57 protein-coding genes and 5 tRNA genes (2 of these 62 cut by a window edge) are annotated in these 57435 nt (G+C 40.7%); 43 read left to right on the plus strand and 19 right to left on the minus strand.

The features are described 5' to 3' along the window. The 3 genes in view from ftsY to ftsX are tightly spaced (at most 32 nt apart) and all read left to right on the plus strand, a layout consistent with a single transcriptional unit that may run on beyond the window. On the plus strand, positions 1 to 895 hold the 3' portion of the coding sequence (gene ftsY, locus B0184_RS01725) for a signal recognition particle-docking protein FtsY (RefSeq protein ID WP_005710323.1). 575 nt of this gene lie to the left of the window's left edge; only the last 895 of its 1470 coding nucleotides appear in the window; its start codon lies off the left edge, out of view; its stop codon occupies positions 893 to 895. A 32-nt stretch (positions 896 to 927) separates the two neighbouring features. Beyond that, positions 928 to 1584 carry a cell division ATP-binding protein FtsE gene (gene ftsE, locus B0184_RS01730; protein WP_005710157.1) on the plus strand — a complete coding sequence of 219 codons (657 nt, stop codon included), beginning with the start codon at positions 928 to 930 and terminating at the stop codon, positions 1582 to 1584. Positions 1585 to 1599: 15 nt separating this feature from the next. Beyond that, on the plus strand, positions 1600 to 2535 hold the full coding sequence (ftsX, locus tag B0184_RS01735) for a permease-like cell division protein FtsX (protein ID WP_005710324.1): 936 nt from the start codon (positions 1600 to 1602) through the stop codon (positions 2533 to 2535). Positions 2536 to 2621: 86 nt separating this feature from the next. On the opposite strand, the gene B0184_RS10780 is transcribed toward ftsX, so the two are convergent. Further along, a complete protein-coding gene (locus B0184_RS10780; RefSeq protein WP_005710254.1) occupies positions 2622 to 2756 on the minus strand; it encodes a hypothetical protein in 135 nt (44 codons plus the stop codon). A 69-nt stretch (positions 2757 to 2825) separates the two neighbouring features. Then, a complete protein-coding gene (locus tag B0184_RS01740; protein WP_005710322.1) occupies positions 2826 to 3371 on the minus strand; it encodes a carboxymuconolactone decarboxylase family protein in 546 nt (181 codons plus the stop codon). 218 nt (positions 3372 to 3589) lie between these two features. On the opposite strand from B0184_RS01740, the gene B0184_RS01745 reads away from it, so the two are divergent. The 5 genes from B0184_RS01745 (at position 3590) to B0184_RS01765 (ending at position 6570) form a co-directional block, all read left to right on the plus strand. Beyond that, entirely contained in the window at positions 3590 to 4006 is a 417-nt protein-coding gene (locus B0184_RS01745; RefSeq protein WP_005710275.1) for a DUF805 domain-containing protein, read from the plus strand. A 24-nt stretch (positions 4007 to 4030) separates the two neighbouring features. Continuing rightward, entirely contained in the window at positions 4031 to 4663 is a 633-nt protein-coding gene (yihA, locus tag B0184_RS01750) for a ribosome biogenesis GTP-binding protein YihA/YsxC (RefSeq protein ID WP_005710227.1), read from the plus strand. 10 nt (positions 4664 to 4673) lie between these two features. Continuing rightward, positions 4674 to 5111, plus strand: a complete 438-nt coding sequence (rraB, locus tag B0184_RS01755; protein ID WP_005710214.1) for a ribonuclease E inhibitor RraB — start codon at positions 4674 to 4676, stop codon at positions 5109 to 5111. Between the two features lie 197 nt (positions 5112 to 5308). Then, positions 5309 to 6178, plus strand: a complete 870-nt coding sequence (locus B0184_RS01760; RefSeq protein WP_005710240.1) for a DMT family transporter — start codon at positions 5309 to 5311, stop codon at positions 6176 to 6178. Between the two features lie 11 nt (positions 6179 to 6189). Further along, on the plus strand, positions 6190 to 6570 hold the full coding sequence (locus tag B0184_RS01765; RefSeq protein WP_005710250.1) for a pyrimidine dimer DNA glycosylase/endonuclease V: 381 nt from the start codon (positions 6190 to 6192) through the stop codon (positions 6568 to 6570). 96 nt (positions 6571 to 6666) lie between these two features. Here B0184_RS01765 and B0184_RS01770 read toward each other — a convergent pair whose 3' ends face one another. The 4 genes from B0184_RS01770 to B0184_RS01785 form a co-directional block, all read right to left on the minus strand. Next, on the minus strand, positions 6667 to 8256 hold the full coding sequence (locus B0184_RS01770; protein ID WP_005710216.1) for a class I SAM-dependent methyltransferase: 1590 nt from the start codon (positions 8254 to 8256) through the stop codon (positions 6667 to 6669). Between the two features lie 76 nt (positions 8257 to 8332). Then, complete coding sequence (locus B0184_RS01775) at positions 8333 to 9412, minus strand: ABC transporter ATP-binding protein (RefSeq protein WP_039851697.1); 1080 nt, start codon at positions 9410 to 9412, stop codon at positions 8333 to 8335. Next, a complete protein-coding gene (locus tag B0184_RS01780) occupies positions 9399 to 10919 on the minus strand; it encodes an ABC transporter permease (protein WP_005710282.1) in 1521 nt (506 codons plus the stop codon). Before B0184_RS01780 ends, B0184_RS01775 begins: the two co-directional genes overlap by 14 nt. Before the next feature lie 116 nt (positions 10920 to 11035). Continuing rightward, positions 11036 to 12031: an iron ABC transporter substrate-binding protein gene (locus B0184_RS01785; protein WP_005710237.1), complete on the minus strand. Its 996-nt coding sequence runs from the start codon at positions 12029 to 12031 to the stop codon at positions 11036 to 11038. Positions 12032 to 12232: 201 nt separating this feature from the next. Between B0184_RS01785 and uvrD the strand changes: the two genes are divergently transcribed. From uvrD to B0184_RS01805, 4 genes are all read left to right on the plus strand, one after another. Next, the gene (uvrD, locus tag B0184_RS01790) at positions 12233 to 14422 is read left to right on the plus strand and encodes a DNA helicase II (RefSeq protein ID WP_005710299.1); all 2190 of its coding nucleotides are present in this window, start codon (positions 12233 to 12235) and stop codon (positions 14420 to 14422) included. Positions 14423 to 14497: 75 nt separating this feature from the next. After that, entirely contained in the window at positions 14498 to 15298 is an 801-nt protein-coding gene (locus tag B0184_RS01795) for a TatD family hydrolase (RefSeq protein ID WP_005710314.1), read from the plus strand. Positions 15299 to 15403: 105 nt separating this feature from the next. Then, on the plus strand, positions 15404 to 15859 hold the full coding sequence (locus B0184_RS01800) for a DUF3290 domain-containing protein (protein WP_005710179.1): 456 nt from the start codon (positions 15404 to 15406) through the stop codon (positions 15857 to 15859). Further along, positions 15859 to 16494, plus strand: coding sequence for a DUF421 domain-containing protein (locus tag B0184_RS01805; protein ID WP_005710176.1), 636 nt, complete (start codon positions 15859 to 15861; stop codon positions 16492 to 16494). Before B0184_RS01800 ends, B0184_RS01805 begins: the two co-directional genes overlap by 1 nt. A 9-nt stretch (positions 16495 to 16503) precedes the next feature. On the opposite strand, the gene tsaC is transcribed toward B0184_RS01805, so the two are convergent. Genes tsaC through lpxH form a run of 5 tightly spaced genes read right to left on the minus strand, consistent with a single transcriptional unit; the run spans position 16504 to position 21145 of the window. Then, entirely contained in the window at positions 16504 to 17058 is a 555-nt protein-coding gene (gene tsaC / locus B0184_RS01810) for an L-threonylcarbamoyladenylate synthase type 1 TsaC (protein ID WP_005710333.1), read from the minus strand. Next, entirely contained in the window at positions 17051 to 17605 is a 555-nt protein-coding gene (locus tag B0184_RS01815) for a DNA topoisomerase family protein (RefSeq protein WP_005710181.1), read from the minus strand. The genes tsaC and B0184_RS01815 overlap by 8 nt, the downstream gene beginning before the upstream one ends. Before the next feature lies 1 nt (position 17606). Then, on the minus strand, positions 17607 to 19625 hold the full coding sequence (gene rep, locus B0184_RS01820) for a DNA helicase Rep (RefSeq protein ID WP_005710199.1): 2019 nt from the start codon (positions 19623 to 19625) through the stop codon (positions 17607 to 17609). 30 nt (positions 19626 to 19655) lie between these two features. Continuing rightward, positions 19656 to 20450 carry a glycosyltransferase family 2 protein gene (locus B0184_RS01825; RefSeq protein ID WP_005710168.1) on the minus strand — a complete coding sequence of 265 codons (795 nt, stop codon included), beginning with the start codon at positions 20448 to 20450 and terminating at the stop codon, positions 19656 to 19658. Then, entirely contained in the window at positions 20447 to 21145 is a 699-nt protein-coding gene (gene lpxH, locus B0184_RS01830) for a UDP-2,3-diacylglucosamine diphosphatase (RefSeq protein WP_005710228.1), read from the minus strand. The genes B0184_RS01825 and lpxH overlap by 4 nt, the downstream gene beginning before the upstream one ends. Before the next feature lie 279 nt (positions 21146 to 21424). On the opposite strand from lpxH, the gene potA reads away from it, so the two are divergent. From potA to B0184_RS01865, 6 genes are all read left to right on the plus strand, one after another. After that, positions 21425 to 22537: a spermidine/putrescine ABC transporter ATP-binding protein PotA gene (potA, locus tag B0184_RS01840; RefSeq protein WP_005710145.1), complete on the plus strand. Its 1113-nt coding sequence runs from the start codon at positions 21425 to 21427 to the stop codon at positions 22535 to 22537. Then, positions 22527 to 23387, plus strand: coding sequence for a spermidine/putrescine ABC transporter permease PotB (potB, locus tag B0184_RS01845; RefSeq protein WP_005710296.1), 861 nt, complete (start codon positions 22527 to 22529; stop codon positions 23385 to 23387). Before potA ends, potB begins: the two co-directional genes overlap by 11 nt. Next, positions 23387 to 24154 (plus strand): spermidine/putrescine ABC transporter permease PotC, encoded by a 768-nt coding sequence (gene potC, locus B0184_RS01850; protein WP_005710286.1) that lies wholly within the window; start codon positions 23387 to 23389, stop codon positions 24152 to 24154. Before potB ends, potC begins: the two co-directional genes overlap by 1 nt. 54 nt (positions 24155 to 24208) lie before the next feature. After that, positions 24209 to 24520 (plus strand): BolA family protein, encoded by a 312-nt coding sequence (locus B0184_RS01855; protein ID WP_005710172.1) that lies wholly within the window; start codon positions 24209 to 24211, stop codon positions 24518 to 24520. Positions 24521 to 24623: 103 nt separating this feature from the next. Further along, positions 24624 to 24713: transfer RNA gene (locus tag B0184_RS01860), tRNA-Ser, on the plus strand. A gap of 193 nt (positions 24714 to 24906) precedes the next feature. Continuing rightward, on the plus strand, positions 24907 to 25215 hold the full coding sequence (locus tag B0184_RS01865) for a DUF3824 domain-containing protein (protein WP_005710189.1): 309 nt from the start codon (positions 24907 to 24909) through the stop codon (positions 25213 to 25215). A 62-nt stretch (positions 25216 to 25277) separates the two neighbouring features. Here B0184_RS01865 and B0184_RS01870 read toward each other — a convergent pair whose 3' ends face one another. Both B0184_RS01870 and B0184_RS01885 read right to left on the minus strand, forming a co-directional pair. Further along, positions 25278 to 25868 carry a DUF4230 domain-containing protein gene (locus tag B0184_RS01870; RefSeq protein WP_005710327.1) on the minus strand — a complete coding sequence of 197 codons (591 nt, stop codon included), beginning with the start codon at positions 25866 to 25868 and terminating at the stop codon, positions 25278 to 25280. 609 nt (positions 25869 to 26477) lie between these two features. After that, a complete protein-coding gene (locus B0184_RS01885; protein ID WP_039851682.1) occupies positions 26478 to 26759 on the minus strand; it encodes a hypothetical protein in 282 nt (93 codons plus the stop codon). 100 nt (positions 26760 to 26859) lie between these two features. Between B0184_RS01885 and B0184_RS01890 the strand changes: the two genes are divergently transcribed. The 18 genes from B0184_RS01890 to B0184_RS01975 all read left to right on the plus strand — a co-directional run bounded on the left by B0184_RS01890 (position 26860) and on the right by B0184_RS01975 (position 43563). Beyond that, the gene (locus B0184_RS01890) at positions 26860 to 27216 is read left to right on the plus strand and encodes a helix-turn-helix domain-containing protein (protein WP_005710217.1); all 357 of its coding nucleotides are present in this window, start codon (positions 26860 to 26862) and stop codon (positions 27214 to 27216) included. A 117-nt stretch (positions 27217 to 27333) separates the two neighbouring features. Next, the gene (ettA, locus tag B0184_RS01895) at positions 27334 to 29004 is read left to right on the plus strand and encodes an energy-dependent translational throttle protein EttA (RefSeq protein ID WP_005710213.1); all 1671 of its coding nucleotides are present in this window, start codon (positions 27334 to 27336) and stop codon (positions 29002 to 29004) included. Positions 29005 to 29230: 226 nt separating this feature from the next. After that, positions 29231 to 30547, plus strand: coding sequence for a dicarboxylate/amino acid:cation symporter (locus B0184_RS01900; RefSeq protein ID WP_005710229.1), 1317 nt, complete (start codon positions 29231 to 29233; stop codon positions 30545 to 30547). A gap of 69 nt (positions 30548 to 30616) precedes the next feature. Continuing rightward, positions 30617 to 31432: a shikimate dehydrogenase gene (aroE, locus tag B0184_RS01905; protein ID WP_005710159.1), complete on the plus strand. Its 816-nt coding sequence runs from the start codon at positions 30617 to 30619 to the stop codon at positions 31430 to 31432. Positions 31433 to 31606: 174 nt separating this feature from the next. After that, positions 31607 to 31683 (plus strand) — tRNA-Met (locus B0184_RS01910). Between the two features lie 3 nt (positions 31684 to 31686). Continuing rightward, positions 31687 to 31771: transfer RNA gene (locus B0184_RS01915), tRNA-Leu, on the plus strand. A gap of 23 nt (positions 31772 to 31794) precedes the next feature. Next, positions 31795 to 31869: transfer RNA gene (locus tag B0184_RS01920), tRNA-Gln, on the plus strand. Positions 31870 to 31927: 58 nt separating this feature from the next. Then, positions 31928 to 32002 (plus strand) — tRNA-Gln (locus B0184_RS01925). A gap of 142 nt (positions 32003 to 32144) precedes the next feature. Next, positions 32145 to 33785, plus strand: a complete 1641-nt coding sequence (gene pgi, locus B0184_RS01930; RefSeq protein ID WP_005710195.1) for a glucose-6-phosphate isomerase — start codon at positions 32145 to 32147, stop codon at positions 33783 to 33785. Positions 33786 to 33859: 74 nt separating this feature from the next. Then, positions 33860 to 34438 (plus strand): crossover junction endodeoxyribonuclease RuvC, encoded by a 579-nt coding sequence (gene ruvC, locus B0184_RS01935; RefSeq protein WP_039851695.1) that lies wholly within the window; start codon positions 33860 to 33862, stop codon positions 34436 to 34438. A 12-nt stretch (positions 34439 to 34450) separates the two neighbouring features. Further along, positions 34451 to 34627 carry an acylphosphatase gene (locus B0184_RS10805; RefSeq protein WP_005710329.1) on the plus strand — a complete coding sequence of 59 codons (177 nt, stop codon included), beginning with the start codon at positions 34451 to 34453 and terminating at the stop codon, positions 34625 to 34627. Positions 34628 to 34867: 240 nt separating this feature from the next. Further along, entirely contained in the window at positions 34868 to 36988 is a 2121-nt protein-coding gene (locus tag B0184_RS01945) for a TonB-dependent receptor domain-containing protein (protein WP_005710185.1), read from the plus strand. 129 nt (positions 36989 to 37117) lie between these two features. Next, positions 37118 to 39016: a heme lyase NrfEFG subunit NrfE gene (nrfE, locus tag B0184_RS01950; protein ID WP_005710347.1), complete on the plus strand. Its 1899-nt coding sequence runs from the start codon at positions 37118 to 37120 to the stop codon at positions 39014 to 39016. Between the two features lie 154 nt (positions 39017 to 39170). Beyond that, complete coding sequence (locus B0184_RS01955; protein ID WP_005710271.1) at positions 39171 to 39704, plus strand: redoxin family protein; 534 nt, start codon at positions 39171 to 39173, stop codon at positions 39702 to 39704. A 23-nt stretch (positions 39705 to 39727) separates the two neighbouring features. Next, positions 39728 to 40141, plus strand: coding sequence for a heme lyase NrfEFG subunit NrfF (nrfF, locus tag B0184_RS01960; RefSeq protein WP_005710318.1), 414 nt, complete (start codon positions 39728 to 39730; stop codon positions 40139 to 40141). Further along, a complete protein-coding gene (locus tag B0184_RS01965; RefSeq protein WP_005710264.1) occupies positions 40142 to 40885 on the plus strand; it encodes a TPR domain-containing protein in 744 nt (247 codons plus the stop codon). A gap of 147 nt (positions 40886 to 41032) precedes the next feature. Then, the gene (gene ilvD, locus B0184_RS01970; RefSeq protein WP_005710262.1) at positions 41033 to 42868 is read left to right on the plus strand and encodes a dihydroxy-acid dehydratase; all 1836 of its coding nucleotides are present in this window, start codon (positions 41033 to 41035) and stop codon (positions 42866 to 42868) included. A gap of 131 nt (positions 42869 to 42999) precedes the next feature. After that, positions 43000 to 43563, plus strand: coding sequence for an NAD(P)H nitroreductase (locus tag B0184_RS01975; protein ID WP_005710147.1), 564 nt, complete (start codon positions 43000 to 43002; stop codon positions 43561 to 43563). Positions 43564 to 43577: 14 nt separating this feature from the next. Here the strand turns inward: B0184_RS01975 and folB are convergent, their stop codons facing one another. Next, positions 43578 to 43934, minus strand: a complete 357-nt coding sequence (folB, locus tag B0184_RS01980) for a dihydroneopterin aldolase (protein ID WP_005710263.1) — start codon at positions 43932 to 43934, stop codon at positions 43578 to 43580. A gap of 86 nt (positions 43935 to 44020) precedes the next feature. Between folB and plsY the strand changes: the two genes are divergently transcribed. Further along, complete coding sequence (gene plsY, locus B0184_RS01985; protein ID WP_005710211.1) at positions 44021 to 44608, plus strand: glycerol-3-phosphate 1-O-acyltransferase PlsY; 588 nt, start codon at positions 44021 to 44023, stop codon at positions 44606 to 44608. Between the two features lie 43 nt (positions 44609 to 44651). Here plsY and leuD read toward each other — a convergent pair whose 3' ends face one another. The 5 genes from leuD to ilvG all read right to left on the minus strand — a co-directional run bounded on the left by leuD (position 44652) and on the right by ilvG (position 49890). Further along, positions 44652 to 45254, minus strand: a complete 603-nt coding sequence (leuD, locus tag B0184_RS01990; protein WP_005710273.1) for a 3-isopropylmalate dehydratase small subunit — start codon at positions 45252 to 45254, stop codon at positions 44652 to 44654. 13 nt (positions 45255 to 45267) lie between these two features. Continuing rightward, positions 45268 to 46677 carry a 3-isopropylmalate dehydratase large subunit gene (gene leuC / locus B0184_RS01995; RefSeq protein WP_005710150.1) on the minus strand — a complete coding sequence of 470 codons (1410 nt, stop codon included), beginning with the start codon at positions 46675 to 46677 and terminating at the stop codon, positions 45268 to 45270. A 305-nt stretch (positions 46678 to 46982) separates the two neighbouring features. Then, entirely contained in the window at positions 46983 to 47960 is a 978-nt protein-coding gene (gene lpxK / locus B0184_RS02000) for a tetraacyldisaccharide 4'-kinase (RefSeq protein WP_005710235.1), read from the minus strand. Between the two features lie 57 nt (positions 47961 to 48017). Beyond that, positions 48018 to 48239, minus strand: a complete 222-nt coding sequence (ilvM, locus tag B0184_RS02005) for an acetolactate synthase 2 small subunit (protein ID WP_005707879.1) — start codon at positions 48237 to 48239, stop codon at positions 48018 to 48020. Between the two features lies 1 nt (position 48240). After that, complete coding sequence (gene ilvG, locus B0184_RS02010; protein WP_005707883.1) at positions 48241 to 49890, minus strand: acetolactate synthase 2 catalytic subunit; 1650 nt, start codon at positions 49888 to 49890, stop codon at positions 48241 to 48243. 363 nt (positions 49891 to 50253) lie between these two features. On the opposite strand from ilvG, the gene nrfA reads away from it, so the two are divergent. The 6 genes from nrfA to B0184_RS02040 form a co-directional block, all read left to right on the plus strand. Further along, positions 50254 to 51756, plus strand: coding sequence for an ammonia-forming nitrite reductase cytochrome c552 subunit (gene nrfA, locus B0184_RS02015; protein WP_005707864.1), 1503 nt, complete (start codon positions 50254 to 50256; stop codon positions 51754 to 51756). 19 nt (positions 51757 to 51775) lie between these two features. After that, the gene (nrfB, locus tag B0184_RS02020) at positions 51776 to 52429 is read left to right on the plus strand and encodes a cytochrome c nitrite reductase pentaheme subunit (protein WP_005707875.1); all 654 of its coding nucleotides are present in this window, start codon (positions 51776 to 51778) and stop codon (positions 52427 to 52429) included. Continuing rightward, the gene (gene nrfC / locus B0184_RS02025) at positions 52429 to 53106 is read left to right on the plus strand and encodes a cytochrome c nitrite reductase Fe-S protein (RefSeq protein WP_005707847.1); all 678 of its coding nucleotides are present in this window, start codon (positions 52429 to 52431) and stop codon (positions 53104 to 53106) included. The genes nrfB and nrfC overlap by 1 nt, the downstream gene beginning before the upstream one ends. Continuing rightward, complete coding sequence (gene nrfD / locus B0184_RS02030) at positions 53106 to 54071, plus strand: cytochrome c nitrite reductase subunit NrfD (protein WP_005707852.1); 966 nt, start codon at positions 53106 to 53108, stop codon at positions 54069 to 54071. Before nrfC ends, nrfD begins: the two co-directional genes overlap by 1 nt. Before the next feature lie 192 nt (positions 54072 to 54263). After that, positions 54264 to 55901: a glutamine hydrolyzing CTP synthase gene (gene pyrG / locus B0184_RS02035; protein ID WP_005707862.1), complete on the plus strand. Its 1638-nt coding sequence runs from the start codon at positions 54264 to 54266 to the stop codon at positions 55899 to 55901. Between the two features lie 201 nt (positions 55902 to 56102). After that, positions 56103 to 57435: the 5' portion of a site-specific recombinase gene (locus B0184_RS02040; RefSeq protein WP_005707848.1), read on the plus strand. The gene runs 620 nt beyond the window's last position; only the first 1333 of its 1953 coding nucleotides appear in the window; it begins with the start codon at positions 56103 to 56105; its stop codon lies off the right edge, out of view.

A 57435-nucleotide genomic window follows, 5' to 3' on the forward strand; every position in this document is an offset into this window, starting at 1 on the left:
AATTAAAACCAAGCAAAATATTGGTTCGGGCTTCTTAAGCTTTTTCCGCGGTAAAAAAATTGATGATGAGCTGTTTGAAGAGTTGGAAGAGCAGCTTTTGATTTCGGATCTTGGTATGCCAACTACCACAAAAATCATCAATAACTTAACCCAACACGCTACCAAACAACAACTTAAAGATGCGGAGTTGCTCTATCAGCAATTAAAACTTGAGCTTGCCGATGTGCTAAAACCAGTAGCTCAACCACTTGAAATTGATACTACTAAAAAACCGTATGTGATTTTGATGGTGGGTGTGAATGGTGTGGGTAAAACCACCACTATTGGTAAATTAGCGAAAAAATTCCAAGATGAAGGCAAATCTGTGATGCTTGCGGCTGGTGATACTTTCCGTGCGGCAGCGGTTGAACAGCTTCAAGTTTGGGGTGAACGTAACCATATTCCAGTGATTGCACAATCTAGCGGTTCAGACTCAGCTTCTGTGATTTTTGATGCAATGCAATCTGCTTCTGCAAGAAATATTGATGTGTTGATTGCCGATACCGCAGGACGTTTACAAAATAAAAATCACTTGATGGATGAGTTGAAAAAAATCGTGCGTGTGATGAAAAAATATGATGAAACCGCACCGCACGAAATTATGCTCACCTTAGATGCTGGCACGGGACAAAATGCGATTAGTCAAGCGAAACTCTTTAACGAAGCCGTTGGTTTAACGGGCATTACGCTCACTAAATTAGATGGTACCGCAAAAGGTGGGGTTATTTTCGCCATCGCTGATCAATTTAATATTCCGATTCGTTTTATTGGGGTAGGCGAGAAAATTGAAGATTTGCGTCCGTTTAATTCGGAAGAGTTTATCGAAGCCCTATTTAGTCACGAAGATGTAAAATAGTTGCATCATATCCATATAATAAAGGCAAAACAATGATCAAATTTAGCAATGTCAATAAGGTCTATAAAGGGAACAAGGCTGCGCTGCAAGGCATTAGCTTTCACATTCCAAAAGGCGGAATGGCGTATCTTACAGGGCATTCTGGTGCAGGGAAAAGTACGTTATTGAAACTAATTATGGGCATTGAACGTGCTAATGGCGGGAATATTGAGTTTAATGGCTATGATATTACTCGCCTTGCCTCACACGAGTTACCGTTTTTACGTCGCCAAATTGGAATGGTGCACCAAGATTATCGCTTGCTAACAGATAGAAGTATTTTAGATAATGTGGCATTACCATTGATTATTCAGGGAATGAGCCAACAAATTGTCGAACGTGAAGCAAGATTAGCCCTTGCTCGCGTGGGGCTAGCGGGCAAAGAAAACTACTTCCCACATCATCTTTCTGGTGGAGAACAGCAACGCGTAGATATTGCTCGTGCAATTGTGCACCGTCCAATTTTACTGCTTGCCGATGAACCAACGGGCAACTTAGATGAAAAACTCTCCTTTGAGATTTTCCGCCTGTTTGAAGAGTTTAATCAGCAAGGCACGACAGTGATTGTGGCAACTCACGACACCAATATCATTGCAAAACGCCCCAAACCTTGCCTTGTGTTAGAACAAGGGCATCTACAAACGAATTAAGCAAAAGGACTGAAAATGGCTTCTTTATTGAATACGCGATTAGGTGCACAAACTCGATATATCTTGCGAGCAGTTTGGCAAGATTTAATGCAACGCAAGCTAGGCACGTTTTTAACAATATTGGTAATTGCAGCATCGCTGACGATTCCAACCGTCAGCTATCTATTATGGAAAAATATCAACCACGCCGAGACAGAATTTTATCCTGAGCCTGAATTAACCATTTATCTCAACAAAAATCTGTCAGATAACGAAGCCAATATTGTCGTAGAAAAAATTCGTCAATTCGAAACCGATAAAATTGAACATCTGGATTTTATCTCACGTCAACAGAGCTTAGAAGATTTCCAAGCGTGGTCTGGTTTTGCCGAAGCCTTAGATATTATCGAGGATAACCCGCTTCCAGCTGTAGTGGTACTTAAACCGAAAAAAGCCTTTGCCAACAATGATGAAATGCTGACACTTCGTAACGGTTTGCAAAATATCAAAGGTGTGCAAGAAGTGCGATTAGATAACGGTTGGTTAGAAAAATTAACCGCTTTAACTTGGCTTTTCGCACGTATTGGCACACTTTTTACGTTATTGATGATGATCGCCGTCTTTTTAGTCATTGGCAATGTAGTACGTACCGATGTGGCAAATAGCCGTGCTTCCATTGAAGTGCAACAACTTTTAGGTGCAACCGATCACTTTATCGCCCGCCCATTTTTGTACAAAGGTATGATTTACGGTTTCCTAGGAAGTTTACTGGCACTCTTATTTAGCACTGTCATCATTAGCTATTTAGTTGGCGTTGTAAAATATGTGACGGATATGTTCACCGTGAAATTTGAACTAACAGGCTTAGATTTCAGTGAAATCTTTTTAATTATCGTGATGTGTATTTTTATTGGTTGGGTTGCGGCGAATATTGCTACGAATAAGCATATTATTGCTCTTGGTAGAAGATAATTACCCACATCATTAAATATAAAGAGTTACTAATATCAATAAATATTAGCAACTCTTTTTTTCTACTTAATTTTGGAAAGAAACAATTAAATCACATAATCTTCTTTCAGCATATGGCGATAAGCATAGAGATAAGAAACGCCTACGAATGCAGCCTCAAACAGATTGGCAAGCCCTGCCCAATCGGCAGGAATTCCACTGACAACTTTTAAATATGTCATATAACCGAAAAAAATAATAAAACGGCAGAAAATAATCTGCCGTTATACTCACTCAAAAGATCTTATATATTATGCAAAGGCTTGTAATTCTGGATTAATTGGTGTTTCAGCCAAATTATTCACATAGTTACAAAGCGTTGCGAGGCTTACACCTAACACCACATCAATCGCTTGTTCTTGCGTATAACCTGCGGCAAAAAATGCGTTTAATTGTGCTTCAGTTAATTTCGCTTTTTGTAAAATCACACCAAGCGTGAAGCGTGCTAAAGTATCTAATTTGCTATCGCTTTCAATGCGTGCTGTTGCACGGATTTGATTCACCAATTCTTCTTCTAATTTCAACACTTTTAATGCGATTTTGGTGTGTCCTGCCACACAGAAACCACAACCATTGACTACTGCAGCGGTAATCTGTACCACTTCACGCTCAGTTGCGGTTAAGCTATTGCGACCGTTAATTCCGCCCACGGTACGATAGGTTTCTAATGCGGTTGGTGCATTCGCGAGCACGCCAATTAAATTAGGAATAAAACCGTTTGCATTTTTAACGGCTGTTAATGCTTCTTTTGCAGCTTCTGGTGCGGTATCGATAGTGTGAATTTGGAATTGTGACATAATTTTTCCTCAAATGATGTTGTTTTTGTTGAAGCCGATAATACGAAGATTTTTCCTAAAAGAAAAAGAAGTAAAAAGCACGTGATAGATGAAAAAGTTATAAATAAAGTCTGATTACGATATAATAAGCACATTGCAAGAAAGTTTAAAAATTTGACCGCTTAATGCTTAACTTCGTTGTGCTAGGTTAGATAAGTGGCAAAATCAATAGGAATAAAATGGGCTTACTTCAACTTTTATTTAGCTTTAAAGGGCGTTTAAATCGACAAGGTTTTTGGGCCGGAATTAGCATTAACTTTGCGTTTTTATTTATTGTGGTAAACTTTTTTACCTATTCGACCGCTTTTAACCCGATAATGCTTTTCCCACTAGGGGGAAGTCTGTATAGTGTTCTCACTATTGCAGTGAAACGCTTACACGATAGAAATCGCTCAGGTAAACACGCATTTATTTTAGTTGTGCCAATGATTTGCTATTTCATTGCTCCGCTTGCAGGCGAAACGAACGCGTGGTTGCTTGGCTTATTGATGCCGATGCTCATTTGCACGATTGTCTTTTTAGAATGGGGCTTTTTCTCCAGCTTTCCACAAGTAAACCAATATGGTGAGCAGGGATTATCGTTGAAATTAAAATAGCTTTTGAAATTAAAAACAAAAATTATGACCGAACAAATTAAATTAAATTATCACAAAACCAAATTCTTAACCTCCGCCCCTGATATACGCCATTTGCCTGAAGACAGTGGCATTGAAATCGCTTTTGCTGGGCGTTCAAATGCAGGGAAATCAACCTCACTTAACGCCTTAACCAACCAAAAGAACTTGGCTCGTACCTCAAAAACACCAGGGCGAACGCAGTTAATTAACCTTTTTGAAGTGGAACCAAACTGCAAATTAGTCGATTTACCAGGTTATGGCTACGCAGCCGTGCCTGAGCAGATGAAAATTCAGTGGCAAAAAGCGTTGGGTGAATACTTACAAAAGCGTGAATGCTTGCGTGGCGTTGTCATTTTAATGGATATTCGCCATCCGCTTAAAGATTTAGACCAACAGATGATCGAATGGGCGGTTTCAGCAAAATTACCCGTGTTATTACTGCTGACCAAAGCCGATAAACTCAGCCAATCTGAACGTAGCAAAACGGTCAAGATGGTGCGTGAAGCGATTTTACCTTTCCAAGGCGATGTGCAAGTAGAAGCTTACTCCGCATTAAAACGCCTCGGTATTGACAAATTATCAAGCAAATTAGACCGCTGGTTTGCACCAGCATTTGAGATTTCAGCAGCAGAATAGGAGGACTGAAATGTACAACTTAACCGAATTACGTCAAGAAACCGATGAAATTATCGAGAACTTATTAGCGGATGGCTCAGATCCTGAAGCACTTTATATCATCGAACACCACGTGGCTCACGACGATTTTGATAAGCTTGAAAAATTGGTAGTAGATGCTTACAAACTGGGCTATGAAATTTCAGAAGCAGAAGAAGTGGAAGAGGATGGCAAAGTATTCTTTGTGTGTGATATTGTGAGTGAAATCAACTTAAATGCGGATTTAATCACGGCTCAACAAAAAGAATTACTCCCTCTAATCGAAAAAGCAGGAGCTGAATATGAAGGTTGGGGCACGTATTTTGAAGATCCAAATGGCGAAGACGATGAATACGGAGATGACGGCGAATTTTTCGAAGATCAGGATGAAGATTTTGACTTTGACGAAGAAGAGATTGTGCGTCATTAGTCTATAAGCTTCACTCTTTATGGCTTAAACCCTGATAATAAAAGGGTTTAAGCCAATCTAATAGACCAAATCAAACTACCTTTCTTATGCTAAAATAACTTTCGAATCTTACTAAAAATCTGACCGCTTGTAGAAAGCGATTGATTTCTTTAGATGATTTACCAATAATTTGGAAAAGTCTAGCAGAAGAGAAGTATATGCAAACCGAATCCACCAGTTCGCTTTACCACAAAGCGATTATCTTTATGATTTCCGCCTATTTTAGCATTACGTTAATGAACGTATTTGTGAAAACAGCCTCTGACACGATGCCTGCGAGCGAAACTCTTTTCGCTCGCTTTTTAATCGGCTTACTGTTTTTGTTGCCTTTCATGATTAAGGATCGAGATTTCAAAGTCGAAATGAGCCAGTGGAAATTTTTGGTGCTGCGTAACTTGGCTGGCGTAGGCAGTATGCTGATTAACTTCTATGTGGTGAAATTTTTACCACTTTCGATTTCAGTGTTATTGATGAACACCTCGGCACTATTCGTACCGATTTTATTGCTCTTTTTCCGTGAAAAAACACCGCTTAACGTGTTGGAACTAAGCTTGATGGGCTTTGCCGGTGTGTCGATAATTCTGCTTTCTAACCAAAATGGTTCATTTGAACCGATTTATGTGTTAATTGGCCTAGGTGGAGCGGTGTTGGCTGCGATGGCGTTTATTAGCTTACAAGAGTTGAACAAACATAATTCACCGAAAAATATTGTGTTCTACTTCCATTTAATCGGCACATTGCTGTTGCCGATGTTCTTTATTCATCAATGGAAAATGCCTGATTTGTATGAATTGGGTTTATTGCTGTTGGTGGGCGGATTTGGCTTGGTTTTCCAACTTCTTCTTACCCGAGCTTTCAAACACGCACCAGCAAATGTGATTGCACCTTTTGCGTTTATGGGCGTGATTTTTTCAAGTGTTTTTGACTGGCTGATTTGGGATCACGCACCGAATGCATTCTTCTGGATTGGGGCAGTAGTGATTGTGGTTTCCGTAAGTTGGTTGGCAAAAGTGCGAAAAGCAAAATAAAGAGAGATTTTATGACCAGAATTAACCTTGTTCCCCCTGCCGAACTTTGCGATCAACATCTATTGGCGGAACATCGAGAATTAACACGAATTCCAAATGCGGTTGCGAAAGGAAAATTTAGCTTAAAAGGACAACCAGACGATTATAAATTAGGCGAAGGACACGTACGATTTTTCTTTAATAAACTGGCATTTTTAAAACAACGCTACGATTTATTGCACGGAGAGTGCCTTGCTCGTGGTTTTAATGTGCAATATTTTTGGGATAATGAACTGCCTGATGATCCTAGTCTTTGGCAAAATTATTCGCCCACGGAAAATGCTTTGGCATTAAACCGTGAGCGAATTGCATTACGTATGCCTGCAAAGGCAAGGTTTACCACAAGAAAGTGAATCAAACCAGGAATAATGGCATAGTAGACCAAATTTTATCTACTATGCTTTCTTTTAGACTTTGCTTTCGTAGCAGATTTAATATTAGTTTCAACTTTAGATGCTTGTATTTTTTTCCGCTAAAATTGGGTGAATATACCCAAGAATTTCTAAACTTTGACAAACAGATTCGCATAATCCAGCAACATCATAATCATCATCAATAAGTTTCTCATTATTGTTCAGATCCTTGTATTCATTTTCAATTAAATATTGTTTTAATGAATTTTCCAATTCAGCTTTGGTTTTAGGTTTTACCATTTCTAGCATCATATAAAATTGGATTTGATTAAGATTACTAATAGTTCTATTATACATATCTCCAAACCCAATATAATGACTACCTTCTTTTTCTAACATTGTTGAAACATAGCGAATGAAACGCTCAGGCACATAGCTTTGATTATCTTTAAATACGTATGTTTTATATGGTGTTAAAAAAGCATTTACGTACTTTAAGATAGTAGCCAGCAATATTGAAGAATAGATTTCATTTTCTGTTATATCTGAAAATTCTTCATTGTTTGCTACATAACTTTTAATATCTTCAATGGTAAACTTTTCAACCTCAAAAATAAATCGTTCAATTAAATGAACCAATTTTTGAGAATTAATAACACTTGCTAAGTTGTTTTCTTTATTTGCATTTACAAAAGTAAGCTTATCTAATCTTTCTTTTGGTATTTCTTCTGTGCGATTAATCATATTTTGTAAATGAGCATGACATATCAGGCTTCTTCTAAATGCAACATCATAAATATAATCAATACATTGCTCACGAGCTACGTAATCGCTTGATGCAAGATTTAGCAACATTTCACGTAAATCTTTAGCCATCCAAGAAATAAAGGAAAGTTGAAAATCTGTATCTCCAATATAAGATAGTTGATGTTGATTTACGCTATCAACAAATTCATTTAAATAGAGAGGGTGATTATATTGCTCTAAATACTCATGAGCGACATAATGTTCATCTTTACCTTGAATCTCATCAAAATGGATAACTCTAGAACTATTTTTTCCTTTTTCTGAATCAACGGTTTTAATCGCATCTGAAAATAGTTTTAGAACTGCTTTTCCTCGATATGTTTTTTCTGCTAATGAAAGATCAGCTGTATGCTTATTAGTAAATAACATAATATCACGAGCAATTTCGCGGTTTTTCCAACCAGGATAAGTATTATAAGAAATATAAGCAATACCATTTTCGGATAAATTATCTCGACAAATATCTAAAATCTTAGATTTCACTTCATCTGGCACCCAAGAATAAATACCATGCACAATAATATAATCGAACAGCCCAAAATCTGGAGTAATATCTAAAATATTCTTTATTTCTAAACGGACATTTTTTAAGTCCATTAATTTGATAATTTCATTACCTTGGTTAATTTGGCTTTCTGATAAGTCAATACCAATAAATTCCGTTTCTGGGTAATAAATAGCTTGAGAAATTAAATTTCCACCAAAAGAACAGCCTAGCTCTAACACTTTAGCGCCGTTTATTTTGGGTGGATTCAAGCCCCATAGAAAAGAGTTTCCTTCTAAAAAAGCGATACTCGTAAAAGAAAAAGGTTTTGAATAATATCTTAATTCATCATAGCTATTATTTGTTTGATGAGATTGATTTTCTTTATTTGCCATATTAAGTCCTATATTTATATGCAGATTTCATAAATTGAAGAATTATAAGAGATTTGTCGTATAAAGAATAGTAGAACTAATTATAAAACATGCCCCTTCCCTGCAAATACACATCAATCCTTTCTCCAATATTAAGCTCTAGCATATAACCTATTTCAATCCAAATTTCATAGTGATTTATCGCAATTTGAACAGCAGTCGTTCTGCCTCTAAACTCAATGTTTTGCACGATGGCTTCAAAAGTCGAGACCGTACAAGCGGTACTATTTTGCGAAATATTGACCAAACTGAATTGTTCTGGACGAAGCAAAATTTGACCGCTTGTCGCATCACTATGCGTAGACTGAATAGGTACACATCCAAGCTGGCATTGCACCATATTTTTATCAATCCTATGGGCAGGCAAGACAATGCTTTCGCCTATAAATTTTGCCGTTTCAAGATGATTAGGCGACCAATAAAGCGAGCAAGGTGTGTCGATTTGTAAAATTTTACCTTGCTGAATAATGGCGATTTTATCAGCGTAGCGTAAGGCTTCATCACGGTCGTGGGTAACAAAGATGGCGGAAGCACCGCTTTGGCGAAGTGCTTGGAGCATTTCTTGGCGAATCTGTTGGCGGAGATGTTCGTCCAAGGCACTAAACGGTTCATCCAGTAAAATTAATTCTGGGTTAGGAGCAAGTGCTCGAGCAAGAGCGACACGTTGTTGTTGTCCGCCAGAAAGTTGATGCGGAAAGCGTTCGGCTAATTCACTGATCCCCGTGAGTTTCATCGCTTGTTCGATACGGGCACGCTCTTCTATGGTCTTGCCCTTGCCATTTCCCAAGCCATAAGCAATATTGCGATACACATTTAGATGCGGGAACAGCACGCCCTCTTGCACCACATAACCAAGATGTCGTTGTTGCGTTGGTAGATTGCAATTCTCGCCAAAAATTAACCGCTCTTTGAGCCAAATTTCGCCGTTGGTCGGCTGCTCAAAGCCAGCAATGGAGCGTAACAACGTGGTTTTTCCACAGCCAGAAGCACCGAGCAAAAAGAGCATTTCACCCCGTGCTAAGGTCAGAGAAATATCGTTCAACACTTGCTGTTCGCCAAAAAATTTATTTAGATTTTTGATGGTGAGTAATGTCTCTTTCATTCTATTTAAATGCATATTTTTTTAACAAAAACACAGGAATACCCGAAAAAAGTATCAACATCAACGCATAAGGTGTGGCAGCAGCATATTGGGCATCGCTGGTATATTCCCATACCGCGGTGGATAAGGTTTTAATATCATTCGGTGTAAGTAAAAGTGTGGCGGTCAATTCTTTCATCAAATTTAAAAAGACCAACGCAAAGGCGGCGGCAATCCCAGGCAGCATCGCAGGCAGAGTGAGCGTTCGGAAAATATAAAACGGACTCCGTCCGAGGCTTTGCCCAACTTTTTCGATATTATCGGAAAGCTGCTCCAAAGAAGCACGAAGCGTAGTTTGAGCCATCGGCAGATAGAGCATAAAATAAGCAACAATCATTACCAAGAAAGTTTGATAAATGGCATTAGCGTAGTTTATCGTAAAATAAACTAGCGATAATGCGATTACCAAGCCTGGCACAGCGTGAAGCAAGTAAGGTAAACGGTCAATCCAGACGGTTAATTTACTACTATAACGAACGGCAGCCCAAACTAGCGGCAATGCACAAATCACGGTAAGCAGTGCCCCCAAGCCTGAAATCGTCAACGAATGGTTGAAAGCTGCAAAAAATTCTGAAAAATCGACCGCTCTTTCGCGTGAATTTCCTACAATCAGCCAGTAGATAAGCATCATCACAGGAACACCGATGCTCAACATAAAAATGCAGGAAAAGAACGCAAAAGTAATACATTGTTTTCCAAATGAAAGCTTTTTAACAGAATAAGGTCGTGTAACGCCTTTACCGCTGTTGTATAGTGTTTGTTTGCCACGGAAAAAGATTTCACCAAATACGATAATAGTACAAATTGCCATTAACACTGCAGAAAGCAAGGCTGCCGAACTGTTATTAAACGACATTTCATACTCTTGGAAAATCGCGGTAGTAAAGGTTTCATAATTGAGAATCGACACCGCACCAAATTCGACCAACATATGTAAGGCAATCAGTAATATACTGCTACCAATAGCGGGTTTAAGTTGCGGGAAAATGGCATGCCAGAAGGTGTAAGTTGGGCTTTTGCCAAGAGAAAGACTGACTTCTTCTAACGAACGATCAAGTCTCTTTAAAGTCGCAGAAACAGGCAGATAAGCCAGCGGAAAAGAACTGAGCGTCATAATGCCAATCGTGCCCCAAAAGCCTTCTACCCGAAAGGTTAAGCTAATCCACGTAAAGCAGCTGACAAAGGCGGGAATGCAGAGTGGCAAGCTCATTGCTACTTCAAAAAAGGCTTTGCCGAAAAAACGGTAACGCTCAAGTAAAAAAGCACAAAGCGTACCAAGTGAAATAGCACCAATAGTTACACAAACCATTAAAAGCATTGTGTTACTTAATAATTCAGCTATTCGAGGACGAAACAATAGTTCAACACTTCGCGTTAATCCCACTTCTGTCGCACGTAAAATGACATACAGAAACGGCAAACATAACGGAAGCCCGATTAAGATAATAAGTAAAGTGAGCCAGAATGGCGGTCTGCGAGGCAAAGTTAAATCCTTGTAGGAATGTGAACCCTCAGTTCACGCACGCAAGCGGTTAGTTTTGGAGGAGAATTGTAAACGCGTGCGTGAATTTTTTCAAATCCACGCACGCAATATTGGGATTATTTCAATCCAGCTTCTTCAATTAATTTGGTCGCATGCTCTTTATCTTGAGCTGTCGTTGCAGATACAACTGGAGCTTCTAATTTAGCATAAGGTTCAAGATTAAATGGTGACACCACATCGGTGCGTAACGGATATTCTGCACGCACTGCCACTAATGCTTCTTGACCTTTTTTACTCGCTAAGAAATCAACAAATTTTTGTGCTTCAGCTTGATTTTTAGAAGCTTTCAATACCGCTGCACCTGAATAGCTAACTAACGCACCCGGATCTTGGTGGCGAACAAAATAAAGACGGCTTTTTAGATTTTCCACGCCTTTTTCTTTTGCTAGGTTATACCAATAATAGTTATTAATTAACGCAGCAGGTACTTCGCCATTTTCGACCGCTTGTAATGCCACACTATTTTTAGCGTAAAGTTTTCCGTTCTCTTTTAAACCTTTTAACCAATTCAGTGCAACTTTGTCCCCTTTCATTTTGCTTAAAGCGACAACTTGCTCTAAAAACGCACCTGAAGTTGGCACATAGCCGATTTTATCTTTCCATTTTGGGGTCGCATAATCAAGCACTGATTTTTCCATATCTTTTTCAGATAATTTAGTGTGATCGTAAACCACTACGCGAGAACGACCACTTAATGCAACCCAGTCTTTTTTCGGTGCAAGTGGTACGCCTTTTTGTGCGGTTTGTTTAATGGTTTGTTCTGAAATTGGTGCTAAAAGCCCTGCTTCAGAAAGATCGGCAAAAGTCGCTGTTTGTTCAGTATAGAAAACATCGGCTGGTGTTTTATCACCTTCTTCTTTTAATTGACCCGCAAGTTGTGCACTTTTCCCGCTATTGAGCGTAACTTTAATGCCTGTTTCCTGTTCAAAGGCTTTAGCTACAGCAGCTGCGGCTTCTTTGTGCTGACCATTATAAACAGTGATATCAGCGAAGCTGCTGGCAGAAAAAGTAAGTGCTGCAAGTGCGGCAAGTTTGAAGTGTTTAAATTGCATAAGAGAAATCTCCTTTTTCGATTGACTATTTTTTGATGAATTGATCTGTCTTTATTTTATTCCTAATAAAATTAAAATGCAAATAATTCTTAATTGATAATCAATGCCTTATAACCACCCGGAAAATATTTCCCAAAAGCGGCCGCTTTAGGCTATAATCTTGCAATCTCACTGTATAAAAAAACAAATATAGGCTAACTAATGGATTTTTCTTTATTACTTGATGGCTTGAATGATAAACAACGCGAAGCAGTCGCTGCGCCTATTGGCAATTATTTGGTGTTAGCAGGGGCTGGTTCAGGTAAAACCCGTGTACTGACTCGCCGTATCGCGTGGTTAATTGGTGTAGAAAATGTGCCTGAATCAAACATTTTAGCGGTAACTTTTACCAACAAAGCTGCTAGCGAGATGCGTCATCGTATCGAAAGTACACTTTTTCAAACGAGCAATCATTCTATGTTTGGTATGTGGGTGGGCACGTTCCACAGTATTGCCAACCGTCTGTTACGTTCTCACTATTTAGATGCTGACCTTCCACAAGATTTTCAGATTATGGACAGCGAAGACCAAGTCCGACTGCTCAAACGTTTGCTGAAATTACACAATATTGATGAAAAACATTTTCCCCCAAAACACGTGGCTTGGTATATCAATGCCCAAAAAGATAAGGGGAATCGAGCTAAAGATATTGAACATCACAATGATCTGAATGAGAAAAAATTGGTTGAAATTTACCAGCTTTACCAAGAAGCGTGCGACCGTGCAGGCTTATTGGATTTTGCGGAATTACTAATTCGCACCTATGAAATGTTGAAGAAAAAGCCGCTAATTTTGCAACGCTATCAACAACGCTTCCAGCATATTTTGATCGATGAGTTCCAAGACACCAACAATATTCAATATGATCTGATCCGACTACTTGCGGGTGATTCGGGCAAGGTAATGATTGTAGGCGATGATGACCAATCGATCTACGGCTGGCGTGGGGCACAGGTCGAAAATATCCAGAAATTCCTGAAAGATTATCCAAAAGCAGAGACGATCCGCCTAGAACAAAATTACCGTTCTACAGGGCATATTTTATCTGCAGCGAATGAGCTGATTGCCAACAATGATAACCGTTTGGGTAAAAATCTCTGGACAGCAAGTGGTAATGGCGATCCTGTTGAAATTTATTGTGCCTTTAATGAACTAGACGAAGCCCGTTTTGTTGCCTCACAAATTCAGCAATGGAAAGAGGATGAGGGCAGCTATTCAGAATGTGCCGTGCTCTACCGCAGTAATAGCCAATCGCGTGTGATTGAGGAAGCCTTAATTCAAACGAACATCCCATACCGCATTTATGGTGGTATGCGATTCTTCGAACGCCAAGAAATCAAAGATGCATTAGCATACCTTCGTTTGATTGCCAACCGCCAAGATGATGCTGCTTTTGAGCGGGTAGTCAATACCCCACCGCGTGGTATTGGTGATCGCACCTTAGACACTATCCGCCAAATTACTCGCACACGTTCAATCACTCTTTGGCAAGCAGTGCAAGTAGCGTTAAAAGAAGAGCAACTTTCTGGCCGCTCCGCGTCCGCTTTGCTTCGCTTTGTGGAACTAATTAACGCAATGGATGAGGAAACTTCAGAAATGGCACTTGCCGAACAAACCGATTTTGTGATTAAAAAATCTGGTCTGTATGAGATGTACAAGCAAGAAAAAGGTGAGAAAGGCGAAGTTCGCATCGAAAACTTAGAAGAGTTGGTCACTGCAACCAAACAATTTACCCCGCCAGAAGAAGCGGAAGAGCTCACACCATTAACCGCTTTTCTAACCCATGCATCATTAGAAGCAGGCGAAGCACAAGCCTCGCCACATCAAGAGTATGTTGAGCTGATGACACTACATTCTGCCAAAGGGTTGGAGTTCCCACGTGTGTTTATGGTTGGGGTGGAAGAGGGAATTTTCCCAAGCGGAATGAGTTTTGACGAAGGGCGATTGCAAGAAGAACGTCGCTTGGCATACGTGGGCATTACTCGTGCGAAACGTAAACTAACCATTAGTTACGCCGAACTTCGCCGCCTTTACGGCAAGGAAGAACGCCATATTCCATCGCGTTTTATTGCTGAATTACCAGAGGAAAATATCCGAGAAATTCGCTTACGTGGCAACATTAACCGTGCGGCAAATTTCGGCGCCGTTGCAAAACATCCGCCAAAAACGACCGCTTCCATTTTAGAAGATGATATTTGGAAAATGGGGCAGAAAGTTTATCACGCTAAATTCGGGCAAGGCACGATTATCAACGTGGAAGGCTCAGGCGAAGCTACTCGCTTGCAAATTGCGTTCCAAGGTAATGGCATTAAGTGGCTAATTGCGAAAATGGCGAAACTTGAAAAAATGTAGTTCTTAATATGCCTAGGGCTTTCGCCCTAGGTTACGCATAAATTAGCCCTTACAGGGCTACAAAGTGAATTGTATATGCAGTTTTTTGATACACACACTCATCTTGATTACTTGGCGGAAGCACTTAATCTATCCATTCCACAGCTAGTAGAAAATGCTGGTAACGCAGGCGTGCAGAAAATGCTTATCGTGGCGGTTTTTGCAGAAAATTTTGAAAAAGTGACCGCTTGTGCTCATCAATCACCCGAGCGCCTACGCTATGGCTTGGGGCTACATCCACTCTATATTCACCAACACAAACGATCTCATTTAGATTTGTTAGAAAGCCGATTAAGCGAGCGAGATCCGCTCTGCACTGCGATTGCAGAGATAGGGCTTGAAAAAGCAGTGGCAGATGTGGCAACGTCTGAGCTTTGGCAAAAACAATGCGAATTTTTAGAGGCACAACTCGCTCTTGCCAAGCGGTTTAATTTACCCGTTAATTTGCATTCTCGCAAAACGCACGACGTGTTATTTACCTTTTTGAAAAAAGCAAAATTAACCAATACGGGCGTAGTGCACGGCTTTGCGGGTAGTTACGATCAAGCCAAACGCTTTGTTGATCTTGGCTACAAAATTGGTGTCGGTGGTACGATTACCTATGCTCGAGCCAACAAAACACGAGAAGCGATCAAAAAATTACCGCTTGATGCGATCATTTTAGAAACTGACTCCCCCGATATGCCTGTTTTTGGCTTTCAAGGCGAACCAAATCGTCCAGAACGCGTAACAGAAACTTTCCGTCATTTATATGAATTGCGGGAAGAAGAGCCTAAAAAAATTGCGGAAATAGTGTGGGGAAATAGTTTGAAGCTATTTGGGGGAATCATTAAGTAATTTCTTCGTCAATAATTTCTGCCACAAACGCTTGTGCTTGTGGCAGAAGTTATTGACAAAGAGTATATTTAATTAAACTTATTTATAGGAATTTAAAAACAAACAATGTCATTTTTTACTTATTTTTATTTAGAAAACAGAATGTATTTCCAAGATTATTTTAAATACATTGCTATTTTTGCCACTCTTGGTGGTCTCTTTTTAGTTATCTCATTATATTTACGCCACAGATTAGAAACTAAATATCGAGATTTAAGTATTATTTTTTTACTACTTATTATTTTTCTGCTTGGTGTGCAATATACGCAATATGAGCAAAATCAAGTGTATGCGAATGATACTTCACGCATTGTAACTTTCTTAAATTCAGTTAAAGATGCTCAAAATTTAAAATCGGAAGAAGTATTAGTAAATAGTCAAAAATTAACAAATGGAATGATTTTAAATATTAAAGATAAATATTATCAGGTAAATTTTAATAATGATTTTACCGCTTACGCACTCTCTGAAATAAATTTAGTGAATCCTAATATCAATATTATTGATAAGGGAGGGAAATAATGGAAAGCTATACATTTCTTGCAATCAAGTTAGCAATCGGCATTATAGGCTTGGTACTACAAATTAACTTAATGGGAAAAGGCAATCTTGCGCCAACTTCTGCCATGGATCAGGTGCAAAATTATGTGCTAGGTGGCATTATCGGTGCGGTTATCTATAACGATAACATTGGCATCTTTCAATTCTCGTTGGTGTTGATTTTGTGGACATTACTGATTTTTACCCTTCGCTTCATCAAAAATCACAACCAATTGGTAAAATCAATTGTTGATGGTCGCCCTGTTTGGGTCATTCTCAACGGTAAAGTACAAGCAGGCGAATGTATGAAAAACGGAATTTCTGCCCACGATTTAATGTTTAAATTACGTGCAGCAGGCGTTTATGAAATCGCGTCGGTGAAACGTGCTGTGCTAGAACAAAACGGGCAACTTTCTCTCATTCAATATGGCGATCAGGATTTACGCTACCCGCTGATTATTGATGGACAACTCGACTACGATATTTTAGACATCATCAGTCGAGATGAAGAGTGGGTTAAAGCCGAGCTTGAAGCTCAACAATTGACAATCAATCAGGTTTATATTGGTGAGTATTTAAACGGACAGTTAATTACCCATTTATATGAAAGAGTCTAGTATAAAAGCCTAGCCTGCCCGTAAAACTTGCTGCGTAAAAATATCCCGAATTTCTGAAGGGTTGGTTCGCCCTTCGGTTTCAGCTTCTAACACGGGGAAATCTTTGCCAAATTGGGCGTAAACTTGACCGCTTGTACGACAAGGCGGTAAGCCTGAAAGATTGGCGCTGGTCGATGTAATTGCCGATTGTGTGCTTAAACACAAGGCTTCCACTGCGGGGGTTCGGCAAAGTCGCATTGCAATCGAGTTGAACTGCCCGGTGAGAAAACGAGGTAAATTCGGTTTAGCGGGCATAATCCACGTAATTGCTTGGCGGCCAATGTTGCCAAAGCGTTGCCATTGCTCATCACTCAATTTGGTTTCATCCAAATAAGGTAAAAGCAGTTCTACCGTTGGGGCGATTAAAATCAGCCCTTTTTTCTCTTCGCGTTTTTTCAAGGCAAGCAATTTTCGAACCGCTTGTTCACTATTCGGATTGCAACCTAAACCAAAAACGGCTTCGGTTGGGTAAGCAATCACTTCATTTTGTTGAAATTGCTCCACGATTTTTTGCAAATTATTCATCTTTTTTTACCGCTTGTTCTGTTTCTTGTTCTTCAAAAATATGCTGACACGCCTTATTTGCACATTGATAGCCTTTTTTGCCTTTGCGTAGCACGGCTAACGTAAAATGACACACTGGGCACGCTTTCTCAATTGGCTTGCTTGCAAGCGTAAATCGACATTTCGGGTAGCCTTCACAGCCGTAGAAAATCTTGCCCGTTCGCCCTTTCCTTGCGACTAAATAATGCTTTTTACACTCGGGACAAAGCCATTTTTGTTCAGTTTCGGGTTGCTCTTCTTGCACAATAAAATGACATTCTGGGTAATGGCTACAGCCAATAAACATTCCATTTTGCCCTTGCTTAATTTGTAGCAAATGTCCACATTCAGGGCAGGTTTCGTCTAATGTTTTAATGACATATGAACTTTGGTGTAATGGTTTGATGTAGCTACAATCAGGGTAACGCAAACAACCTAAAAACAGCCCATGTTTACCTTGCTTGAGTTGAAGTAATGCCCCACATTCGGGGCAGTATTCTTCTTGTTTGGTTGATTTAAAAAGTGACATTCTATCTCTTATTCGCTTTTAATTTAGCCATTAAATCGGCAATATTTGAGGACACTTTATCTACTTTTTGCTCTTCCGTCATTTTGGGTTTATCACTTTCCCACACTAAATCATCTTGCGGAAGCTCTAATAAAAAACGACTCACTTCAGGCTTAATAATTTCCCCATATTGACGGCGTTCTTTGCAGAGGGAAAAAGTCAGGGTTTGCTGAGCACGGGTAATGCCCACATACGCCAAACGGCGTTCTTCTTCCACATTGTCATCATCAAGGCTGTTTTGATGAGGCAAAATACCCTCTTCCATACCAATCAAGAAGACATGTGGAAACTCTAAGCCTTTAGAGGCGTGTAAAGTCATCAGTTGCACTTGATCTGCCTCATCGTCATCTTCACCACGCTCTAACATATCGCGTAAAGTCAGGCGGTTGACGACTTGAACAAGCGCCATTGGAGCTTCAATTTCATCGCCCTCAAGCATACCTTGTACCCATTCAAACAGTGTTTGTACATTACGACTTTGCATTTCTGCCGCTTTAGGCGAAGTAGCTGTTTCGTAAAGGTAAGCCTCATACTGAATTTTCGCCAACAGATCTTTTACAGCCTCAATCGGGTCTGAACGTTCCGCCTGATCGGCAATTTCCACAATCCAGCGGGCAAAATCTTGCAAGGCTTGATAAGGCTTTGGCGTAAGGCGCTGAATCAGCTCAAAATCAAAAATTGCTTCAAATAGGCTCACTTGTTTTTCATTCGCCAACTGCCCTAATTTTTCCAAGGTTGCCGATCCAATTTCTCGCTTCGGCGTATTCACAATCCGTAAAAATGCTGCATCATCATCTTGATTCACAACAAGGCGAAGATACGCCATCATATCCTTAATTTCCGCCCGCGAGAAAAAGCTCGTACCGCCCGAAATTTTGTATGGAATACGGTTTTGCATCAGCAACTTTTCCAGCAAACGCGACTGATAATTGCCGCGGTAAAGAATGGCATAATCTTTGTACTTGGTCTTTTTGGAAAAACGATGAGCAATGATCTCCCCCACCACACGTTCTGCTTCGTGTTCCTCATTTTTGGCTTCAATCACATTCAGCTTTTCGCCTTCGCCTAGCTCTGAGAAGATTTTTTTGTCGAAAATATGTTCGTTATTATCAATCAAAATGTTGGCACAATGCAAAATGCGTTGGCTAGAGCGGTAATTCTGCTCCAGTTTAATCACTTTTAGATCAAAATCTTCCCGCAAACGTTGCATATTTTCAGGCTTAGCCCCACGCCACGAGTAGATCGACTGGTCATCATCACCCACAACGGTAAATTTCGCATTTTCGCCGACAATCAGCTTAATCAGCTCATATTGGCTGGTATTGGTGTCTTGATATTCATCCACCAACAAATAGCGAATTTTATTCTGCCAGCGAGCTTTAGCTTCAGAAAATTGGCGAAACAGCAACACGGGCAGCATAATTAAGTCATCAAAATCAAGGGCGTTGTAGGCTTTCAGCTGATTTTGATAAAGCTGATAAAAGTGCGAAAAAACGCGATCTTGCTCCGTTCTGCAGTGATGTATCGCCATTTCGGGTGAGAGTAGATCATTTTTCCAATTTGAAATAGCAGAAATCAAGGCTTTGAGCAAATCTTTATCTTCCACCACATTTTCAGGCAACAAATGTTTAAGCAATGCAATTTGATCGTGTTCATCAAACAACGTCATTCCTGATTTAAAACCAAGTAATTTATGCTCACGTTTGAGAATTTCAAAACCGAGCGTGTGGAAAGTAGAAATGGTTAGCCCTTTGCTCTGCTCTTTACCGATAGAATGCGACACCCGCTCCCGCATTTCACGAGCAGCTTTGTTGGTAAAAGTGACCGCAGCAATTTGCTTTGGCGAATAGCCACAGTTTTCGATGAGATGGGCAATTTTGTTGATGATTACCCGCGTTTTACCCGATCCGGCCCCTGCTAACACAAGGCAAGCCCCATCGACATATTCCACCGCTTGTTGTTGTTGGTTATTGAGTTTCATGGTTTATTTATCTCATTTTTCTATCGCTTGTTACGCATCCCACTGCATTTTCAATGGATTTATCCCAATTTTAGGGCTATTTAAGCCGAGCTTTAATTGCTCAATCTGTTGGCAGATGTGGTTAGTTACACCCTCTGCTTCTGCCATTTTTTCTGGCGTAACACCTTCAGGTTGGATGCCGAATAAAATCGCATCCAACAAGCGTTCAGCGTGCATTCCTTCACGGCAGTAGTGCAATACGCCTGCATCTTGGAAGCAAGTAGCGACCTGAGCGATTTTTGTCGTAGCGATGCCTAATGCTCCATCTTCACCGCCCAGTTCGCGGAAAAGTTGATTTTGCGGGAAGCCTCCACAGGCAAAGAAAAAAGCACGGCGAAAAACGACATTGCCTCCGCAAGTCATCCGCATATGCTGCCACGCATACTCAAATTGCGGATGCTTTGCATATTTTTCTGCAATTCCGACCGCTTTCAAATCCAAGCGAACCAAACTTACATCGGGGCAAAACTCAAATACTGCTTGTGCCACTTGCAAGGCTTGCGGTTCGTAGGCATCATCTGCATCTAGAAATGCGATAAGTGCAGCCTCACTTTGCAACGCTCCCCAATTTCTTGCTTTTGCTACACCTCCATTCTTTGACATTTGCTCGATACAAATTTTTTCGGGGAATTGTGTTTGTAGTGATAACATTAGTTCAAATGTGCCATCAGTTGAGCCATCATCCACTAGCCAGATTTTGCCTAATTCCAACTGATTTAACGCACTTTGTACCGCCCGCACTAAGGTTGTTTCCGCGTTGTAGCATGGGATAATCACATCAATCATACAAATCTCGCTCCCGTTTCATCGACTGCCAAAATCGAGGCGTAATTATCTTTCCAATCGCCTAACACAATGCGAGTAAAGCTCTGTTCTTGATGAATATGCTCACGGTGCGTATGCCCGTGAATAAGCCGTTCCGCCCCAAATTCTGCCACTTTTTGAGCAGTAAATTGAGGGTTTACATCCATAATCTCAAAAGATTTTGATTGCTTATCTTGCTGGCTTTTAGCTCGAATTTTATTGGCAATGTTCAATCGGATAAACAGAGGCAAGCAAAGGAACAATTTTTGTCGCCATTTTTGATGCAGTTTTCGGCGGAATTGTTGATATCTCACATCATCAATGCAAAGCGTATCGCCGTGGCAGAGCAATGTTTTTTTACCATATAAATTATGCAGTTGATAATCTGGCAAAATCTCCATTCCCGTTTCTCGGGTAAAGCGTTTACCGATTAGAAAATCACGATTTCCGCAAATAAAATAGCATTTTACACCGCTTGCGGTAAGTGTTCGAATGGCTTGTTTTACCTCATCAATCAGCGGAGATTGCTCGTCATCACCAATCCAGAAATCAAACAGATCGCCTAAGATATAAACCGCCTCTGCAAGCGGTGCTTTTTGCTGCATAAATTGCAAAAAGAGCGTAGTAATTTTGGGATGCGATTCGCTTAAGTGCAGGTCGGAGATAAAGTAAATCATAGTGGTTTTATGAGTGTTCAAAATTGACGGTAATGTAGCGAAAAATGACAGAAACTGCAAAGGAAATGCAGATTCATCAATGCTGTGTGCTTATTTTACTAAATATCATCAAAAATCCACCGCTTATCGCTCAAAAAGTAAATTTTTACTTTCAAAATCAAGTTATTCACTATATGATAGCGAATTGATTTATTCTCATTTCGCGTTGCAAATCAAGCAATTTTTATTGAATTTGCAATTCATTTTCTCAACTCTCTTCATAGGGGAAAACAACAGTAAATGGAAAAGTTAGATAACAAACCCATTATCGAACTTCGCAATGTTACCAAAAGCTATGGTAGCAAAACGATTCTGAAAAATTTGAATTTAACCATCAACGATGGTGAATTTTTAACGATTTTAGGTCCTTCAGGTTGTGGTAAAACAACTGCGTTACGTTTAATTGCGGGCTTTGAAGATTTAACAGAGGGTTCAATTATTCTTGATGGTCAAGATGTATCTAATATCCCTGCTGAGCAACGCCCTGTGAATACCGTATTCCAAAGCTATGCTCTTTTCCCACATATGACCATTTTTGAAAACGTGGCTTTTGGCTTACGTATGCAGAAAGTACCAAGTACAGAAATTGAGCCGCGTGTAATGGAAGCGTTACGTATGGTGCGCTTAGAAGATCGTGCACAACAAAAACCAGCACAACTTTCAGGTGGTCAGCAACAACGTATTGCCATTGCACGTGCGGTGGTAAACAAGCCAAAAGTATTACTTTTAGATGAATCGCTCTCAGCACTTGACTACAAATTGCGTAAAGAGATGCAAAATGAGTTGAAAGCCTTACAACGTCAATTAGGCATTACCTTTATTTTCGTGACTCACGACCAAGAAGAAGCCTTAACGATGTCGGATCGTATTATCGTCATGAATGCAGGTAAAATCGCACAAGATGGTACACCACGTGAAATCTACGAAGAACCGAAAAACTTATTTGTGGCACACTTTATTGGCGAAATTAACGTATTTGATGCAACCGTGATTGAATGTGTTGACGCAACCAACGTGAAAGCGAACGTAGAAGGTCGAATCTGTAACATCAAAGTGGAAGATTTAGACGTTCAACCAAACCAAAAACTCAAAGTGTTGCTTCGCCCAGAAGATATTGTGATTGAAGAATTAGACGAAGATGAAAGCTCAAAAGCGATCATTGGTCACATTATCGATCGTAACTATAAAGGTATGACGTTAGAATCTAGCGTGAAACTCGATCACAATGGAATGAATGTATTAGTTAGCGAATTCTTCAACGAAGATGATCCAAATATCGACCACGAAGTCGGTCAAAAAGTGGCATTAACGTGGCACGAAGGTTGGGAGGTTGTCCTAAACGATGACGAATAATAAATTCCAAAAAGGAACGGTGGCAACCATTTTCGGCTGGCTTTTACTTTTCGTATTAGTGCCGAACTTGCTGGTGTTTGTCATCAGTTTCTTAACTGAAAATCGCCAAAGCCAATACTTTGTTGATTTCGCATTTACATTGAGTGCTTATCAAGCTCTCTTTAATGACACCTACGCTACAGTTCTTTGGAACTCCTTATATATGGCAGGGATTGCGACATTCTTCTGTTTGATTATTGGCTATCCATTTGCGTTTATTATTGCAAAATTGCCTGAGAGAGTACGTCCAATTTTGCTGTTCCTTGTAGTGTTGCCATTCTGGACGAATTCGCTGATCCGTATTTACGGGATTAAAATTTTCTTAGGCGTGAAAGGCGTGCTGAACGAGGTGCTATTAGCCATCGGGATTATCAATGAGCCATTACGTTTGTTGAACTCAGAGCTTGCGATTATTATCGGCTTGGTTTACATCTTGTTACCATTTATGATTTTACCGCTCTACTCTTCAATTGAGAAAATCGACAACCGTCTGTTAGAAGCGGCGAAAGACTTAGGTGCAAATGCGTTCCAACGCTTTATTCGCGTAACCATCCCGCTTACGATGCCAGGAATTGTATCAGGCTGCTTATTAGTGCTTCTTCCAGCGATGGGGATGTTCTACGTAGCAGACTTACTCGGTGGTGGTAAAACACCATTGGTGGGTAACGTAATTAAGAGCTTGTTCTTAAATACCAACCAGTTTGCATTAGGTTCAGCGGTAAGTATCGCATTAACCATTTTAATGGCGTTAATGCTCTATGTTTACTACCGTGCCAATAAATTACTCAACAAAAAGGTGGAACTTGAATAATGAAAAAGACATTTAGAAATCTTTTTATGTTCGCGGTTTTTGCCTACCTTTATATTCCGATTATTATCTTGGTAGTAAACTCGTTTAATGCGGACAGATACGGCTTACAATGGAAAGGCTTTAGCTGGAACTGGTATGAGCGTTTATTTAACAACGATACTCTTGTTCAAGCCACATTAAACTCGGTCACCATTGCATTTTTTGCGGCAACATTATCAACGATTTTAGGGGCATTAACCTCAATCGCCCTTTATCGTTATAAATTCCGCGGTAAACAAATGGTCGGCGGTTTGCTCTTTATTGTAATGATGTCGCCTGATATTGTTATGGCAGTATCAATGCTCGTGCTCTTTATGATGTTAGGCATTCAACTTGGCTTTATCTCATTATTGATCGCACACATTACCTTCTGTTTGCCTTATGTGGTAATTACCATCTCAGCCCGCTTGAGCGACTTTGATGGCAAAATGCTGGAGGCGGCAAAAGATTTAGGCGCAAGCGAAGTGACGATTTTACGCAAAATTATCCTACCGCTTGCATTACCTTCAATCATTTCAGGTTGGTTATTAAGTTTCACTATCTCGCTTGATGACGTGGTGGTTTCATCATTTGTAACCAGCCCAAGCTACGAAGTGTTACCGCTTAAAATCTTCTCACTTGTGAAGACAGGCGTAACCCCAGAGGTAAATGCACTGGCAACCATTATGATTGTGTTCTCACTTTCACTCGTGGTTCTAAGCCAATTAGCATTACGCCAAAAACACTAATTTTAAATCTAAATAGCCCACGGTTTTGTGGGTTATTTTTTATCAAGGAATCTTATGCTTATCCAACAATCCATCGAAAAGAAATTAACCGAAACTTTTGCCCCAACCTTTCTACAAATCGAAAACGAAAGCCATATGCATAGCTCCGGTCGTGGCTCAGAATCACACTTTAAAGTGACGTTAGTAACAGAAGCATTTAACGGCAAGCGCAGCGTAGCTCGCCATCAATCAATCTATCAATGTCTCAACACAGAGTTAGAAGGTGGCGTTCACGCATTAGCATTACATACTTACACACCAGAGGAATGGCAAGCCATCGGCGAACAAAGACCAGATTCCCCACGTTGTGCAGGCATTGGGCTTTAATTATTACAAGCGGTCAATTCGCAACTTTATTTTACAAACTGAATAAATATCTTGATAACAAGACCTAAAAAAGCTAAAATTAGCTCGTCTTTTTTATTGATTCGGTGAGATGTCCGAGTGGTTGAAGGAGCACGCCTGGAAAGCGTGTATGTGGGAAACTGCATCGGGGGTTCGAATCCCCCTCTCACCGCCATTGAGTAAGAAAGTATGTTTTCATAGATATTTCCTTGGTTAAGTTAAAGTAGTTATACTTTATTTAATATTCATCCCTAAGCCCTTTTGCTTAGGGATTTTTTTTATGAAAAACTTTTCTAAAATCTGACCGCTTATTTTTTATCTCTTCTGCTAAAATATGCCTATATTCGAACAATAAACTAGGTGAATTTATGAAAAAATCCCTCATTGTTCTATTGATCGGCTCCATTATTCTCAGCTCTTCACTTTCCGCCAAACCTAAAGAAAAATCTGAAAAAACCGAAAAACGCAGAAATAATACCGCATTAGTTGTGGGTGCCGTTGGTGGTTACCTTATCTATAAACATTACAAAAACAAAAAAGAGGAAAAGGCTCATCAAGAACAAGAAGCCCATGAACATCAAAGAGAGTATGATCGCAACTATGAAGATCAATATGATTCTGAAGATTATGATGAGAAAAACAAAGATTGTGAAGAGGATTGTGAGGAAGAAGAGTAAAAAATAGCGGTAAGATTCTGCAGAACTTTTGCAAAATCTTACCGCTTAGTATATAAAACTAATTATTCTCTAAACTCAATCTCATATTGAGATGAAATTTGCGGGTTTAACATTAGAAGTTGTTTTATAGTTTCTTCTGCTGACGTTTTAGCTTGTTGAGGAAGTTCGCTTTCCATAATTTTTTTCTCTATTTCTAAACGTTGATCTCCAAAGAATTTTTGATAATCTTTGATATTCCAACTAGAGAATAAGGATGTTGATTCATCGAAAATTTTCATTGAGTTCTCATCTAATTCATTAGAAAGAATTTTTATTTCACCTAAATTAGATATTATAATTTTTTTTCCTTTAATTTCAGCTGATACATGAGATAGATCAACACCTAGGGTTGCCTTACCATTATAAGAGATAATGAATCTTTTTGAAGTAAGAGGTAAATTAAAACCATAAACACTCTTTTTATTCTCAAACATCGCAGTATTTGTGTAAAAGTATTTATAACTTACCAATTCTTTACTTTGTTTAACATAATTTCCTATGTACATACTATTTAATTTAGCACTTTCTTCCTTAGTATTAATAAGGCTATTATAAATAGGAAAAGTAATTAAACCACTTATAAAAACAAAGATAATAAAAATTACTCTAACCATAGTCGTCTAATATAAATTTTAATCAAGATAGGCTATTGCTAAGCCAAAGAGTTATAAAAACTACTCCACCAATTAATAATAAACCTAACAGTATAGTTGGTAAATTATCACAAAATTCTTCTAATAAAGCCTTTAATATATTACAAGCAAAATTAAGAATAAATAATCCAATAATGATCTCAAAAATAATAGCTATTATCATAATATAATATCTAATAATGAAGTTCCAAAGAAGTAGTCTAAAGTATAAAAAATAGGGTAAATAGCAGATTTAAACATACTTAACCCCGTAGCGTTTTCCATTAAGAATGGAGCAATCAGAACCCTAAATATCAATAAATAAGCGAAAAACATTAAAATTATTCTAATTATAATATTTATCACTCTTGTATAAATACTATCAACAGCTTCTGATGTAACTCTTCTCGCAATTACTCGCTCATCCTCTCCAAAGAAATAGTTCATTGTTTTTTTAAATAGGCTTAAATTTCTTGTTTCTTTACGTACCCCATCTAATACTTTCTTATAAGTCTGATTGTAAATAAAACTATTCAAATTAAATTTATATTTAAACGCTATTTGTAGAAATGTTGGTAATTGCCTTATGGTCTATATAGATGCCTCAATAATGGAGGCCAAATATACGCTACAAACAACCATGATTGCTAACTCTTTACTGAATATTTTAGGAATTAAAAGCGTTGCAATAAGAAATAAAATGACATTAAAGAATAATTTAACAATGCTTTCAGTTTGATAAATTAACACTGTATGTAGAATTTCTCCTTTAGCTTCTTTGATCCCATTATTAATAGCATCTGAAACTTGTCCTTTTACAACTTTTTTAACTGCAAGAATAAAAGGTGGAACAACTAATAGTACTGGTACCATATAATTCCTCACTAAAATCAATTAAATAAACCAAAACAGTTTAAAATAAAAGCCAAATTAGTTAAACTGTAGCTTTAAAAATTTTCGATAATTTTTATCTATGAAGATAAAAAACGAAAAAGATAAATTTAGCGAAAGGCTGGCAACCGCAATTAAGGCTGAATACCCTAAAGGCCTTACAACAAGCCAAATTGCTATTAAATTTGGGTTATTACACCCAACAGATGCCGTCACGCCTCAGGCAGTTTATAAATGGTTAAATGGTTTAGCGATTCCCTCATTTGACAAGATAGAGACACTCTCGAAATGGTTAAATGTAGAACCAAATTGGTTAAGGTACGGTGGTGAAGAGGAGCAGAATTACTCCGCATTAGATGAAGTTTTAATCCGTTTAATAAAAGATCTTAACGATCAGCAAAAGAGCATTATTGTGAGCTTGATTACCTCTTTTAAGTAATTTGACTAGCAAGTGCTCAAACTCTGCAAAACTTTTGCAAAATCCATTCGCTTGTTTCCTATATTTTCGCCCTGTTTTCAAGTAGAATAGGGCAAATTTTTTTATGAGGAATAGAAGATGTCATCTCAATTTGTTTATACGATGCATCGCGTGGGCAAAGTGGTTCCACCGAAGCGTCATATTTTGAAAGATATTTCTTTGAGCTTCTTCCCTGGCGCGAAAATCGGGGTGTTGGGCTTAAATGGTGCGGGTAAATCGACCCTTTTACGTATTATGGCGGGTGTAGATAAAGAGTTTGAGGGCGAAGCTCGTCCACAACCAGGAATCAAAATCGGTTATCTTCCGCAAGAGCCAAAACTTGAGCCGCAACAAACCGTGCGTGAAGCGGTGGAAGAAGCCGTTTCAGAAGTAAAAGGCGCCCTAACCCGTTTAGATGAAGTTTATGCACTTTATGCGGATCCTGATGCGGATTTTGATAAATTAGCGGCAGAACAAGCCAATCTTGAAGCGATTATCCAAGCACACGATGGACATAATTTAGATAACCAATTAGAGCGTGCAGCAGATGCGTTACGCTTGCCAGATTGGGACGCAAAAATTGAGCATTTATCCGGGGGTGAACGCCGCCGTGTAGCACTTTGCCGCTTATTGCTTGAAAAACCAGATATGTTGTTATTAGACGAGCCAACCAACCACTTAGATGCGGAATCGGTGGCGTGGTTAGAACGCTTCTTACACGACTACGAGGGCACGGTAGTGGCGATTACCCATGACCGTTACTTTTTAGATAACGTGGCTGGCTGGATCTTAGAGCTTGACCGTGGTGAGGGCATTCCTTGGGAAGGCAACTACTCTTCTTGGTTAGAGCAAAAAGAGAAACGTTTAGAACAAGAACAAGCGGCTGAAAATGCCCGCCAAAAATCTATTGCGAAAGAATTAGAGTGGGTTCGTCAGAATCCGAAAGGTCGCCAAGCGAAAAGCAAAGCTCGTATGGCACGCTTCGATGAATTAAATAGCGGCGAATACCAAAAACGTAACGAAACCAACGAACTCTTTATCCCACCTGGTCCACGCTTGGGAGATAAAGTGATTGAAGTTCAAAACCTCACTAAGTCTTACGGTGATCGCACTTTAATCGACGATTTATCATTTAGTATTCCAAAAGGTGCCATCGTTGGGATTATCGGGGCAAATGGTGCGGGTAAATCAACCTTATTCCGTATGTTGTCAGGTCAAGAACAACCAGATTCAGGTTCTGTGACAATGGGAGAAACCGTTGTGCTTGCTTCGGTGGATCAGTTCCGTGATTCAATGGATGACAAGAAAACCGTGTGGGAAGAAGTCTCTAACGGACAAGATATTCTGACCATTGGTAACTTTGAAATTCCAAGCCGTGCATATGTTGGACGCTTCAACTTCAAAGGCGTTGATCAACAAAAACGTGTTGGCGAATTATCCGGTGGTGAACGTGGTCGTTTACACTTAGCTAAACTTCTACAACGTGGTGGAAACGTGCTGTTATTGGACGAACCAACCAATGACTTAGACGTTGAAACCTTGCGTGCCTTAGAAAATGCGATTTTAGAATTCCCAGGCTGTGCAATGGTGATTTCCCATGACCGTTGGTTCTTAGACCGTATCGCAACGCATATTTTAGATTACGGTGATGAAGGTAAAGTCACGTTCTATGAAGGTAACTTCTCAGACTACGAAGAGTGGAAAAAGAAAACCTTAGGCGATGCAGCAACCCAGCCGCACCGTATTAAATATAAACGAATTACGAAGTAATTAAAGTATTAGATAAGCGGTTAGATTTTGCAAAAAATTTGCAGAATTTGACCGCTTTATTTTACTGTTCTCATCTCAAGCAATCGTTTGCTATTGAATAATAATTCAGAGGTAAAATTAAATATAAAGGGTATATTTAATACCAAAAATTTAGTACTATCAGCCATCTTTTTTTAAGTAATACAATGAAATTGTTCATTTTTTCAATGAGCTAAGAGGAGTATTTATGCTGACAATTGACGCTAATTCGCTACCGCCACCACCACGCAAACCAAGGTTCTATGAGGTTTTATATGTGCAAGTTATTTTTGCCATTATTGTCGGGATTTTATTAGGGCATTTCTTTCCAGAGTTTGGGGAAAGTTTAAAGCCATTGGGCGATGCGTTTATTAAACTCGTGAAAATGATTATTGCACCTGTGATTTTCCTAACCGTGGTAACGGGTATTGCGGGTATGAATGATATGAAATCGGTTGGGCGTGTAGCGGGCAAAGCAATGCTCTATTTTTTAACCTTCTCAACATTGGCGTTGGTTGTGGGGATGGTTATCGCCAATATTATTCAACCTGGGGCGGGGCTAAATATTGATCCGAGCACACTGCAATCTACGAAGGTGTCAGAATATGTGAGCAAGGCACAAGAAAGCTCAATGATTGCTTTCTTTATGAATATTATTCCAACCACGGTGTTAAGCCCGCTCACGGAAGGGAATATCTTACAGGTACTATTTGTCTCTGTATTATTTGGTATTTCTTTAGCTTCAGTCGGCGAGCATGGTAAACCTATTACAGATTTGCTGCAAGTTGCTGCAGCACCAATGTTTAAATTGGTCTCAATTGTGATGAAAGTCGCGCCTATTGGTGCACTAGGAGCAATGGCATTTACGATTGGCAAATATGGATTGCATTCTATCAGTAATTTAATGTTGCTCATTGTAACCTTTTATATTACCTCGATTTTATTTGTGCTTTTAATTCTTGGGGCTGTGGCTCGCTATAACGGTTTCTCCATTGTTGGACTTATCCGTTATATCAAAGATGAACTTTGGCTAGTTTTAGGCACTTCTTCTTCAGAAGCAGCATTGCCAAATTTAATGCAAAAAATGGAAGCTGCTGGTTGTAAAAAATCAGTGGTAGGATTGGTTGTACCAACAGGTTATTCATTTAACTTAGATGGTACAAACATTTATATGACGATGGCAGCCTTATTTATTGCTCAAGCGACCAATACCGATTTAACCATAGGGCAGCAAATCACTTTATTATTGGTGGCAATGCTGAGTTCTAAAGGTGCGGCTGGCGTAACGGGCGCAGGCTTTATTACTCTGGCGGCAACCTTGTCTGTTGTGCCTGGATTACCCGTGGAAGGAATGGCACTAATTCTAGGGATTGACCGTTTTATGTCAGAATGTCGTGCTTTAACTAATTTTATTGGTAATGCGTGTGCAACCATTGTGGTTGCTCGTTGGGAAAATGCGTTGGATAAAGAGCAATTAGGTAAAGCAATGCGTGGTGAGTTAGTGGTTAAAACAGAAATGCACTAATAGCAAATAATGTGAAATAGGCTTTGAGTATGTTATGCTCAAAGCCTATTTTTATATAAGGAATGTGAAATGAACCAATATGCCGTGTGGGGCAATCCCATTGCTCAAAGTAAGTCACCTCGTATCCATCAGCTTTTTGCGGAACAAGCGGGCAAAAATATGAGTTATGTTGCAAAATTGGGCGATGAGCAAGATTTTGAGCAGCAGCTCACTGAGTTTTTCAAACAGGCTCAAGGTGTGAATATTACCGCACCATTTAAAGAAAGAGCATTTAAGTTAGCGGACGAGCATAGCGAAAGCTGTTTGTTAGCAGGGGCTTGTAACACGTTGAAACGCTTGGAAGATGGGCGTTTGTATGCGGATAATACGGATGGCGTAGGATTGTGTAATGATTTGGCTCGTTTAGGTTGGTTAAAAGCGGGGCAGAAAGTCTTGATTTTAGGCGCAGGCGGTGCAACAAAAGGTGTATTACTGCCAATGTTACAGGCAGAGCAAGTAATTACGCTATATAATCGAACCTTTGAAAAAGCAGTTGATTTAGCCGAGAAATTTGCAAAATTTGGCAATATTCAAGCCGCTTGTTGGGAAGAGATATGTTCTCAAAAATTTGATTTGATCATCAATGCCACTTCGCTTGGTTTGCAAGGGAAATGTGTGGAACTGCCTGCTCATCTTTTCCAAGATGCTTTTGTTTACGATATGCAATATGCCCTTGAGATGAAAACGCCATTTTTGAATTATGCTAAAGCCAATGGAGCTATCAAATATCAAGATGGCTTGGGAATGTTAGTGGGGCAGGCTGCCGTTTCATTCCAATTGTGGGAAGGGATAATGCCAGATGTTGATCCTGTTCTCAGACAATTAAAAGCAGAAATGAGTAAATAGCACTATTTCGAGCTGTTATTTAATAAACAAAAAAATGCTGTTTTTATGCCAAAGTGTTGAAATTGTCGGCAAAAGAGATAAAAATTACATTTTTTGCGAAAAAACGTTTGACGAGCAGGGATAAAATCAGCATAATGCACCCCGTAAACCGATACGGTGAACGCAAAATAAAATGGCTACATAGCTCAGCTGGTTAGAGCACAACACTCATAATGTTGGGGTCGCAAGTTCGAATCTCGCTGTAGCCACCATTTGCGGGACTGGCGAAATTGGTAGACGCACCAGATTTAGGTTCTGGCGCCGAGAGGTGTGTGGGTTCAAGTCCCTCGTCCCGCACCATTTAGGTTTACAAAAATTAGTGTTGGGGTATCGCCAAGCGGTAAGGCACCGGGTTTTGATCTCGGCATCCCTAGGTTCGAATCCTAGTACCCCAGCCATCTAATTACTTTCAATAAAATCAAATATAAAGCTAACATTTGTTAGTTTTTTTTCTTTTGGGGTATCGCCAAGCGGTAAGGCACCGGGTTTTGATCTCGGCATCCCTAGGTTCGAATCCTAGTACCCCAGCCATATTATCCAATTTTTATAATTTTCCTTTTTAATTTTATTTGCATTTTATTCTATTGTATTTGCTTCGTTTATCACTTTTGATTTCCTTAAAAATTCATTAAAATACCCCTAATTTTTTATAATTAAATTAAAGGAAATCACCATGCAAAAAATCAACCCAACTAGCACAGTGGCTTGGCAAGCATTAGAAGCACACAAAGCAGACAATCTTACCATTCCACAGCTTTTCGCAGAAAATCCAAACCGTTTCGAACAATACTCTTTAAATTTTGCCGATCAAATCCTTGTCGATTACTCCAAAAACGCTATCAATGAAAAAACCTTAGGTTTATTACGCCAATTAGCAAGTGAATGCGGTCTAGCATCAGCAACAGAAGCAATGTTCACTGGGCAAAAAATTAACCGCACAGAAAATCGTGCGGTACTACATACAGCATTACGTAACCGTTCAAACGCTCCTGTTTTAGTGGATGGTAAAGATATTATGCCTGAAGTGAACGCTGTATTAGCAAAAATGAAAGATTTTTGTGAGCGTGTAATTTCAGGTGAATGGAAAGGCTATACAGGCAAAGCGATTACCGATGTGATCAACATTGGTATTGGCGGTTCAGATTTAGGTCCTTATATGGTTACTGAAGCACTTCGTCCATATAAAAACCACCTCACAATGCACTTTGTGTCTAACGTGGACGGCACGCACATTGCAGAAACCTTGAAAAAAGTGAATCCAGAAACAACGCTTGTGTTAGTGGCTTCGAAAACTTTTACTACCCAAGAGACTATGACCAATGCACACACTGCACGCGATTGGTTATTGGCTGCAGCAAAAGATGAATCTGCGGTAGCAAAACATTTTGCGGCACTTTCAACAAATGCAAAAGAAGTGGAAAAATTTGGTATTGATACCAACAATATGTTCGAATTCTGGGATTGGGTGGGCGGTCGCTACTCGCTTTGGTCTGCTATCGGCTTATCTATCGCTCTTTCAATCGGTTTTGAAAACTTTGAGCAATTGCTTTCAGGTGCACACGAAATGGATAAACATTTCCGCACCGCACCAATCGAGCAAAACATCCCTGCAACCCTTGCATTAGTAGGAATTTGGAACAGCAACTTCTTAGGTGCAGAAACTGAAGCATTATTACCTTATGATCAATATTTACATCGTTTTGCAGCTTATTTCCAACAAGGTAATATGGAATCTAATGGTAAATTTGTGGGACGTGATGGCAAAGCGGTAAACTACCAAACAGGCCCAATCGTATGGGGCGAACCTGGCACAAACGGTCAACACGCATTCTATCAATTGATTCACCAAGGTACCAAAATCATCCCTTGTGATTTCATTGCACCCGCTCAAACACACAATGCGGTAGGCGATCACCACGCAAAATTACTCTCAAACTTCTTTGCTCAAACAGAAGCATTAGCGTTCGGTAAATCAAAAGAAGTGGTTGAACAAGAGTTCTTACAAGCGGGTAAAAAATTGGAAGAAGTTGCAGAAATTGTGCCGTTCAAAGTATTTACAGGCAACAAACCAACCAACTCAATTTTGGTGCAAAAAATCACTCCATTCACATTGGGTGCATTGATTGCGATGTATGAACACAAAATCTTTGTTCAAGGCGTAATTTTCAATATCTACAGCTTCGATCAATGGGGCGTAGAACTCGGCAAACAATTAGCAAACCGCATCTTACCAGAGCTTCAAGGCAGTGAAAAAGTAACCAGCCACGACAGCTCAACGAATGGTTTAATCAACCAATTCAAAGCGTGGCGTTAATTTTGTAATTTAACTATGATTCAAGCGGTGCGATTCGTAAAACTTTTTGCAAATTGCACCGCTTATTTTTTGATATGGCAATTATTTTAGGCATAGACCCAGGCTCAAGGCTCACTGGCTACGGTGTAATCCGCCAAACAGGGCGACATTTAGACTATCTTGGCAGTGGTGTGATTCGCACTGCAGCAGACGATCTTCCTACGCGTTTAAAACGCATTTATGCAGGCGTCACCGAAGTGATAACCCAATTCCACCCCGAAATGTTCGCAATTGAACAAGTCTTTATGGCAAAAAATGCCGATTCGGCTCTTAAACTTGGACAAGCTCGTGGCACGGCAATTGTCGCAGCAGTGAATCACGATCTTCCAGTGTTTGAATATGCGGCTCGATTAGTGAAACAGACGGTAGTAGGTATTGGTTCAGCTGACAAAGTGCAGGTGCAAGATATGGTAATGCGAATGCTGCAACTTTCCGCCAAACCACAAGCAGATGCGGCAGATGCGCTTGCCATTGCGATTACTCACGCACACTCTATTCAGCATTCCTTAGTCGTAGCAAAACAAAGTAGCCAAAAAGTAAATAGCGAAAAAGAACAAATTTTAGCCTTAATGAAAACTCGTTACAGCCGCGGGCGTTTTCGTTTAAAAGGCTAATAGGAGGGAAAAGTGATTACCAAACAATTCTTTGTTTTTGGACGAGTACAAGGTGTAGGCTTTCGCTTTTTCACCTTACAACAGGCGGGGAAACTAGGCTTAAAAGGCACAGTCAGCAACCGCATTGATGGCAGTGTAGAAGTAATAGTTCAAGGCACAGAAGATCAAATATCCTTAATGCGAGCTTAGCTTTTGGATGTACCGAAAACAGCAACGGTAGAAAGAGTAGTTGAGAATAATTATGTTGAAACACGAGAACTAGAGCGATTTTCGATTATTGGGTAGTCATCTCTATTTATGAGATATTCTCTGATATTGTAAAAATTATGCTCCAAATAATATTGACTCGCATTAAAAACTCCCATATAGTTACGCCACTTTTTTGCAAGTAAGAATAATTCTTATCTTTCTTTATTTTGGAATCTACATATGAAATTGAAAAACACCCCACTTTCTGTTGCTGTGCTTACAGCGCTTTCTTCTTTTGCATACGCAAACACTGCTGATTCAGTGAAACTTGATGTTGTTCAAGTTGTTTCTGAAAATGCAGGAGCAAAAAGCAAAACTAATGTTGTAACCTTAAAAGATCTTCAAAAATCGACCAACGAAGATTTAAGAGGTGTATTAAGTGCTGAACCTGCAATTAACTTCGGTGGCGGTAACGGTGGCACATCGCAATGGGTGACTATTCGTGGTATGGGTCAAGACCAAATTGATTTCAAAGTAGATAATACTTCAAGCGACACCCCAGTTTTCCATCACCAAAGCCGTTTTATGTTAGATCCAAGCCTTATTAAACGTATTGACGTACGTAAAGGTGCAGGTTCTGCAAGTGCGGGCATTGGTGTAACCAGTGGCTCTATTGAAGCCACGACGGTTGATGCAAAAGATTTATTAGAAGAAGGTCAAGAGTTTGGTTTCAAACTTAATGCTGGCGTAAGTAGCAATAAAGGCCACTCACAAGGTGCAACTGTTTATGGTAAAGCAGGCGTTGTAGATGCATTATTAAGCGGTAACTGGCAAACTCTTGAAAATTACAAAGGCGGTAAAGGCTATTCAAATAAAGATGGCTCTGATGTGGTTAAAAATAGTGCGTTAGGACAACGTGGTCTATTAGCCAAATTTGGCGTGGATATTACAGAAAATCAACGCGTTGTGTTAAGCCATCGCCAAGAACAATATCACGGTGAACGAGCATTACGCGAAGAGTTTGATTTCTCACAATCTTATTTAGCAGGTACAAGTCAAGATCTTAAAGCTGGTCAAACATTAAGTCGTGTTTTGGCAGGTAAAGATAGACGTGGAAATAACACCTATTATATTTTAGATTCAAACGGTGCCTTGATTGCGAATGATGCAACTAATAACCCTCGTTATCGTATTACGACACAAGATACGACAAACTTAGAGTGGAGTGGTAAAAATATGGGCTTCATTACTGAAGCAAAAGCAAATGCTTACCGTATTGAAACCTCACGCAAAGAACCTGCCGAAAATAGTACTACACGTGTTTTAACTCACGGTGCAAACTTAGATTTAGATTCCGAGATTGGTGAAAGTCACTGGTTAAAATATGGTGTAAATTATCGTCATCAAGAAGCAAAACCAAATTCAATTCAAGAAATAGCTCGTGATCGTGCAACGGGTCGTATGGTTGCAACAGGTGTAAAACGCAACCAACAAAAAGAAGATGTGGGTTTATATGTTGAAGGGATTTGGGGCTTTGGACCTGTTACATTAACCACAGGTGCACGTTACGATCACTTTAAATTCAAAGCGAACAGTGGCAAAACCGTCAGCCACGCTGATTTCAATCCAAGCATTGGTTTAATCTGGCAAGCGTTAGATAATTTAAGTTTCAATACTAACTTAAACTATGCAAGCCGTAGCCCACGTATGTTTGAAGCGATGTTAGCAGGCAATACATTACGTGATGTTTCAGATAATCTACGTGCAGAAAAAGCACGTAACACAGAAGTGGGTTTCAATTATGATGTAACTAAAAACATCTCATTAAACGGTAGCTACTTCTGGCAAAAAGTAAAAGATGCTCACGCGACTAAAGCTAACACCATTGTAAATGCTGCACTACTACGTAACCAAGGTTATGAATTAGGCGGCGCTTATAAACAAGGTGGTTTCAAATTCCGTGTAGGCGTTGCCGAAAGTAAACCAGAAACCTTCACATTTAACAATGCAAGTTTAGATCATGCCGTATTTGCAGTAGCAACAGGTCGCACTTGGACAACATCCGTTTCTTATAAATTTGAAAATCCAAGTTTAGAATTAGGTTGGAAAGGTCGTTTTGTTGAAGGCGAAACAGGCACACCAAGTCGCGGGTCAAATGCTGGTTCAGCGGCAATCAAACAATCAGGGTATGGTGTGAGTGATTTCTATGCAAACTGGGAAGCAAACAAAAACTTAATGCTTAATTTTGCGGTAAATAACGCATTTAACAAAAACTATAAGAGCCATAGCCAACGTGCTGGTGGTAATAGTTTAGCGGGTGCAGGTCGTGATTTCCGTATGAATGCAACTTACACTTTCTAATTTCATAATAATCCCTCTATGATCAAACCTTACCCACCTCTTTCGAGGTAGGTAAGGTTTTTTTCGTTCTCCCTCTTTCGGATTTATGGCATAATCTGTGCAGTTTTATTTTTGTTCACTTAGATTTCAATGTTTCCAGAATTTGGCTATTTTTCCCTGATTTTTGCTCTTATTGCCTCGATAACCCAAGTAGGGTTATCGCTTTGGGGTGAACTAAGAAGAGCCCCATATTTTTTATCTCTAAACCCATTTCTCTCGCTATTACAAGCGGTCGGAACGGGCATTTCTTTTGCAAGCCTTGCTTATGCGTTTTTAACCGATGACTTCTCGGTGATTTATGTTGCTCAACACTCCAATAGCCAATTACCCGATTTTTTTAAATTCGCTGCCACTTGGGGCGGGCACGAAGGTTCAATGCTCTTTTGGCTTACCGCACTCACGCTCTGGACGACGGTCTTTTGCCTTTTTTCTCGTAAAATCGACCGCTTGTTTGCCAACCGCACGCTAGCGATGATTTCACTTGTTGCAATGGGCTTTATGCTCTTTATCTTGCTAGTTTCCAACCCCTTCGAGCGTGGTTTTCCACCTCCTCCAGAAGGCCGTGATCTCAATCCAATGCTGCAAGATGTTGGCTTAATTTTCCATCCGCCACTGCTCTATTTAGGTTATGTCGGCTTTGCCGTGAGCTTTGCGATGATTGTAGCAAGCCTACTTTCTGGCAAAATGGACGCTGCCGTAGCTCGTTGGATTCGCCCTTGGACGATGATTTCGTGGGGCTTTCTCACCGCAGGGATTATCCTCGGTGCTTGGTGGGCGTATTACGAACTTGGCTGGGGAGGTTGGTGGTTCTGGGATCCGGTTGAAAATGCTTCATTGATGCCGTGGCTTCTCGGCACTGCGTTAGTGCATTCGTTAATCGCTAGCGAACAACGTGGCATGTTTAATTATTGGACGATTCTACTCGCCATTTTCGCCTTCGCCTTAAGCTTGCTCGGCACATTTATCGTTCGCTCTGGCGTACTTACTTCTGTACACGCCTTTGCGGTCGATCCTGATCGCGGTGTGGCATTACTGCTGCTTTTCTTCAGTCTCAGTTTTATTGCTCTCGCACTCTTCGCTTGTAAAACTCAATTCTGGCAAGGTGAAGTACGCTTTACGCTCTTTTCTAAAGAAACCGCTTTTTTATTGCTCAATGGTTTATTTGCTGTAGCAACTTCGGTTGTGTTGCTTGGCACTTTTTATCCGCTTGTGTTTACGATGATGCAATGGGGCAGTATTTCCGTTGGCGCACCTTATTTCAACACTATTTTCACCCCACTTGCGTTGCTAGCAATGTGTGCAATGGGCGTAGCAGTGGTACTTCGCTGGAAAAATGTACCTCTTAAACAAGCTAAATTGCAACTCTGGCTTCTGCCCGTGGCGGTGTTGCTTGCCCTTGGTTTGATTTATCACACCGTGAGCCAAACACATCTGTTTAAAATCGAACCACTTCCCGTAGTGTTCGTCAGCCTTGCATTCTGGATTATGTTGACGCATCTGCCTTATTTGCGTTTTATGTGGAAAATCCGTCTGCTTGCAATGCGTTTGGCACATATCGGCTTTGCGATTTGTGTAATTGGTGCGATGATGAACAGCTACTATGGTGATGAAATTGGTGTGCGATTAAAACCGACTGAAACTGCCAATATCGCCGATTTTGAATTTAAATATGAAGAGTATCGCGATGCTATTGGTGCCAACTACACTGCTGAACAAGCCGTTTTTTCCATCAGTAAAGCTGGCAAAACGCTCGCCCAAATCATCCCAGAACGACGTTATTACGACATCCGCACCATGACAATGGCTGAAGTCGGCTTATATCACCACGGCTTGCATGATCTTTATGTAGTGATGGGCGATAAATTCGGCAATTTAGAATACGCCTTCCGCCTACATTACAAACCTTACGTTAGAGCTTTATGGCTTGGTGGGGTAATTATGGTGCTGGCTTCACTGATGGCATTGGTGGGGTATCGGCAACGTCGATAATCCTAGGGCGATACGCCCTAGGTTACGTATGAATGCGTCCTTACAGGACGCTATGATTTTATTCATGTCTATTTGTAACTTCCAGCTCTGTAAGGGCTGATTTATGCGTAACCTATGGCGTAAGCCATAGGAGATTACCGAAAAAGGAAAAATAATGAAAAAACTCCTCCTCTTTATCCCCCTCGCCATTCTGGTGGCAGTGGTGGCATTTTTAACCGTTCCTCTGCTTAATAAAGATGCTCTGTCTCCAACAGAAGATTGGCAAGATAAGCCAATACCCGAATTTGTGGGCAAAAATTTGCTCGATCCGCACGCACGTTTAACCAACAACAGCTTGCCGCAAGAGCCCTATATTTTGAATGTTTGGGCGAGTTGGTGTACCTGGTGTATTAAAGAGTTTCCGATCTTATTGAAATTGAAAGCTCAAGGCGTGCCGATTGTGGGTTTAACTTATTCCGATCAACCCGCCGATGCTCGCGAAGCCTTGGGACGTTGGGGAAATCCATTTACGTTGGTGATTGATGACTATGAACGCGGTTTTTTAATTCAAACCTTGAAGGTCTCTTCCGCCCCGTCAAGCTACTTGGTGGATAAACACGGCGTCGTTCGCTACCAACAAAAAGGCTATAATCCTGATTTTGAAAAGGATTTCCTGCCACGATTAGAAGCATTAAGAAACGAAAAATAAGAGCATAGAAATATAGGAATAGAATGAAGTTTTTGCAAAAGATTACCCTTTTTTTACCGCTTGTGTTTGCCGTTTTCAGCAATATTGTCAAGGCGGAAATGGTCGATACCTTCCAATTTCACAACGATGCGGATCGTATACGTGCAATAAGTTTGGCAAAATCTTTGCGTTGCCCGCAATGCCAGAATCAGAATTTGCTGGAGTCAAATGCCACTACCGCTTACAAACTTCGTATTGAAGTGTATGAAATGGTCAATGAAGGCAAATCGGATCAGGAAATTGTCGAAATTATGACCCAGCGTTTCGGTAATTTTGTAAACTACAAACCGCCTGTGAATGAGCAAACTTGGTTGCTTTGGGGGATGCCTGTTGGATTGTTACTTTTAGTTTTGATCGCAATTGTATGGCGAACTAGTTCAAAAAGAGCAGGAAAATAGATGAAAACACGTGAACAGCTTAATTTAGAAAACTATCAACAAGCGGTCAAATTCGCAGGCAATTTTGACGAACCGTTCAAACAAGAATATTTGTCGGAGGCAGAAAGCCGTTATCAATTTGATCAAAATACAACAGAACCTTTACAAAATAAAAGGAAATTTTCACCGCTTGTCGCAAGTTTGGTTGTGCTTTTAATTACCGTCCTCAGTGGCTTACTTTATTGGCAGTCGGGGCGTTATGCCTTGGTGCAAAAAGGTGAGCAAATGCATCAAGCCTTCCAAGTGAAATTGGAGATGGAAGACAAAACCCAAAAAAACGATCGCTATATTGAGAGCTTGCAAAACCGCTTGCGCGAGAACCCAAACGATGGCGATTTGTGGTATGAATTGGGGCAGGCTTATGCGTTAAATAATGAGTTTAATTCAGCATTGATTAGCTATCAAAATGCACAGGTGGTATTGGGCGAAAAAGCGGCGATTTTAGGGGCAATGGCAACCGTAGATTATTATGATAAAGGGCAAAAACTATCAAAGCAGGCAAAAGCGTGGTTAGATAAAGCCTTAGCATTAGACCCAAAAGAGAGTTCAAGCTTGTTACTACTGGCTTCCGATGCCTTTTTGCATAATGATTATGAGCAAGCAATTAGCTATTGGCGACGTGTGTTAGATGGCGATAATGATGCCATTAACCGCCGTGCAATTATTCAAAGTATTGAAATGGCGAAGCAGATGAGGCAAAAATAACCCCTTCTCTGAAAAAATTTCTAGATGGAATTTTTTCTGTCTCTCTTACCAAGAGCAAAGAGGAAATTTTCCACAAACTATTTAAATTCAAGTAGAATAGAACCCTTTTATTTTAACAGACACAGCAGATAAAAATTTGGAGAGATTATGCCTAAACTACGTTCAGCGACCAGTACACAAGGTCGTAATATGGCGGGTGCACGTGCATTATGGCGTGCAACAGGAATGAAAGAAAATGATTTCGGTAAACCAATTATTGCCGTGGTAAACTCATTTACCCAATTCGTACCAGGTCACGTACATTTAAAAGATATGGGACAGTTGGTTGCCGCTGAAATTGAAAAGGCAGGTGGTGTCGCAAAAGAATTTAACACTATTGCGGTGGACGATGGTATCGCGATGGGACACGGTGGTATGCTTTATTCGCTTCCAAGCCGTGATTTAATTGCAGACTCTGTGGAATATATGGTGAACGCACACTGTGCGGATGCGATGGTCTGTATTTCCAACTGCGACAAAATTACCCCCGGGATGTTGATGGCGGCAATGCGTTTGAATATTCCAACCATCTTCGTTTCAGGCGGCCCAATGGAAGCGGGTAAAACCAAGCTTTCTGATCAATTAATTCGCTTAGATTTGGTAGATGCAATGATCGAAGCAGCCGATCCAAATGTTTCAGATGAACGTATTGATGCCATTGAGCGTTCTGCTTGCCCAACGTGCGGCTCTTGCTCGGGTATGTTCACCGCAAACTCAATGAACTGCTTAACAGAAGCATTAGGTTTAAGCTTACCGGGCAACGGCTCAATGCTTGCCACCCACGCAGACCGTAAAGAGTTGTTCTTAAAAGCGGGGCGTCAAATCGTTGAATTATGCAAACGCTACTACGAACAAGACGACGAAAGCGTATTGCCACGCTCAATCGGTACTTTCGATGCCTTTGAAAATGCGATGAGCTTAGACATCGCAATGGGCGGTTCAAGTAACACTGTATTACACTTACTCGCTGCCGCACAAGAAGCAGGCGTGGACTTCAAAATGGAAGACATTGACCGCTTATCTCGCAAGGTTCCTTGCTTGAGTAAAATCGCACCGAACACCAACAAATACCATATGGAAGATGTTCACCGTGCAGGCGGTATTATGGGCTTATTAGGCGAATTAGACCGTGCAGGCTTAATCCACAAAAATACCCACACTGTATTAGGCTTAACCATGGGCGATCAGCTTGACCAATACGACATTATCCGCAACCAAGACGAAGAGTTACATAAATTTTTCCGTGCAGGCCCTGCAGGCATTCGCACCACTCAAGCGTTCTCACAAGATTGTCGTTGGGACACGGTAGATAACGACCGCGTAAACGGTTGTATCCGCAACAAAGAAAACGCTATTTCACAAGAAGGCGGTTTAGCAGTGTTATTTGGTAATATCGCAGAAGACGGCTGCATTGTAAAAACTGCAGGAGTAGATGAATCGATCTGGAAATTCACTGGTAAAGCGATTGTATTTGAAAGCCAAGAAGATGCCGTTGCAGGTATTTTAGGTGGTAAAGTGAAAGAAGGTCATGTGGTGATCATCCGTTACGAAGGCCCGAAAGGCGGACCAGGTATGCAAGAGATGCTTTACCCAACCAGCTACTTAAAATCGATGGGCTTAGGCAAAAAATGTGCACTTTTAACAGATGGACGTTTCTCTGGTGGTACATCAGGTTTGTCTATCGGTCACGCCTCGCCAGAAGCAGCCTCAGGTGGTGCAATTGGTTTAGTTCGCGATGGCGATATTATCAACATCGACATTCCAAACCGTGCCATCAATCTTGCAGTAAGCGATGAAGAACTTGCAACACGCCGTGCTGAGCAAGATCAAAAAGGCTGGCAGCCTGTAAACCGCCAACGTGAAGTCTCTTTTGCACTAAAAGTTTACGGACATTTCGCCACTTCAGCCGATAAAGGTGCGGTGCGCGATAAAACGAAAATTTAATTAAACTAACCGAAAGGCTGATGGGAAATCTGTTAGCCTTTTTTAGTAGGTTGTGTGAATGCAATTCACGCACTATTTTTTACCGCTTGTATGCGTGAACTGATGGTTCACACACCTTACTGTGAGGAATTATGGATATTTTAGATTTACTTCATCATCGTCGTTCAAGTAAACAATTTGGCAATGTTGCACCTAATACAGAACAGCTTGATGCGATTTTAAAAGCAGCTTTACGAGCACCAGATCACGGGCGAATGAAACCTTATCATTTTGTGGTGATTCAAAAAAGTGGTATGCCTAAATTTCACGAATGCTTAAAATCAGCAGCCATTGAATTTGAAATGGACGAAAAAAATGCTGCCAAAGCTGATAAATTGGCAAATCAAGCTCCAATGGTCATTGGCGTGGTGGCAAAATTAGATCACGAATCAGTGAAAGTCCCTGTTTGGGAGCAAATTGTTTGTGCAGGTTGTGCCACTTATGCAATGCAATTAGCAGCAAACGCTCAAGGTTTTGATACTGTTTGGATTACGAAAAAATGGGTGGAAGGCAAAGCCATTCGCGAAGCATTTGGTTGTGCGGAAACGGATAAAGTGATTGGCTTACTAATGATCGGTTCACCGAAAGATGGCGAAGAAATTGCTTCAGCCCGCGATGCAGAAGATCCAACTGATTTTGTGCACTTTATCCGCTAATATAGTTGAAAACGTTACTCAAAACCACGCTCAAAAATCACACCGACACTGCTTGCTTGAGCCACGGCTTTAGGCTTGTGTAATTTGATACGTAATTTTTGAATGCTGTAAGTTTCTTGCAGTAAATTTGCTACTTGATAAGCAACTGTTTCGACCAGTTTGAAAGGTTTACCTTCCACGAAATTCAAAATACGCTCTGACACTTCGGCATAATTTAAGCAATATTGAACATCATCGGTTTCCACCGCTTTGCTGAAATCCCAATAGAGTTCAATATCAAACACAAGGCGTTGTTTGATGGTGTGCTCCCAATCGTAGGCACCGATGGAAGCAAAAGCGGTCAGTTCGTGGATAAAAACTTTATCAAGCATTATAGATTTTCCTTATTTTATTCTGCTTTTATTATGCAGATAATGCGGTAAAATAGCGACAATATAACACAAAGACAGGGAAAAATATGACATTTACCGCGTATTTAATGATCTTCGGGACTTATCTGCTCGGTTCTGTATCGAGTGCAATTATTTTTTGCCGATTAGCAGGCCTGCCTGACCCACGTGAAAATGGCTCGAGAAACCCTGGAGCAACGAATGTATTGCGTATTGGTGGACGACTTTCTGCTCTTGGCGTGTTGTTGTTTGATGTGTTAAAAGGAATGCTACCTGTTGCCATTGCTTTCCGTTTGGGGTTAGAACCAAGCGAAATTGGCTTTATTGCATTAGCTGCTTGCTTAGGACACGTTTTTCCGATTTTCTTCCACTTCCGTGGCGGTAAAGGTGTTGCCACCGCCTTAGGCGCACTGATTCCTTTTGGAATGGAAATTTCTGAATTAGCTCTTGCAACTTGGCTAATAACCTTTCTTATTTCTCGCTATTCTTCATTAAGTGCTGTCATCACCGCCCTGATACTGCCTACTTTTGTTTGGTGGTATAAGCCTGAATTTACTTTTCCTGTTGCACTAGTTTGTTGCTTATTGGTTTATCGTCACCACGACAATATTCAACGCTTATGGCGTGGGCAGGAAGATAAAATGAGTTTTAAATGACAAAATAACAAAGCCACCTCTCGGTGGCTTTTTAACGTTGTCATTAACACAAAAATGCGGGGATATTTTTCTCGTATTCTGCGATTTTATCTTCATGCTGAAGGGTTAAACCGATATTGTCTAAGCCTTCGAGCAAGCAGTGGCGACGGAATTCATCTAGCTCAAAGTGGTAAACTTTATCGCCAGTAGTCACAGTCATTGCTTCTAAATCCACATAAATTTGCTTACCTTCATTTGCCCATACCCATTGGAAAATCTCTTCTACTTCTTCTTCGCTTAAGCGAATCGGTAGCATATGGTTATTCAAGCTGTTATTGTAGAAAATATCTGCAAAACTTGGTGCGATCATTACTTTAAAGCCGTAATCTGCTAACGCCCAAGGTGCGTGCTCACGTGATGAGCCACAGCCTAAATTTTTACGGGCAAGTAAAATTTTTGCTCCTTGATATTGCGGATAGTTCAATACAAAATCTGGGTTAGGCTTTGTGCCTTCTGCGTCTAAATAACGCCATTCATGGAAAAGATGTTTCCCAAAGCCCACTCGGGTAATGGCTTGTAAGAATTGTTTTGGGATGATTGCATCAGTATCCACATTTGCTGCATCAAGAGGCACGACTAAGCCTGAAAGTTGTTTAAAACCTGCCATTATTTTATCCTTATTAATTTAATGCCACTTGGCGAATATCTACAAATTTACCGAACATTGCAGCGGCTGCTGCCATTGCTGGGCTCACTAAGTGAGTGCGACCATTACGACCTTGGCGACCTTCGAAGTTACGGTTAGAGGTTGAAGCACAGCGCTCCCACTCACCTAAGCGGTCATCATTCATTCCTAAGCACATTGAGCAACCTGGATTACGCCATTCGGCACCTGCTTCGATGAAAATTTTATCTAAACCCTCTTTTTCTGCTTGCTCTTTCACTAATCCTGAACCTGGCACAACAAGCACTCGTTTGACGTTATCCGCCTTTTTGCGGCCTTTCATCACGGCTGCCGCTGCACGTAAATCTTCAATACGAGAGTTAGTGCAAGAACCGATAAACACTTGATCGACAGGAATTTCTTTGAGATCGGTATTTGGCTCAAGACCGATATATGCCAACGCTTTTTCTGCAGAAGCTTTAGTCACAGGATCTGCCATCTCTTCTGGATTTGGCACAACTTGGTCGATACCAATTACTTGACCCGGGTTTGTACCCCAAGTTACTTGTGGTGCGATGTCTTTCGCTTCTAACACAACAACGGTGTCGAACTTAGCATCATCATCTGATTTCAACGTTTTCCAATATTCTACCGCATCGTCCCAATCTTTGCCTTTTGGTGCGTGTGGGCGACCTTTTAAATATTTAAATGTGGTTTCATCTGGTGCGATCAAACCTGCTTTAGCACCCAATTCGATTGCCATATTACATACCGTCATTCGACCTTCCATTGAAAGATCGCGAATTGCTTCACCGCAGAACTCAACCACGTGACCTGTACCGCCTGCCATTGTGGTTTTACCGATAATTGCAAGCACGATGTCTTTTGCGGTAATACCTGGATTTACTTTACCACGCACTTCAATTTTCATACTTTTTGCACGAGCTTGCTTAAGGGTTTGGGTCGCTAAAACGTGCTCAACTTCTGAAGTACCAATACCAAACGCCAACGCACCAAATGCACCGTGAGTTGCGGTGTGAGAGTCGCCACATACAATCGTCATCCCTGGAAGCGTCAAGCCTTGCTCTGGTCCCATTACGTGTACGATCCCTTGTTCTTTTGTGCTCATATCAAACAATTGAATGCCCGTTGCTTTAGTGTTTTTAGCTAGTTCTAAAACTTGGATTTTCGCCTGACCTTCAAGTTTATTTACATCACGTACTTGGGTAGAAATACTGTGATCCATCGTCCCGAAGGTTTTACCTACTTGGCGAACCTGACGACCTGCCACGCGTAAGCCATCAAATGCCTGCGGACTGGTGACTTCGTGAATAAGATGACGGTTGATATAAAGAATCGGCGTTTCGCCTTCGGCTTCATAAACGATGTGTGTATCGAAAAGTTTTTCGTATAGTGTTTTTGCCATAATAAATTCCAACTCAAAATAAAATCGCAGAGAGCGATTGCAAAAAATTCGGCTTTTTCAACCGCTTGTCTTAAAACGCTTTAACTATAACGGTTCGATAAATTAAAGTAAAATGCTAATTTAATGAGAATAGACGATTTTTATGCTATTTAAAAAGCCTGAAACAAGAAATTTTAGGCTTTTAACAGAATAAAATATTAGAACTAAAAACAGACGCAGAGGGTTATCTAGCAATTTCACTGCTTTATAGGGTAATTTACTTGGAAGGTTTTTTCGTCTGTTTTTGGATTAAAAGGGGAAAACTATCAATTTTTAATTAAATCCATAACCATCCCCACCAAACAAGCGGTCGATTTTTCGGAAAATATTGCAGAAACAGGCACATACCACCAATTTTCTTGGGTGAAGGCTTTGCATTTTACGGCATCTTTTTCGGTCATCAGAAGCGGGAGATTTTGACTGAGTTTTGGCATAATCATTTCAGCAGTAAAGGCTTGGTGATCGGCAAAGCTAAATGTATCGGCAAGGGGAATGCCAAGCCCTTTAAGCATATTAAAGAAACGAGGAGGGTAGCCAATGCCTGCGAGGGCGTAAACAGGTTGGGTAAATTCGCTGAGTTTGCGTTTTTCACCCGTTTTAAGGTTAATTACAAAATCGGGTTCGAGGTGCATTGCGTGTTCACCTGCATTTGCATTTTTCCCGTTACAAATGACCGCTTGCACTTTCTTTAATCGGCTTGGTAGCTCGCGTAATCCGCCTGCTGGGAGCACGAAACCGTTACCAAATCGGCGTTCACCATCAACTACTACCCATTCCATATCTCGCTCAAGTGCGTAATGTTGTAAGCCGTCGTCGGTGACGATTAAATCAAGCTCAGACTGGCTTAACAGCAGTTCAATGCTTTGTTGGCGGTTTGGTGAAATTGCCACAGGTGCGTGGGTGCGTTGTGCAATTAGCACGGGTTCATCGCCCATCAATTTGGGATCACTTTCTGGTGTGACTAATTGTGGATAGATTTTGTTTTCTCCGCCATAACCACGAGAAATTACGCCGACTTTTACACCTCTTTTCTGGAGTTGTTCCACAAGCCAAATCACAAGCGGAGTTTTACCGTTCCCTCCCACAGAAATATTGCCAATCACTAAAACAGGCACAGGTGAGCGGTAGGATTTGAGGATTTTTTTGTGATAAAGGGCAATGCGGATTTGGCTAATGAACCAAAAGAGCAACGAAAATGGGGCGAGTAGCCAAGTGATAATTGAGGTTTTTTGCCAGAGTTTCATTTTGTGTTTATGAAATAAGAGTGGTAGGGGCGTGTTGAACACGCCCCGACAATGCGATTAGCTAGTAATCTTTGTTACATCAAACAACTTTTCCAATTGCGTAGTCAGTAATGAAATTGGTCGGATGCTTTGAAGCCTTAAGTTTAAAATCAATGTCTGTTGGCTTTTTTGAGCGTTTAAATCTAACACTTCAAAGCCACGGTGACGCACTACGCGAAGTAGGCGTTCTAAAGTTTCAGGTCGAGCATTCGCCTCAATGGTTAAATTGTATTGTTGCATTTTATTCACCCTCCAACATATCGGTGTTGCAAGCACCAGGTGGCACTAACGGCCAAACATTGCTCTCTTCTGGAATGCACGCTTGCAGTAAATATGCCCCTTCAGCGTTTAGCAAGCGGTCTAATGCGCCAGAAACTTCGCTCGCTTTTTCAATACGTTCAGCAGGAATGCCAAAAGCGTTGGCAAGCATCACAAAATCAGGGTTGTCATCTAAAATTGTTTCGCTATGGCGTGATTTGAAGAAGAGTGATTGCCATTGTCGAACCATACCCAAACGTTGGTTATCAAGCAACAACATTTTAATTGGTAATTGACCGCGTTTAATCGAGCCAAGCTCTTGAATATTCATCATAAATGAGCCATCGCCTGTAATTAAAATCACAGGATCGTTTGGGCGAGCTTTCGCTACACCTACAGCCGCAGGTAAACCGAAGCCCATGGTGCCGAAACCAGCAGAAGTAATGTAATTTTCTGGGGCAAAGTGGCGAACATGCTGAGCTGACCACATTTGGTGTTGCCCCACATCAGTAGTAATAACCGCATTTTCTGATTTGCGTTCAGAAAGCGTGTTCAATAATGCGTAAGGATCAATATCGCCTTCACCAGCGTTGTCGTTGTAGTCAAAATCGTGGACAGATTTGAGCTCTTTCACACGCCCACGCCATTCATCAATATCAAGCGGATGAGCCAAAATGTTCACCGCTTCTGCCATATTGCCTTTAAGTGCCACGTGAGCTTGGCGAAGTTTGTTGATTTCAGCTGCATCAATATCAATGTGGATTACTTTTGCATGTGGGGCGAAGGTGTCTAATTTGCCTGTTACGCGGTCGTCAAAACGTGCACCGCAGGCGATCAATAAATCACACTCTTGTACGGCATAGTTTGCCGCTTTTGTGCCGTGCATCCCGATCATTCCCATATAAAGTGGATGATGAGGTGGGATCGTGCCAAGACCTTTAAGGGTTGAAACAGACGGAATATTTGCAACTTCAATGAAATTTCTAACCGCTTGCACAGCCATTGCCATTCCAACCCCACCTCCGACATAAAGTACGGGTTTCTTCGCATTAGCGAGCATGGCTTTTGCTTCAGTTAATGCAGTTGGATCTTGCTGAGGAGCAGGATCTTTTGGGTAAACAATCGGTTTAAGCGAAGTTTCCGCCACTTGTACATCTTTTGGAATATCAATTAACACGGGGCCAGGTCTGCCACTTTGAGCGATTTTAAACGCTTGAGCAATAATTTCTGGTAGTTCATCAATATTCTGCACAATAAAGCTGTGTTTCGTGCAAGCGAGCGAAAGCCCTAATACATCTGCTTCTTGGAAGGCATCTGTCCCAATAAGCGGATTAGCGACTTGCCCTGTAATAGCAACCACAGGAATCGAATCTGCAAAAGCATCGCCTAAGCCAGTGACCAAATTGGTTGCTCCAGGCCCTGAAGTCGCAATACATACCCCCACTTTGCCTGTTGAGCGAGCATAACCGATAGCCGCCATTGCTGCCCCTTGTTCATTGCGGCAGAGAAGATGGTCTAATCCTGAATCATAAATGGCATCGTAAGTCGGCATAATTGCCCCACCTGGGTAGCCGAAAAGATGCGTAACTTGATGTGCTTTTAAGCACTCAATGACTAAATGTGCACCATTCATTGGAGATGTTGTGTCCTTTTCTTTTTTGTGAAGTAATGGCGGTAATAGATAACACAAAATAACAATATTTTGAATTAAATTTGTGAAAAAATGTAATTTTATTTGGAGAAACAAAATGGTAGGAATATTTTTTAATTTTAAAGTTGGTTATTTATTGAAAGGATGGGTATAACTAGAATAAGTTACCATTAACCATAAAGGGGTATTTCTACCTATTTTTGTTGATTTAGTTCAAAAAAAACGATTTTTACGATAGAAACAAGTTGATAAATTCTATATGCTCACACGCATAAGATTACCGTATCTTATTGTTTTAATAAGAAAAATTCTCATTTACATTCATTCCTTGTGGGGGACTCTATCGTGAAACGTTTAACCAAAACTTTAGCAATGGCGACCATTGCAATGCTCGGTTGCTTTCATTCGGCACAGGCTGAGGAAAAGGCGACTGAAACTTTAACGCAAAAAGCACTTAAACATGAAAAATTAGGTGTAACAGTGGAATCTGCAAATCATCTTTTTGCAGATAAATATCCACTTCAATACAATTCTTGGAAAGCAACTTCTGAATCGACTGACCGTGGTAGTGCGTTAGAAGCTGATCCTCGTAGTGTCATTCTTTGGGCTGGTTATTCTTTCTCAAAAGAATATAACAAGCCTCGTGGTCACTATTATGCCGTCACGGATGTGCGTGAAATTTTGCGTACAGGGGCACCGAAAGACGAAAATGATGGTCCGCAGCCAATGGCATGCTGGACTTGTAAAGGTCCCGATGTACCTCGTTTAATTGAAGAGAAAAGTGAGCGTGGTTATTTCGATCCAAAATGGGCGAAATATGGCTCTGAAATTGTCAATTCTATCGGCTGTGCCGACTGTCACGATACAAAATCAGAAGATTTTAAAGAAGGTAAACCTGCATTACGTGTTGCTCGTCCACACGTATTACGTGCATTGGAAAGTGTAGGTTGGACTTTCGAAAACTTAGACAAACAAGGCAAACGTGTTGCTGTATGTGCAAACTGCCACGTGGAATACTATTTCAAAGATAAAAAAGATGTAACCTTCCCTTGGAAAAATGGCGTAGATGTGAGCAGCATTGAAAAATATTACGATGATATTGAATTTGCTGACTGGACTCACGCATTATCAAAAGCCCCAATGTTAAAAGCACAGCACCCAGACTTTGAAATTTGGTCACAAGGTGTGCACGGCAAAAATGGCGTAACTTGTATCGACTGTCACATGCCGAAAGTGAAAGATAAAGATGGCAAAGTTTACACCGACCACAAAATCGGTAATCCATTCGATCAATTTGAGAATACTTGTAAAACTTGTCACGAGCAAAGCAAAGAAACACTTCAAAAACGTGTTGCGGAGCACAAAAAACAAGTAAAAGATGCAATGATCAAATTAGAAGATCAAATCGTGAAAGCCCATTTTGAAGCGAAAGCTGCGTGGGAAGCAGGTGCAACCCCTGATGAGATGAAAGATATCTTAAAAGCTATTCGTCATGCTCAATGGCGTTGGGACTATACTTCAGCGAGTCACGGTGGCTATATGCACGCACCAGATATGATGTTACACGTGATTGCAACAGGTATCGACCGTGCTGCAGATGCACGTGCTCAATTAGGTGTAGTATTAGCGAAACACGGTGTAACTACTCCAGTTGCGATACCAGATATTTCAACCCGTGAAAAAGCGCAAAAAGCAATTGGCTTAGATATTCCTAAAGACCAAGCAGCGAAAGATGAATTCTTACGCACAGTAGTGCCACAATGGGAAGCAACAGCTCGCGAAAAAGGCTTATTACCGCCAGTTGAAGTGCAAAAAGAAGTCACAACACCAAAAGCAGAAGCAAAATAATTAAGCTTGAGGTGACGATATGAAAAACTTAATTTCAAAAGCAGGGCGAGCAATCGCCCTCCAAGCGGTCGCTTTAGTAAGTTGTTTTGCAATGTTCTCTGCAATTTCAACCACTCATGCTGAAATGCCACCACTTCCACAACAGATGTGGCAAGGTAAATCAGATGTTCAAGTCGCAGATGAAGCACGTCGCGATCCGAATAAGTATTGTACGCAATGTCACGAAACCGCGAATGCGACAGGTAAACCATTTAGCCACGCGGGTAAACACTTCCAACACGGAACGAAAAGCCCAAATAGCGGTGAGCAAGTGACTTGTGTAAGCTGCCATGGCAATATGTCTGAAAATCACCGTAAAGGTGTGCGTGATGTAATGCGTTTCAGCAAAATGGATCAAAAGGCAAGCAAACCTGAACTTGAACGTACGGTTCACGAGCAAAATCAAGTATGTGTGGCGTGCCATACGGCGGATAAATTGCGTGAAAAATTCTGGGCTCACGATACTCACGCAAACAAAATTGCGTGTGCAAACTGCCATGAACTTCACCCAGAAAAAGATCCGATGAAGGCAATTCCTGAAAAACAACGTATCAAACTTTGTACAGATTGCCACACTAAAATTCAGGCTCATAAAGAAGAAGTTAAAGCTCAGGAAGCTAAGGAAAACCAATAATGACTTGTACCCGTAGAGATTTCGTCTCAGGGGCAGGTGCTATCGCTGTAGTAGCAAGCACAGGGCTTGCTGCTTCGGTTACTCTTGCAACTGAGAATGAACCGAAAAAAATTCGCTATGCGATGGTACATGATGAAACATCTTGTATCGGTTGTACAGCATGTATGGACGCTTGTCGCACCACAAATAAAGTGCCAGAAGGGGTTTCACGTTTAGAAATTATCCGTAGCGAACCTTATGGCGAATTCCCAAATGTGGAATATGAATTCTTCCGCCAATCTTGCCAACACTGCTCAAACGCACCTTGTGTTGCAGTGTGTCCAACTGGAGCTTCATTTGTCGATCCAGAAACAGGGATTGTCGATGTACATTCAAATTTATGTGTAGGCTGCCAATACTGTATCGCTGTTTGCCCGTATCGTGTGCGTTTTATCCATCCAGAGAAAAAATCGGCGGATAAATGTAACTTCTGTCGCGATACCAACCTTGCAGAAGGTAAACAGCCTGCTTGTGTAGAAGCTTGTCCAACTAAAGCATTAACCTTTGGCGATATGAACGATCCAAATAGTGCCGTGGCGAAAAAAGTGCGTGAAAACCCAGTTTATCGCACCAAAGTGTCATTAGGTACTCAACCGAACTTATATCACATTCCATTTGGCAAAGGGGAGCATAGATAATGAACGACTATATTCCTTTTCATACCCCCAATTTAGTGTGGGACAGCACTATTGCGGTTTATCTCTTCTTATTAGGGATTTCCTCTGGTGCGGTGCAGCTTGCTATTGCATTCCGTAATAGCGTAAAAGTAGAAAAGCCAAGTGAGAACTGGATTATTCGTAGTGCGGCAATTTTAGGTACCATCCCAACAATTCTTGGTTTGACCTTATTGGTGTTCCACTTAACTAAACCGTGGACATTCTGGAAGCTGATGTTTAACTACAACGGCACATCCGTGATGTCAATGGGCGTAATGATGTTCCAAGCCTATATGGCTGTATTGGTAGTCTGGATTGCGATTATGTTTAAAGACTGGATCGCAGTACTTATAAATCGTTACTTCCCCGTGTTTAAATTCGTCTTGCCTTGGATTGATTTCGCAGAACGTAAGCTCTTAAAACCGATTGAATTTGTGCTATTTACCTTAGCTGCAGTGCTTGGTGCTTATACGGGCTTCTTACTTTCAGCGTTAATCAGCTACCCAATGTTGAATAACCCAGTGTTGCCAGCTTTGTTCTTAGCATCGGGTACTTCATCAGGTATCGCAGCGACTTTCTTGATGATTTTAATTGCAGGTAAACTTTCAGGTGAAAGCCGAGAAATTCACTTTATCCACAAATTCGAAGTACCGATTATGGTTACTGAATTAGGTTTGTTAGTGGCGTTCTTCGTTGGTTTGCATTTCGGTGGAGCAGATAAACAACTTGCCTTGCACAACGCAATGACAGGCTTCTGGGGAATGGTATTCTGGATTGGGGTTTTCTTTATCGGTATCTTAATTCCACTTGTTGCCAACCTATTTGGTAGCCACAAAGTGAAACACAGCCCTAAATTCATCATTTTGGTCTCTATCTTCGACTTAATCGGTGTGTTCTGCTTACGTTTCTTTATCCTTTATGCAGGGCAGTTAACAGTAGCAAGTTAATTTAAACTCCTTGCTTTCCAAGCGGTCAATTTTGTTAAATTTTTTGCAAAATCGACCGCTTTCACATTTTCTGATAGCAAAAAACGGCTTTTTGCTGTAAACTGTTATCCCGTCCTGATAGTTGGGATTTCGTAAAAATGCCAACTCTTCAATTCATTTCCAACCCAATTTTTCATCACAAAGGCAAATAAAATGGCAACGAATTATATTTTTGTGACGGGCGGTGTTGTTTCTTCTTTAGGGAAAGGCATTGCCGCGGCGTCTTTAGCCTCTATTCTTGAAGCTCGTGGTTTAAATGTCACCATTATGAAGCTTGATCCTTATATCAACGTAGACCCAGGTACAATGAGCCCAACGCAACACGGCGAAGTATTCGTGACAGCGGACGGTGCTGAAACCGACTTAGACTTAGGTCACTACGAGCGTTTTATCCGCTCAAAAATGAGCAAAGCGAACAACTTCACTAGCGGTAAAATTTACTCTGAAGTATTACGTAAAGAGCGTCGCGGCGACTACTTAGGTGCAACTATCCAAGTAATTCCACACATTACTAACGAAATCAAAGAACGCGTTATAGAAGGTGGTAAAGGTCGTGATGTGGTGATCGTTGAAGTGGGCGGAACGGTAGGCGACATCGAATCACTACCATTCTTAGAAGCATTACGCCAATTAGCGGTAGACGTAGGTCGTGAAAAAACCTTATTTATGCACTTAACTTTAGTACCATATATTCCAACTGCAGGCGAAGTGAAAACCAAACCAACGCAGCATTCTGTGAAAGAATTGCTTTCAATTGGTATTCAGCCAGATGTGTTGATCTGCCGTTCAGACCGTGCAATCCCTGCGAACGAACGCAAAAAAATCGCCTTATTCTGTAACGTGCCAGAGCGTGCGGTAATTTCATTAAAAGATGTAGATTCAATCTACCGCATTCCAGAATTATTAAAATCACAAGGTTTAGATAGCTTTGTGTGCGACCGTTTCCGTTTAGACTGTCCAGAAGCAGATTTATCTGAATGGGAACAAGTGCTTTACCGCCAAGCTAACCCAACGGGCGAAGTGACTATCGGTATGGTGGGTAAATATGTGGAATTGCCTGATGCGTATAAATCTGTAAATGAAGCATTAAAACACGCGGGTTTAACCAACCGCTTAACCGTGAACATTAAATACATTGATTCGCAAGATGTAGAAACCAAAGGCACTAGCGTGCTTGAAGGAGTTGATGCGATCCTTGTTCCTGGTGGTTTCGGCTATCGTGGCGTGGAAGGCAAAATTCGTACCGCTCAATATGCTCGCGAAAACAAAATCCCATATTTAGGTATCTGCTTAGGGATGCAAATTGCCTTAATCGAATATGCTCGTAACGTAGCAGGTTTAACCGAAGCGAACTCAAGCGAATTCGACAAAGATTGTCCACAACCTGTAATCGGCTTAATCACTGAATGGCAAGATAAAGATGGCAATGTTGAAACTCGTTCTGATGACTCAGACTTAGGCGGCACAATGCGTTTAGGGGCACAAAAATGCCACTTAATCGAAGGTTCAAAAGCTCGTGCATTATATGGCGCAGAAACCATTGAAGAACGCCATCGTCACCGTTACGAAGTAAACAATACATTGCTTCCGCAAATTGAAGCCGCAGGCTTGAAAGTAACTGGTTTATCAGAAGACCGTAAATTAGTGGAAATCATTGAAGTGCCAAATCACCCTTGGTTTGTAGCAGCTCAATTCCACCCAGAATTTACTTCAACACCGCGTGATGGTCACCCGCTTTTTGCAGGTTTTGTAAAAGCAGCGAAAGAGTACCAAGACTCACATAAAGCATAATCCATCAGGGTTGATAAAATGATTAACAAGCGGTTAAATTTGCAAAAGAGATTGTAAATTTGACCGCTTATTTTTTCTATAGCTTTTATTGCCTAGGGCTTTCACACTAGGCTACGCATAAATCAGCCCTCTTGGGGCTGTACATTACATATCCCAAAGGGATGTAGCTTATACTTAACTATTACCTACGGAGGAGGAAATTTGAAGAAAAAAAGATATTTATCTGAACAAGAACTTATCCAATTTATCGAACAAAAACTCGCAGAAGATAATATTTTTGAGCTGCTAAAAGGCTTTTTCCATTGGATTCGTTGCGAAGAAAATCGAGAGCTACAACTCAAATTTTTAATCACAACATTAAAGAAAAACAAGCCACTTACGCAAAATTTGGCATCACAACTTTGTCGTTGGTTATGCAGCATGCGACTTTATCCGCTATTGATTTCTAACGGTATTTTAAGCCGTGATGGTTTTAGACGCGAATTTCGCTCACGCTTATATGAAAAATTCAATCCTGCCGTGCCAGATATAAAAGATCTTCGTGATATTTTTTTCATCTTGTTTAACGATAAACACGATGGCGAATGGCTCAACAGTGTACCGTTGCGATATTGGAGCAGCCTTTTCAAACTACTTAATCGTTATACAAGTGAGGGAGAACGTGAGCGTGTGGATGCTCATTTGCGGGCGGAAGGCCTATTTGCGATTAAGATGCTTTCGATTTGGATTGCTGCTGAAGAGATGCAGCCTGAACTGATGCGTTTAGATCCAAGTTTAATTGAGGCAGATAGTCCTTTTGTTGCATTACAAAAAGAGGTGATGCTCTGGATTGAAGCACGCCGTCGTAATGAGCTGTTTGATGATGGGCACTTGCAAGTGATGTTTGCCCAAAGTAAGGCATTAATCGACCGCTTGAAGAAAAAAGGGGCAGCGATGGGCTCTTCAATGGAAGTGGCTTATCTGCTTGAACGATTGGAGCAGACGCTTGAGCGCCTTGCGATGTTGATGGAGGTATTTGCTTCTAATCGATTTTTGCCACGCCGAATTTTGCTTTTGGCTGGAAATTTAGCCATTGCTTCTGCAAATAAACATAGCATCTCCGCGCTTTGGAAGCAGAGTGTGAGTATGCTTTCACGGAGCATCACACAGAACACTAGCGACCACGGTGAGCATTATATTACTCGCACTAAAAGTGAGTATCTTTCGATGTTCTACTCTGCCGCAGGCGGAGGCGTACTAATTGCGTTGATGGCATTGTTCAAAATTTACCTGGGCGGTGTGATTGAAGATAAGATGCTAAAAGGTATTGCCGAGGGGCTAAATTACGGTATTGGTTTTACCCTGATTTTTATGTTGCACTTTACTGTTGCAACCAAGCAGCCCGCAATGACCGCCGCGCGATTTGCTGATTTCGTTGGAAAAAATCCGCAAGGGCGAGCCGTGAATATGAAGCTGGCACAATTGCTGATTGATGTATTCCGCTCCCAAAGTATTGCGGTTATTGGCAATGTGACGGTAGCGGTTGGGATTGCTT

This window comes from Haemophilus paraphrohaemolyticus (assembly GCF_002015045.1).
Taxonomy (GTDB): Bacteria; Pseudomonadota; Gammaproteobacteria; order Enterobacterales; family Pasteurellaceae; genus Haemophilus_A; species Haemophilus_A paraphrohaemolyticus.

Excerpts from the sequence above, each read along its gene's own strand:
- ftsX (WP_005710324.1), top strand. The coding sequence starts at position 1,600 with ATGGCTTCTTTATTGAATACGCGATTAGGTGCACAAACTCGATATATC.
- folB (WP_005710263.1), bottom strand. The coding sequence starts at position 43,934 with ATGCTTGATAAAGTTTTTATCCACGAACTGACCGCTTTTGCTTCCATC.
- B0184_RS01775 (WP_039851697.1), bottom strand. The coding sequence starts at position 9,412 with ATGCATTTAAATAGAATGAAAGAGACATTACTCACCATCAAAAATCTA.
- B0184_RS01825 (WP_005710168.1), bottom strand. The coding sequence starts at position 20,450 with ATGATTGATGTGATTATCCCATGCTACAACGCGGAAACAACCTTAGTG.
- plsY (WP_005710211.1), top strand. The coding sequence starts at position 44,021 with ATGACATTTACCGCGTATTTAATGATCTTCGGGACTTATCTGCTCGGT.
- nrfD (WP_005707852.1), top strand. The coding sequence starts at position 53,106 with ATGAACGACTATATTCCTTTTCATACCCCCAATTTAGTGTGGGACAGC.
- tsaC (WP_005710333.1), bottom strand. The coding sequence starts at position 17,058 with ATGAATAATTTGCAAAAAATCGTGGAGCAATTTCAACAAAATGAAGTG.
- B0184_RS10780 (WP_005710254.1), bottom strand. The coding sequence starts at position 2,756 with ATGACATATTTAAAAGTTGTCAGTGGAATTCCTGCCGATTGGGCAGGG.
- B0184_RS01865 (WP_005710189.1), top strand. The coding sequence starts at position 24,907 with ATGAAAAAATCCCTCATTGTTCTATTGATCGGCTCCATTATTCTCAGC.
- nrfF (WP_005710318.1), top strand. The coding sequence starts at position 39,728 with ATGAAGTTTTTGCAAAAGATTACCCTTTTTTTACCGCTTGTGTTTGCC.
- B0184_RS01965 (WP_005710264.1), top strand. The coding sequence starts at position 40,142 with ATGAAAACACGTGAACAGCTTAATTTAGAAAACTATCAACAAGCGGTC.
- ftsE (WP_005710157.1), top strand. The coding sequence starts at position 928 with ATGATCAAATTTAGCAATGTCAATAAGGTCTATAAAGGGAACAAGGCT.
- B0184_RS01770 (WP_005710216.1), bottom strand. The coding sequence starts at position 8,256 with ATGGCAAATAAAGAAAATCAATCTCATCAAACAAATAATAGCTATGAT.
- B0184_RS01870 (WP_005710327.1), bottom strand. The coding sequence starts at position 25,868 with ATGGTTAGAGTAATTTTTATTATCTTTGTTTTTATAAGTGGTTTAATT.
- B0184_RS01890 (WP_005710217.1), top strand. The coding sequence starts at position 26,860 with ATGAAGATAAAAAACGAAAAAGATAAATTTAGCGAAAGGCTGGCAACC.
- aroE (WP_005710159.1), top strand. The coding sequence starts at position 30,617 with ATGAACCAATATGCCGTGTGGGGCAATCCCATTGCTCAAAGTAAGTCA.
- pyrG (WP_005707862.1), top strand. The coding sequence starts at position 54,264 with ATGGCAACGAATTATATTTTTGTGACGGGCGGTGTTGTTTCTTCTTTA.
- potB (WP_005710296.1), top strand. The coding sequence starts at position 22,527 with ATGACGAATAATAAATTCCAAAAAGGAACGGTGGCAACCATTTTCGGC.
- B0184_RS01805 (WP_005710176.1), top strand. The coding sequence starts at position 15,859 with ATGGAAAGCTATACATTTCTTGCAATCAAGTTAGCAATCGGCATTATA.
- nrfB (WP_005707875.1), top strand. The coding sequence starts at position 51,776 with ATGAAAAACTTAATTTCAAAAGCAGGGCGAGCAATCGCCCTCCAAGCG.
- ilvG (WP_005707883.1), bottom strand. The coding sequence starts at position 49,890 with ATGAATGGTGCACATTTAGTCATTGAGTGCTTAAAAGCACATCAAGTT.
- B0184_RS01740 (WP_005710322.1), bottom strand. The coding sequence starts at position 3,371 with ATGTCACAATTCCAAATTCACACTATCGATACCGCACCAGAAGCTGCA.
- leuC (WP_005710150.1), bottom strand. The coding sequence starts at position 46,677 with ATGGCAAAAACACTATACGAAAAACTTTTCGATACACACATCGTTTAT.
- B0184_RS01760 (WP_005710240.1), top strand. The coding sequence starts at position 5,309 with ATGCAAACCGAATCCACCAGTTCGCTTTACCACAAAGCGATTATCTTT.
- B0184_RS01975 (WP_005710147.1), top strand. The coding sequence starts at position 43,000 with ATGGATATTTTAGATTTACTTCATCATCGTCGTTCAAGTAAACAATTT.
- B0184_RS01765 (WP_005710250.1), top strand. The coding sequence starts at position 6,190 with ATGACCAGAATTAACCTTGTTCCCCCTGCCGAACTTTGCGATCAACAT.
- B0184_RS01800 (WP_005710179.1), top strand. The coding sequence starts at position 15,404 with ATGTCATTTTTTACTTATTTTTATTTAGAAAACAGAATGTATTTCCAA.
- nrfC (WP_005707847.1), top strand. The coding sequence starts at position 52,429 with ATGACTTGTACCCGTAGAGATTTCGTCTCAGGGGCAGGTGCTATCGCT.
- lpxH (WP_005710228.1), bottom strand. The coding sequence starts at position 21,145 with ATGATTTACTTTATCTCCGACCTGCACTTAAGCGAATCGCATCCCAAA.
- B0184_RS01955 (WP_005710271.1), top strand. The coding sequence starts at position 39,171 with ATGAAAAAACTCCTCCTCTTTATCCCCCTCGCCATTCTGGTGGCAGTG.
- uvrD (WP_005710299.1), top strand. The coding sequence starts at position 12,233 with ATGGATTTTTCTTTATTACTTGATGGCTTGAATGATAAACAACGCGAA.
- pgi (WP_005710195.1), top strand. The coding sequence starts at position 32,145 with ATGCAAAAAATCAACCCAACTAGCACAGTGGCTTGGCAAGCATTAGAA.
- B0184_RS01745 (WP_005710275.1), top strand. The coding sequence starts at position 3,590 with ATGGGCTTACTTCAACTTTTATTTAGCTTTAAAGGGCGTTTAAATCGA.
- nrfE (WP_005710347.1), top strand. The coding sequence starts at position 37,118 with ATGTTTCCAGAATTTGGCTATTTTTCCCTGATTTTTGCTCTTATTGCC.
- ilvD (WP_005710262.1), top strand. The coding sequence starts at position 41,033 with ATGCCTAAACTACGTTCAGCGACCAGTACACAAGGTCGTAATATGGCG.
- B0184_RS01885 (WP_039851682.1), bottom strand. The coding sequence starts at position 26,759 with ATGGTACCAGTACTATTAGTTGTTCCACCTTTTATTCTTGCAGTTAAA.
- leuD (WP_005710273.1), bottom strand. The coding sequence starts at position 45,254 with ATGGCAGGTTTTAAACAACTTTCAGGCTTAGTCGTGCCTCTTGATGCA.
- potC (WP_005710286.1), top strand. The coding sequence starts at position 23,387 with ATGAAAAAGACATTTAGAAATCTTTTTATGTTCGCGGTTTTTGCCTAC.
- B0184_RS01815 (WP_005710181.1), bottom strand. The coding sequence starts at position 17,605 with ATGTCACTTTTTAAATCAACCAAACAAGAAGAATACTGCCCCGAATGT.
- B0184_RS01945 (WP_005710185.1), top strand. The coding sequence starts at position 34,868 with ATGAAATTGAAAAACACCCCACTTTCTGTTGCTGTGCTTACAGCGCTT.
- lpxK (WP_005710235.1), bottom strand. The coding sequence starts at position 47,960 with ATGAAACTCTGGCAAAAAACCTCAATTATCACTTGGCTACTCGCCCCA.
- ilvM (WP_005707879.1), bottom strand. The coding sequence starts at position 48,239 with ATGCAACAATACAATTTAACCATTGAGGCGAATGCTCGACCTGAAACT.
- rraB (WP_005710214.1), top strand. The coding sequence starts at position 4,674 with ATGTACAACTTAACCGAATTACGTCAAGAAACCGATGAAATTATCGAG.
- yihA (WP_005710227.1), top strand. The coding sequence starts at position 4,031 with ATGACCGAACAAATTAAATTAAATTATCACAAAACCAAATTCTTAACC.
- rep (WP_005710199.1), bottom strand. The coding sequence starts at position 19,625 with ATGAAACTCAATAACCAACAACAACAAGCGGTGGAATATGTCGATGGG.
- B0184_RS01855 (WP_005710172.1), top strand. The coding sequence starts at position 24,209 with ATGCTTATCCAACAATCCATCGAAAAGAAATTAACCGAAACTTTTGCC.
- potA (WP_005710145.1), top strand. The coding sequence starts at position 21,425 with ATGGAAAAGTTAGATAACAAACCCATTATCGAACTTCGCAATGTTACC.
- ettA (WP_005710213.1), top strand. The coding sequence starts at position 27,334 with ATGTCATCTCAATTTGTTTATACGATGCATCGCGTGGGCAAAGTGGTT.
- ruvC (WP_039851695.1), top strand. The coding sequence starts at position 33,860 with ATGGCAATTATTTTAGGCATAGACCCAGGCTCAAGGCTCACTGGCTAC.
- B0184_RS01785 (WP_005710237.1), bottom strand. The coding sequence starts at position 12,031 with ATGCAATTTAAACACTTCAAACTTGCCGCACTTGCAGCACTTACTTTT.
- B0184_RS01900 (WP_005710229.1), top strand. The coding sequence starts at position 29,231 with ATGCTGACAATTGACGCTAATTCGCTACCGCCACCACCACGCAAACCA.
- B0184_RS01795 (WP_005710314.1), top strand. The coding sequence starts at position 14,498 with ATGCAGTTTTTTGATACACACACTCATCTTGATTACTTGGCGGAAGCA.